The sequence below is a fragment of the Homoserinimonas sp. OAct 916 genome (assembly GCF_003260275.1).
In the GTDB taxonomy this organism is placed as follows: domain Bacteria; phylum Actinomycetota; class Actinomycetes; order Actinomycetales; family Microbacteriaceae; genus OACT-916.
Genome location: NZ_QJHB01000011.1, coordinates 114903 through 170815 on the forward strand (window position 1 = coordinate 114903; position 55913 = coordinate 170815).

The following is a 55913-nucleotide window of genomic DNA, read 5'->3' on the forward strand; positions in this document are numbered from 1 at the left end:
GCATCGCGTTTGGGGTCGAAGAACGGATACTGCAGAATCGCCGCTGGGAACACGATCTCGTTGAAGCCCGGGTTGTAGTACGCGTTGATGGTCTGGGGGGTCATGAACCACTCGTCGCGATCGAGCGGTTTGCCGATCTTGCCCAGTTCCCGGTCGAACTCGTACCTGCTGGTGCGACGCACATTGCCGATCAGGTCGGCCTCGTCGATCTCGATCGAGGAATAGTCGCGCCATTTCACCGGGTAGCCGATCTTGGGCGTGAACTTTCCAAGCTTTGCCAGTGCCTTGGCGCGGGTGTCCTCGCCCATCCAGTCGAGCCCGGTGATCGATTGCCGGTACGCCTCGACCAGGTTCTTCACCAACTCGTCCATCTCGCCCTTGGCGGCGGGCGGAAAGTGCCGGTCGACGTAGATGCGGCCGACGGCCTCGCCGAGCGAGCCCTCCACGAGGGAGACGCCGCGCTTCCATCGTGCCCTCAGGGTGGGGGTTCCGGAGAGGGTCTTGCCATAGAAGCTGAAACTCTCGTCGACGAAGTCCGATGACAGCAGGCCTGCGGCTCCGCGAATGATCTGCCAGGCAAGCCAGTTCTTCCAGGCCTCAAGGCGGCCCTCGGTCAACAGGGCGCCCACCCCCGAGACGAAACTAGGCTGCCGAATGACGATCTCATCCAGCGCGCCGGCCGGAACTCCCAGCGCGGCGCTCCACACCCCCAGGTCGGCCGACGCCTGATCAGCGGGGGAGTCTTCTGACTGGAACAACTTTCTCACCTGCTCGAAAGCGAGCAGGTTATAGGTGGCCTCGGAATCCCTCGATCGCACGTTGTCCCAGTGGCGGGCGGCGATCAAGGTCTCCAACTCGAAGACGGATGCTGCCCGGGCTGCCGCGTCGTCGAGGCCGGCGAGGCGCAGCATCCGCTCGACGTGGCCGAGGTAGGCCTCCCGAACCGCGGCGAACCGCTCTTCGCGATAGTAGCTCTCGTCGGGCAGTCCGATACCGCCCTGTTCGGCGAAGACCAGGTAACGCTCCGGATTGCCGGGGTCGTTGTCGACGAACAACTGTAAGAAGCTCGACAGACCGTCGCGTTCTGCCGCGCCGATCGTGGAGAGCAATGCGTCAATCGTGTCGATGTCGGCGACCTCGGCCAACTGGGCGCTGATCGGGGTGACGCCGAGCGCTTCGATCCGGTCCTCGTCCATGAAACTCGCGTACAGGTCGCCGAACTGGCGCTCACCGGTTCCCGGCTCGGCCGACTGCGCCTCGATGATGATGTCACGCACCGCCGATTCGGCAGCTTCGGCCAGCAGCATGAACGAACCCCAGCGCGCCTTGTCCTCGGGGATCTCGGTGCGATCGATCCAGCGCCCGTTGACATGCCGGAACAGGTCGTCCTGCGGCCGCACCCGGGGGTCGAGTTCGGCGATGTCGATGCCGGATTCTGCGTCGGCCTGTGCAGTCGTGTCAGTGGAGAGGTCAGTCATGCGTCCAGCCTAGGCGGTGCCGCTGACGATGCGGTGGGCGAGTCAACGCACCCTGCCGACGGCATCGATGGTCATCACGAGGATCACTCGTTCGGCCTTGTCCGGCGGCGCCGCCGTGCTCTCGTTTCCGTAGCGGCGGCCCAGTTCCTGATAGAACGAACTGCTCGGGTCGGCAATCACTTCGGTGAGGTGCCCACGCAGTTCGATGTACCGCATTGGGTCCGTCGGATCGGTGATCGCGAGGGTCATCGTCGGGTTGGCCTTGAGGTTGCGAAACTTGGAGCGCGTCGTCGTGTGGGTGAACCGGATGTTCTGGCCGTCGTACTCGAACCACATCGGATTGACTTGCACGTATCCGTCGGGGCGAATCGTCCCCAGCTGAGCGAAGATCGGGCGTTCAAGCAGGTCGAGGTGATCAGCGGGGATCTCAGACATGGCACCATTTTAGTTCACCGATCAGCGCCTGGCCCAGATTTTTCGCCGGCTCAGAGCATCTGGCCGAAGCCCTCGGCATCGGCCGTGCGCCCCGCCACCAGAATCGTGTCTTCAGGCTCGAGCACTGTGTCCAACTGCGCGTTCACCCAGCCCGCGTCACCCCGCTTGTACGCGGTGATGGTCACTCCGTACTTGGCGCGCACCCGCATCTCGCCGAGCGGCCTGCCCAGCACCAACGCGTTCGGGGCCATCTTCACCAGAACGTAGTCCTGATCGACCTCGATGAAGTCCAGGGCGGCCCCGCGCACGAGGTGGGCGACCCGCCGACCCATGTCCTTCTCCGGGTAGACGACGTGATGGATCCCCAGTTGATTGAGGATCTGGCCGTGCGGATCAGTGACCGCCTTCGCCCACACAACCGGAATCTTGAACTTCAACAACAGCGAAGCGGTGAGGATGCTGGCCTGGATGTCGCTTCCGATCGCAATCACCGCACGGTCGAACTCCGGCACCGCAAGTTGACGAAGGGCCTCCTCCTTCGTGGCATCCGCCCGCACCACTTGGCTGAGCACACCGTTCAGGCTCTGCACGATCTCTTCGTCGGTGTCGATGCCGAGCACCTCTGTGCCTGATTTCATCAATTCCCCTGCGAGTGCGCACCCGAACCGGCCGAGGCCGATCACCACCACCGAATCGGCCTCGGCGATACGGGCGGGGCGTGCACCGGGGAACATTCGTGACTTAGCCAATGACGGGCCTTTCCTGTGGATACTCATACAACAGCCTGCGATCATGCAGCGCAATCGCACTGCCGAGCGCCATCGGGCCCAACCGGCCGACGAACATGCACACCATGAGAATGAGATGGGCGCCCGTGGGCAGTTCTGCGGTGATCCCAGTGGACAGGCCGACCGTGCCGAAGGCAGAGACCACCTCGAACAACACCTGGTCGAGGTCACGCCCGGTCAACAGCATGATCGAGCCGCACGCCGCCACCACGAGGGCAGTCGCCAGCAGTACGACCGTGATCGCCTGGCGGTGCACGGAACGGGAGAGCCGCTTGCCGAAGATATTGACGGCGCCTTCGCCGGTCAGCTCGGTGTACATGATGAAGAAGAGCACGGCGAACGTGGTCACCTTGATACCGCCGGCCGTGCCGGCCGGCCCACCTCCGATGAACATCAGAACGTCCATGCCGAGCCACGTGGCCGGGTGCATGCTTCCGATGTCGATCGAGTTGAAGCCCGCGGTGCGGGTCTGCACCGATTGGAAGAATGCGGCAAGAACCTTGGCTGGGTCGTCGAGGCTGCCCAAGGTCTTCGGGTTCGTCCACTCGACCGCTCCGATCAGCACCGTGCCGCCGATCAGCAGCACTGCGGTCATCCAGAGCACGAGCTTCGTGTTCATGCTCCAGTGCAACGGTTTGCGGAACTCTCGTCGCAGTTGCATGATGACCGGAAACCCGAGGCCGCCGAGGATGATGGCGGCCGCAATCGGTAGGCCGATGAACGGATCGGAGACGAACGGGACGAGATTGCCTTCGACCACCGAGAACCCGGCGTTGTTGAACGCCGACACCGCGTGGAAGACCCCCAGCCAGAGTGCCTGCCCGAAGTCGTGCCCGTATCCGAGCCAGAAGCGGAGCGTGAGCAGGAGCGCGACAGAGCCCTCGATGAGCCCTGAGATCTTCGCGATGCCGCGGATCAGGCCCTTCACGTCACCCAGTGACAGCGCCTTCGTCTCGACAGCGGCGGTGAGCCGCGTGCGCACGGACAATTTTCGCGCGATGACAAGGCCGATCATGGAGGCGAAGATCATCACGCCGAACCCGCCCGCCTGGATCAGCACGAGAATCACGACCTGGCCGAATGGGCTCCAGTGGGTCGCCGTGTCGACCACGGTGAGCCCGGTGACGCAGACCGCGGAGGTCGCGGTGAACAGTGCCTCGATGATTGTCGTGTGGCCCTGGGCCGCGTGGGAAAACGGAAGGAGCAGGAGAAGCGAGCCCACGATGATTGCTGCGGCGAACGCGACCGCCACCGCCTGTGCGGGTCGCGCGCGGTGGAGGGTCCGTGTGCGTTTCGGCACCGTACTGCGGGTGGCCACGCGCTCACTTTAGTCCTGTTCCACGCCGAATGTCGCGTGCACCCACAATACGGCCGGGCCCCGACTTGCCTTATAAGCTGTGTCATTGAATGACGCCCTCGACCGCCCCCCGCACTCAGCCCTCTCCGGAAGATTCCGGATCCTCACCCACGACCCGCCGTAACCACTTCGTGGACCTCACTCCGCTCAAAGTCAGCCCCGCATTCGCGCGCCTGTGGGTGGGCAGTGGCATCGCCGGCATCGGCAGCCAGATGACCTTCATGGCCGTCGGCCTGCACGTCTACCACCTCACCCAGTCCACCTTTGCGGTGGCGATGGTGGGCACGTTCGCCCTGGTGCCGATGGTTGCCGCAGGGCTCTACGGCGGCATGCTTGCCGATGCGTTCGACCGCCGAAAGGTCGCACTGGTGGCGGCGATCGTGGCCTGGGCCTCGACCGGGACCATCGCCGGGTTGGCATGGCTGAATCTGGAGACGGTGTGGTCGCTCTATCTGCTGACCGCGCTCAACGCGGTGGCCGCGACGATCATCGGCACGTCCCGGGCCGCTATCCAACCGCGAATCCTGCCGCGCGAACTCCTCCCGGCCGCCGCAGCGCTCCAGGGGATCAGCTTCGGGCTGATGGTGACCGTCGGTCCGGCACTGGCCGGGATCCTGGTCGCCGGTGTCGGCTTCAACTGGACGTACACGATCGATGTCGTGCTGTTCGCCGCCGCCTTTCTTGGCATCGTCTCACTGCCGCCCATCGTGCCCGAGGGGGAGCGGCACCGTCCAGGCCTGGAGTCGATCCGGGTCGGTATCGCCTTTTTGAAGCGTGCCCCGAACATTCGCATGTCGTTCGTCGTCGACATCATTGCCATGACCTTCGGGCGGCCGCACGCCCTGTTTCCCGCCGTGGGGGCGGTGTTGCTCGGTGGCGGGGCGATCACGGTCGGGGTGCTCACCGCGGCCGTCGCGGTCGGGGCGCTCGTGAGCAGCATCTTCTCCGGGCGCCTCGGCGGCGTGCGCTGGCAGGGCCGGGCCATCGGCTGGGCGATCGGCTTTTATGGGCTGTTCGTGTTTGGCTTCGGTGTTGTCCTGGGACTGGTCTCACTGGGCTGGTTGGGACAGGCGACGAACCAGGCGGCGGGCACGAACATGCCGGCGCTCGTGCTCGCGGCCATCATGCTCGCCGGAACCGGCGCCTCTGACAACGTGAGCGCGGTGTTCCGCACGACGATGCTGCAGACGGCGGTGCCCGACAACATGCGCGGGCGCCTGCAGGGAATCTTCACGGTGGTCGTCACCGGGGGCCCACGAGTCGGCGACCTCTACGTCGGTGTCATCGCGATCTTCGGGATGCTCTGGCTGCCGCCCGTGCTCGGCGGGCTGGTGATCATCGCGCTGATCGCGTTGCTGCTGCGCCTGCACAGCGGCTTCCGCCATTACGACGCTCTCAACCCGCTCCCGTAGGAGTCGCCGGCATTGCGATGTACGTTGCCGTGACGGGCGCCAAAAGGCTCATCCTGGGCCGGGCACTGAGGCGCACCTCACGGTTAACAGCCGCTCAGCCCATGATTTTTTGACGAGGGCCGCGATCGTCATCTCGTCGGATGCGGTCAGTCTCGTCAGCGCGTAGACGCTCGGCCATGATGCGGTTGTCATCTGGCTTATCGGCGAACTTCGCACGCACCTCCGTCTCGCCATCCGCCCCCGTGGCATCTGAAATTCTCAGCTGCTGAGCCCGCTCCTTCACGACGGCGCTGCCGCAACTGCTCGGAGCAGATCCTGGTACTTGCCCTGTTTCCACGCCGCCCAGTCCCAGGCGGTCAGAAAGTGCTGGCCGCTGCGCTGCCCATTTCCGAAAAGCGTGGCCTTGTCCTGCGGCGTCAAGGTGAAATCGGTGGCGGCGAAGCCGGTGGTGTCGACAAAGATGGTGCGCGAGGCGAAGGCCGGGTCAACGATGTGCACCCGGTCGTGCGCCGACTGCATCGTGGCCAGCAGCGACTTGGCCAGCTCAAAACTGTTGGCGTCCGAGTTCCACGGAGCCTTGGTCAAGTTGGTGCGGGCCGAAAGTTTGACCCCGAGCGTGGGCCAGCGTTCCGGCTGGCCATCGGTGCGGTCGAAGATGTCGATCGGGTAGTTCGACAGCATGCCGCCATCGGTGCAGAGGATTTTCGGGTGACCGGTCACCTCCGGGTCGCAGGCCATGGTGAACGGTTCGAAGAAGAACGGAATGGAGGCCGAGGCGCGAACCGAATCCGCGACCGATTGGGTGTCGGGGTCGACGCCGAGCAGGCTGCGGTAGTCCCAGGGCAGCCGAAGCATGAAGCCCCGCGAGACATCCGACACGATCACGACCAGCTTGTAGCGTTGCTCGGGTGGCAGACTGCTGCCCGGGTCGTCCTGCTTGAGGTCTGCCCAGGTGTGGATGCCCCGGGCGGCGAGCGTCTGCTCGATCCAATCGTGCAGAAAGTTTCCCGAATACATGCCTTCATGAAAGATCAGCCCCAAGGCCGCCCCGATATGCGGGACATGTCCAAACGGCTTCGGAGTGTCTTCGAAGCGGGAGAAGTCGAGGTCGTCCATGATCTGTTTGATTTCGGGCACCTGGTAGCCGGCAGCGAGCAGGGATGCGACGATGGCGCCGGCCGATGTTCCGGCCACCCGGTGAAAGGTGTACGGATCTTCGCGGTCTGCCAGTGCCGTGATCGCCCCGACCAGTCCGGAGCCCTTGACTCCCCCACCCTCGAGAACCAGATCTGCGTCGGCCATGAGCCCCGCTCTTTTCTCGTGCAATGCACCAGCAGCACTTCTGCCGGTCCTGGACGTTCTCAGCGGATCACTCGAAGCCTCATCAAGTAGACCGGTGACATCCGCACTCTCATGCTCAGATTCCGCCTGTGCACGCTAGTTGTCAATACCCGGGACGCACAGCGATTTCCCGTGAATCGATCCAGGCACTCATCGTGGTGTGGCTCTTCGTGGTGTGGCTCCTCGTGGTGTGGCTCCACGAATGTCTCGGCTCTCAGCCTGGGTGGAGCCTCAACACCGGCGCTCAAAACTAAAAAGGACTCTTTTCACACAGGCTTCTTGTCCCGCGACGATTGTATTGGTACATTGAGGTAGAACGAGAAGAATACCGCTGTCCAGCGATTTGTCAGCCCCGGTTGGGACGGGCGGATCATCTCGCGGACCGAACCGGAGTCTCTCGTCATGCACGGCTCAAGCACGACCGGGTACACCGAACAGAGCACTGGGAGTCCACAGATGTTTCTCATTGAACCGCGCTCGGCGACACCCCCGTTCGAACAGCTGCGCGTGCAGGTCATCGAACTGGTGCGGCAGGGCGAGCTGGTGCCGGGCGACAAGCTGCCCACGGTGCGCCGTCTCGCCGAAGACTTGCGGCTCGCGCCGAACACGGTCGCGCGCGCCTACCGCGAGCTCGAGCGCGACGAGGTGATCGAGACCCGCGGCCGGCACGGCTCGTTCGTGGCCGCGACCGGCGATGCCACCCAGAAGCAACTGCAGCTGGCCGCGGCCGCATACGCCGAACGCGCGAGGTCTTTGGGCGCCCAGCCCGCCGAGGCCCTGGCCATCGCGCGAGCCGCCCTCGGCATCCGCTGAGCCGAGGGGTGTCAGGATGCTCTTCCCGCGCATCGGGAAGCGCATCCTCACGAACCTCACCGGATAGAGTCCGACCGACGCCGGCGTAGGTTGACTCCAGTGAGCTGACAGGCACACGACGGTAATATGTTACGCATCACCGATAAGGCGTCACGCTCCGCGCATAACGCTCCTCGAAACGTAAGACACGCACCACGCGAAGGAACTCCATGAACCTCGACCAGCCAGCCGCCTCCTCCATGCCCAAGCCGGCGCGGAAGGACCCGCGCATGCCTCGCCTGGCCGACTCGGCCGAGTTCAACGCCTACATGAGCGACGGCTGGACCACGCCCGACCGCACCCCGCCCGTGGTCGCCGGTGCCCCAGAGGCCGCGGCCGCCCACCGGGCGAGGCTCAGCGCCGAACTTCCCGGCCAGACGATCGTGCTGGCCTCCGGCCTCGCTCCCACCCGGGCGAACGACACCATGTACGACTTTCGCCCGGACAGTGACTTCTACTGGTTGACCGGCTGCGCCGCCGAGGAGGCGGTACTGGTCATGACCCCGGCCGGCAGCGGCCACGACGCGACCCTGTACCTGCCCGAGCCCTTCTACCCGGGCCATCCCGGGTTCTACTCCAACGCCCGATTCGGCGAACTCTGGGTCGGCTCCGCGCCGAGCCCGGCCGACTGGGCTACGGCGTTGCAACTCGACACTCGCGGATCGAGTGTTCTTGCTGAGGTGCTCGGCGGGCTGAAGTCGCCGATGGTCGCCGGCAACCCGAATCAGACGGTGCAGTCCGTGCTCGGGGCCGCAGACTCGACACAGTTGCGACGCACGCTGAGCGAGCTGCGCCTGGTCAAGGACGCGTGGGAGATCGCCCAGTTGCGCGAGGCCGTCGACCACACCGTCTCTGGTTTCGCCGCCACCGTGCGGGAGTTTTCGACCGCCATCGCGGGTGCCGGCGAGCGCTGGCTGCAGGGCACCTTCGACCGCCACGCCCGCACGCACGGCAACGGCGTGGGCTACACCACCATCGTCGGCAGCGGCCGAAACGCGGCCACCTTGCACTGGGTGCGCTGCGACGGGCCGGTGCTCGCCGACCACCTGGTTCTGCTCGACATGGGGGTCGAGGTGAACAGCTTCTACACCGCGGATGTGACGCGCACGATTCCGGCGGCGGGCACGTTCAGCCCCCTGCAGCGCCAGGTGCACGACCTGGTCGAGAAGGCGCACCGCGCCGGCATGGCCGCGGTCGCACCCGGCAAACAGTTCTCCGACTTTCACACCGCGTCGATGCAGGTGATCGCCGAGGGGCTCAAGGACTGGGGCCTTTTGAAGGTCTCGGTCGACGAGGCGCTCGCGCCCGAGGGGCAACAACATCGCCGTTACCTGGTCTGCGGAATCGGCCACCACCTCGGTCTGGACGTGCACGACTGCGCCAAGAGCCACTACGACCGCTACCAGGGCGCCGACCTCGAGCCGGGCATGGTGCTCACGGTCGAGCCCGGACTCTACTTTCACGAGATGGACCTCACCGTTCCACCTGAGTTGCGCGGCATTGGCGTGCGCCTGGAGGATGACCTGCTGGTCACCGAGACCGGAACGGACATTCTGTCGGATGCCCTGCCCATTGACGCCACTGGCATCGAAGCGTGGTTCGCAGAGCACACTCGCTGACGCCACGATCGGTACCGGGGAGCAACCGAGCACGACTGCACCCCCAGGGCCCTGGAGCGGGAAACTAGAGTGGTGAGCATCCGATCCCTACTCACTCGCCACGCGGTCGACCGCGACATCCTGCGCCTCGCGGTGCCGGCGCTCGGGGCGCTGATCGCCGAACCGCTCTTCCTGCTTGCCGATTCAGCGATGGTCGGCCACCTCGGTGCCGAACCGCTGGCCGGTCTCGGCCTGGCCTCCGCCGTGCTGCAGACCATCGTTGGGCTGATGGTGTTCCTCGCGTACAGCACCACGCCACTGGTCGCGCGCCGTCTCGGCGCAGGCGACCGGCAAGGCGCGCTCGGTGTCGGCATCGACGGGCTCTGGCTCGCCCTTGTGCTCGGGATCCTGCTCGCAGCGGCTGGTGCCGCAACCTCGGGCTGGCTGGTCGGCCTGTTCGGCGCCAACGCAGAGGTCACGGCGGCAGCCACCGCCTATCTGGCCATTTCGATGGCCGGGCTGCCGGCCATGCTGCTCGTGTTTGCCGCGACCGGCCTGCTGCGCGGGTTGCAGGACACCCGAACCCCACTCTGGGTCGCTGGCGTTGGCTTTGTCACGAACATTGCCCTGAACGCGATCTTCATCTACGGATTGGGGCTTGGCGTGGTCGGCTCGGCGGTCGGCACCGTGATCGCCCAGTGGGGCATGGTGGCCGTCTACCTGGTCGTCGTGCTACGACACGCCCGGCAATCGGAGGCCCGGCTCACACCGCGCAGGGCCGGGCTGCGAGCATCCACCAGATCGGGCGGTTGGCTGTTGGTGCGCACCATGAGCCTGCGCGCCGCCATGCTGCTCGCGGTCTATGTCGCGACGCAGCAGGGCGCGGGCGAACTCGCTGCCTTCCAGGTGGCGGCGACGATCTTCGCCACACTCGCCTTCGCGCTTGACTCACTCGCCATCGCGGCACAGGCCCTCGTCGGGCAGGCGCTGGGGGCCGGCGACGTCAGCACAGCGCGGGCGGTGATGGCTCGATGCCTGCAGTGGGCCATCGGTGGTGGCCTCCTGCTCGGAATCATTGTGATGGCGCTCAGCCCGGTGACCGGGCCGGTGTTCACCGGAGCGCCCGAGGTGCTGGAACTGCTGCCGCTGACCCTCGTGCTTCTCGGTGCGGGGATTCCGCTGGCTGGCTTCGTGTTCGTGCTCGATGGCGTGCTGATCGGCGCCGGCGACGTGCGCTACCTTGCGTTGACCGGCCTGGTGAACGTCGCCGTCTTCGCCCCGATGGCCTGGACCGTGCTCGCCTGGGCTCCCGAGGGCGTTGCGGGTCTCGCCTGGTTATGGGTCGCATTCGGCTTCGGATACATCGGTGCCCGCGCAATGACCCTCGGCTGGCGCTCCCGGGGCCGCGCGTGGATGGTCACCGGCAGCGCCTGAGCCGCCCGCGTCTCAACCCCCGGCCCGCTGGTCACGCGTAAAATTTCAGGAGCGCAGCGGGCCGGGGCCGCCCTGGCTGCCGGCACCCGTGATCTCCTGAATTTTCACCACCGAGCACGCGGATCAGGTCGCGAGGCGATAGCGTGCTGCATCGCGACGCCGACGTTCCCTGCGACAAGCGCATATAGTCACTGGGTGCCCACTCTCGATCATCACCCCCACCGGGCGACACCCTCCGCCGAAGATGTGCACCAGCTGCACTGCTGGCGCAATGCGATCTTCGTGGTTTTCGCCGTCTGTGGGATCTCTCTGGCCAGTTGGGTCTCCCGCCTGCCGACCGTGCGGGATGCCCTCGACGCGGATACCGCCCAGATGGGTTGGCTGATCTTCAGCCTCTCGGTCGGCTCCATAATCGGCCTGCTGGGCGCCAGCCACATTCTCGCCCGCCTGGGAGCCCGGGGCACCCTGCGCGTGTTCATGACACTCTCGTCCATCGGCCTGTTCGTGGCCGCCCTCGGTGCCTCGATCGGCCCGAGTTACCTGCTGATCCTTCTCGGGTTGGCCGTCTTCGGCGTGGGCTTCTCGATCTGTGACGTGACGATGAACGTGAGCGGCGCTGCGAATGAGCAGCGCCTCGGCACCAACCTCATGCCGCTGTTCCATGCCTCGTTCAGCGCAGGCACCATGCTCGGCGCAGGACTCGGGTGGCTCGCCGAGGTGACCGGTGTGCCCCTGTTCATCCACATCACCGTCATCGCCGTCGCCATGACGGCCACGGTCCTCCACGTCTCCCGTGCGATCCCGCGCGAAAGCAGCCACGGGATCATCCCGACCACTACCGCGGGCATCGCCATTGTCGGCGTCGAGCCCCCCGATACCTGGCGAACCAGGCTCGCTTCCTGGCGCAATCCGCGCATCCTTTTGATCGGACTGATTGTGCTCGGCATGGCTTTCGCGGAAGGCACCGCCGATGACTGGCTTTCGCTCGCGGCCGTCGACGGTCACGGCCTCAGCAAGGCGAACGGCGCGCTCGTCTTCGGGATCTTCGTGACCGCGATGACCATCGGCCGCATCCTCGGCGTTCGGGTGCTCAGCCGTTTCGGCCGGGTGCCGGTTCTGCGAGCGTCGGCGCTGTCGGCCCTGGTCGGCATGCTGATGTTCATCTTCATCCCTGTTCCACAGCTCGCCGTGGTCGGCGTGATCTTCTGGGGCCTCGGGGCGGCACTCGGGTTTCCGGTCGGCATGTCGGCAGCAGCGGATGACCCGAAGAACGCGGCGGCGAACGTCAGCGTCGTCGCCACTATCGGTTACTGCGCGTTCCTGATCGGACCGCCGCTGATCGGCGCCCTGGGGCACGCCTTTGGCCTGCTGTACGCCCTCCTCGCCGTGGTGCTCATGGTCATCGTCTCCGGAATCGCGTCGTCGGCCGCCCGCGAGCCGCAGCGACGTGAGTCACCAGTTGGTGGGGGTACCCTCGAATGATGCCACTATTGCCCGGCTGAAGACCCGCCCACGGCACCCACATTTCTCATTTCGACCTGGAGCCCACACACGAATGTACGAACTGACCGGCATTCCTCGCAACTACGCCTGGGGGTCAACCACCCAGATCCAGCAACTGCTGGGCCTACCGCAGGACGGCGGCCCGTTGGCCGAGGTCTGGTTCGGCGCACACCCCACTGACCCCTCAGGGGTGACGGACGAGCAGGGCCGGCAGACCACGCTCGACCGACTGATCGATTCTGACCCCGCGCGACTGCTCGGTCGCCGATCGATCTCCGAGTTCGGGCCGACCTTGCCGTTCCTGATGAAATTTCTCGCCCCCGGCGAACCGGTGTCGCTGCAGGTGCATCCCACTCCCGCGAATGCTCACACCGGTTTCATCGCCGAGCAGATCGAGGGGGTACCGATCGATGCCCCGCACCGGAGCTTCAAGGACACCAACCACAAACCTGAGATGGTCTTTGCCCTCACCGAATTCTCCGGGCTGGTCGGCTTTCGGGACCCTGCCCTGATCGTCGAGCTGCTTGCCGCCTACAACCACCCGGCACTGCGCGGGGCCCATCGTCTGCTGGCGGCCGAGCCCGGCCCAGCCGGCATGAAGGAGTGTCTGCGTCGGCTGGTCGAGTTGGGAGCGGCAGAAGTCGATCAGATCGTCGCTGAGGCAACACAACTCTCGGCGAATGGCCCCGAAGTCGCCGACGCCCACCAGATGGTGGCCGAATTGGCGCAGTACTTTCCGGGAGACGCCGGATGCGTGGCCTCCCTGATGCTGGTGCACATGCGCTTTCGGCCCGGGGACTGTCTTTTCGTTCCGTCAGGCATCCCGCACGCCTACCTCAGCGGGCTGTGTGTCGAGGTCATGGCCAACTCCGACAATGTTTTTCGCGCGGGGCTCACCAACAAATACGTCGACGTCGAGGGCCTGCTCGCGAACACCCGGTTCGACCCGACCCCACTGGCGATGCTGCCCGGTGACGAGATCGCCCCCGGGGTGCGGGTGCTCAGCCCAGAAGCCGCCGAGTTCGCCCTCACCGTCGTGACGTGCACTTCAGGCGGGGAACAGGTCATCGCCGGATCCGGGCCCCGCATCGCGGTCTGCGTCGACGGACTGGTGACAGTTCGGGCCGAGCGCGCCACGGCACCCGATCCCCTCTCCCTGCCTGTCGGTGGCGCGCTGTTCGCGGCCGATGTCGACGGCGATCTGACGGTCGCGGGCCACGGTCTGCTTGTCATCGCCAGCGTCCCGTAGGCTCGAACCCGTGCGACTTGTCATAGCCCGCTGCTCCGTCGACTACGCCGGACGTCTCAGCGCCCACCTGCCTCTGGCCAACCGCCTGCTGATGCTCAAATCAGATGGCAGCGTGCTCGTGCACTCAGACGGCGGATCGTACAAACCACTCAACTGGATGAGCCCGCCCTGCTCACTGACCGAGGCCGCCCCTGATGAGGCTCAGGCAGCGGCCGGTGTGACCGCGGTGTGGAAGGTCACGCAGACCAAGACCGCCGACGTTCTCGTGGTCTCGATCCACGAGATCTTGCACGATTCCGAGCACTCGCTGGGCGTCGATCCGGGGCTCGTGAAAGACGGCGTCGAATCAGACCTGCAGCGGCTGTTGGCCGAGCAGATCGAACTCTTGGGCGACGGGCACAGTCTGGTGCGCCGTGAGTACATGACTGCGATCGGGCCGGTCGACATCCTGGCCCGGGATTCCGGCGGCAATGCCGTTGCGGTGGAGCTCAAGCGGCGCGGCGACATCGACGGCGTCGAACAACTGACTCGCTACCTCGAATTGATGAACCGTGACCCGCACCTGGCGCCGGTCACCGGGGTCTTCGCCGCGCAGGTGATCAAGCCCCAGGCACGCACGTTGGCCGAAGACCGGGGGATCCGTTGTCTGGTGCTCGACTACGACGCCATGCGCGGCCTGGACGACTCCGACTCACGCCTGTTCTGATGGTGCAGCGCGCTCCGGGCGCACGCCGGCGACGAGACGCTGAACGGCTCCCGCAGCGACGAGACGTAAGATGAGTGGAAATGACTAATTCAGTACTGACCGAAACAGCCGTCATCCGCCTCACACGACGGTGGACCTGCGTACTCTTCGACCTCGACGGCACCATCATGGACTCGGCCCCGGGGATCACCGATCGACTGGCGAAGACCCTTGTTGAGCTCGGACGCCCGGTTCCGAGCGAGCAAGAACTCATGCGGTGGGTCGGCCCACCCATCCTCGATTCCTTCCGCGACTTTGCCGGCATGGACCCGGAGCAGGCTCGCGAAGCCCTGACGGTGTACCGGCGCTTCGCGCAGGTGGACGGCCCCTATGACGGAAGCGCCGTCTTCCCCGGCGTGGCCGGCCTGATCGTCCGATTGCACAAGGCGGGGATCCCGATCGCATTGGCGACCTCCAAGCCGGAATCACAAGCGGTGATGATTCTCGATCATTTCGACCTGTCCCAGTACTTCACCGTGCTCTGCGGCGCCTCAGAAGACGAATCGCGCAGTGCCAAATCCGACATCGTTGCCGAGACCCTGCTTCGCCTGCAGGGTGAGGGTGTCGACCTCAGCCAAGTGGTGCTGGTGGGCGACCGCAGCTATGACGTGGCTGGCGCGACCGCTCATGACATTCCAACCATCATGGTCGAGTGGGGATATGGTTCACCCGCCGAAGCCGAGGGCACGATGGCAGTCGTGCACTCGGCCGACCAACTCGGTCGCCTCCTTCTGGGCTGAGCGTGTGGCCTGACCTCAGCGCTGTGCCCCAGCACTGAGCCGCCCGGCTGAACTGGGACAGTCCGTCGCGCGTTCTGTGCGCTCACTTCTGCGTCGGTACAAGAATCGCGTAGGCGTCCGCAACCTGATCGATGTCGCCGGAGAAGGTGAGCACCAGTTGCGGTGAGTCAGAGTTGGGCGGGAGCGCATCGATGGCATGAGTGCTGCCGTCACAAGGAACGACCTCATCCGCGATGATCGATGGGCCGTCCGGCGACTGGGACAGGGTGACCATGACGTTTGTATCTGCAGCAACCACGACTTCCGTCGTCGGTACCGAGCAGGCTGCGACCAGTTGGTACCCGGACGAATTCGCCATGGCTGATCCCGTGACGGTCATCGCCGGGTCGGCGGCGGAGTGAACCAGACGCATCGCCTCCCCGTGCACGGGGAGCGGGATCAGCAAGTTGTCGGCTTGCGAGACCTCGACCGGTGGCACCTGGGGTCCGTTGCTGAGCGATTCGACCGATTGATCTCCCACGCCAGCACGGGTGACGTAACAGCCGGTCAATCCCGTGACCAGGAGGCTGACCGAAAGGGCCGAAAGAACAACTCGTTTCATGCGCATACTCGTACAACCTCCGCCGGAATGATGAACCGTACTCGTCGGTGAGCGCTTGGAATCAGGGTACGCCCGGATGTACACCGGTCACAGGCCCTCGAGTCGACACCATGATTACTCGCTTGTGGGTTGCTCTGGTGCGAGACTGGGCACATGACCATTCGACTGGAGCCGAAGTCGGCCGAGCGATTGACCCTGTGGCTGAGCACCAGTCACGCCGAGTACATCACCAGCCGGGTTCGGGCCGGAGAAACCCCGGTCGAGGCGCGGGCGAGCGCCGACCAGTCATTGGAAGCCCACTTTCCTGGCGGCGTGCCGGCGAAGAATCATCACGTCTACGATCTGGTGCATGGGGAGACAGTTGTGGGCAGTCTGTGGATAGGCCCGCACACCGACGCAGACAACGACGCGTGGTGGGTGTGGGACGTGACAATCGACACCGCCCACCAAGGGAAGGGGTTCGGGCGCGAGGCGATGGCGCTTGCGGAGGCGGTGGTGCGCCAGGAGGGCGGGCACTCACTCGGACTCAACGTCTTCGGCTACAACACCGCGGCCTGGACACTGTACGAGTCCCTCGGCTACCAGACCACCGCGATCCAGATGCTCAAGGTGCTGTGATGCGCTCATGGGGCGGCGGCGACAGACGACACGGCACCGATCATCACGTGCAACCGACTGTCCCTCATCCCCTCCAATAGGGTATTCACAACACAAGACCGACAAGGGGTGTCGAGGATGAGGTTTCGCAAACGCACCAGAGGGTTGGACGAGGTCACCGTGACCACGGAATCTGCCGAGACGCGCACAACGCATGCGGCCGGTCCCACTGTGCGCGTGAACGCGTTCCGCATCGGACTCATCGGCGGCCTCGGGGTGTTGGTCGCGCTTCTCATCGGCGGCGTGATCAGCCTTCTCAGTACTGTTCTCATCTACATCGGTGTTGCTCTGTTCATTGCTCTCGGCCTCGATCCCCTGGTCTCCTGGCTCGAGAGGCGCATGCCGCGCGGCCTGGCGATCGGAGTCGTCTTCGCCGCGGTGATTGCGATCTTCGCCGGATTGCTCTTCGCCGTGATTCCCGTGATTGTGCGCGAGACCACACACTTCATCAATGGGTTCCCCGACATGGTCGACGCCATCGCGAAGAGCGACTTCGTCACAGGATTGGACCAGCAACTCCAAGGAGCCTTCGACGTCAACCAGGCGATCCAGAGCGGGGCCAACTTCCTCCAGGATCCGAACAACCTGCTCGCCATCGGTGGCGGTATTCTCTCGGTCGGGGCCGGTGTCGCCAGCGGTGTGACGGGCGCCGTGATCGTCCTGATCCTGACCCTCTACTTCTTGGCCTCCCTGCGGTCGATGAAACGGACGAGCTACCGGTTCGTTCCCGCGGCCCAGCGCCCGGGGTTCATCGCGGTCAGCGAGGAGATCACCCAGGCGATCGGGCGGTACGTGATCGGCCAGGTCAGCCTCGCCCTGGTCAACGGCATCCTGAGCTTCATCTTCCTCACGATAATCGGCGCGCCGGCTCCTGCGCTGCTGGCCGTGGCGGCGTTCCTGCTCTCCATCATTCCCCTGATCGGAACGTTGACAGGTTCGATCATCATCGTGCTCGTGTGTCTGATCGCGTCCCCGCTGACCGCACTGGTAGCCGCCATCTATTATCTGATCTACATGCAGGTGGAAGCATATGTTTTGAGCCCCCGGATCATGAACAAAGCTGTGGCCGTCCCCGGCGCGATCGTGGTGATCGCGGCGGTCGGCGGCGGCGCGGTCGGCGGTGTCCTCGGAGCACTGGTCGCGATTCCAATTGCCGCTTCCTTCATCATCATCGTGCAGAAAATCGTCTTCCCCGCACAGGACGCCAAGGTCTGACCCAACGCCCCCTCCATCGAATTCCCCCGCACCAAGCGACAACCGTCCTTCGATGGAGTTAGCGCGCCAGCCGCTCGACGACCGCCCCGAATACACGGGGAACGGCGCCCGAAATCGGAACGATGGAATTTCTGAGCGGGGAATGGGCCAACGCAACCAGTCCCGTCGTCAGGGTGCGGAAGTCCCGTGTCGCGCGTTCCCACGTACGTTCATAGGCACGCGGAGTCCCGGCGTGGATGGCTGCAACAACGGCTTCAGCCTGCGCGAGGCCCACCCGAATTCCTTCCCCGGTGAGGGCATCGACATAGCCGGCGGCGTCACCAACCAGCAGTACTCGTCCGACGGTGCGTCTCCTGCTGCCCTGCCGCAACGGACCCGCTGCGCGCAGTGGCGAACCCGGCCGCGCCCCGGACAACCGGTTGGCCAGCGCCGGAATGCCAGCGATCGCGGTGTCGAAGTCGACCCCGCCTGGCCCGAGAATCGCCACGCCGACGAGCGTGTCGGCAACCGGGGTGACATAGGCCTCGACTTCGTCTCCCCAATGCACCTCCACGAGATCGCTCCACGGCTCGAGCTCGAAATGCCGACGATATCCGTAGCGCCTCGACCCGCCAGCGGGCCGTGTCTGCTGACGTTCGAGCCCGGCCAATCTGCGCGTCTTGGAGTGCAGACCGTCGCAGCCCAGCAGCCACGATGCCCGCACCCCGCCAGCAACGACATCATCGGAGGTCTGCTCATACGAATCAAGGCGTTGACGGACCCACTCGACGCCGAGTTCGGTGCACCGCTCAGTGAGGGCGTCATGCAGCTCGGTGCGACGAACTCCCAGGCCGGCGCCGCGGCGAAACCGATGCTCCGCATGGTGAGCTCGCTGATGATAGCTGATTCCCTCGATCACATGCCCCCTCGGGAAGACCCCGAGCCGCGCGAGGGCGGCGACGGCACCCGGCATCAAGCCCTCGCCGCACGCCTTGTCGATCGGCCCCGTTCGTGGCTCGAACACAGCAACGCTGAGCCCGAGCAACCGTGCCTCGATGGCGCTCGCGAGGCCGATCGGACCGCCTCCCGCAATCAGGACGTCGACGTCAGGACTCATGCCCGTGGTCCGGGCGCCGCCGACTCGAAAACCGGTTCGGCCAGCGCCGCGGCGAGCGCACGCTGCTCGGTGGGGATCCTGAACCGCAGCAGCAGGATGGCGTTCAGAACCGTGAACGCGATCGCCGTGATCCACGCGGAGTGCACGAGCGGCAGGGCGACGCCTTCGGCCACCACCGCCAAGTAGTTTGGATGCCGTAACCAGCGATACGGTCCGGTGGCGACCAACGGTAGACCCGGCACCACGATCACCCGTACATTCCAGCGCTCGCCCAGCGAGGCAATGCACCACCAGCGCAGACCCTGGCTCGCCAGAACCACGAGCAGCGCCGTCCAGCCCACTACCGGGATGAACGGCCGGTCGAGGAGTTGCACCTCGACCAGGCAGGCGAGAAGCAGCCCGGTGTGCAGCAGCACCATCGACCCGAAATGGCCCCGACCGTACTCGACTCCGCCACGCGCAAACGCCCAGCGAGCATGCCGGTTCGAGACCACCAGCTCGACCACCCGCTCGGCGCCGGTGGCCAGAATCAGCGCAAGGTACCAGATCATGACTGCTGCTCGCCGGGCCACCGAATCAGAACGAACTCGGCACTCACTCCGGGGCCGAGCGCGAAGAGCAGCCCGTATTCTCCGGGCGCCGGATCGATCCCTTCCAGCGTGTCAGCGAGCACGTGCAACACCGCGGCCGAAGACAGGTTGCCGACTCGCTCCAGAGAACGCCAGCTCAATGCAAGAGCTTCGGGCGGGAGCGCCAGTGCCTTCTCGAACGCTTCGAGCACCCGGGGCCCACCCGGGTGAGCGATCCAGTGCGCCACATCGGTAAGGCGAAGACCCGCGCTCTCAAGGAAATTCGCGACGTCAAAGCCGAAGTGGTCGAGGATCACGTCGGGCACCCCCGCCGTGAGCATGATCTCGAATCCGCCCGAACCTATTCGCCAGCCGATCATTTCGGCGGTGTCGGGGTAGAGGGTACTGCGCGTTGCAACGACCGCCGGCCCCGGCAGGCGAGCCTGGTCCCGGTCATCCCCCACCATCACAACGGCAGCGGCACCGTCTCCGAACAGGCCGCTCGCAACCATATTCGCCATCGACTCATCACCGTGTTGCAGGGTGAGGGAACAGAGCTCCACAGAGAGCAGAACGGCGACGTCGCCGGGATGACCCAGCAGGTAGTCGTGCACACGGGCGATTCCCGCGGCGCCCGCCACGCAGCCCAACCCGAACGACGGCAACCGTTTCAGGTCGGGGCGCATGCCGAGTCTGCTCGCGACAACCGCATCCACCGAGGGTGCCGCGACGCCGGTCACCGTGGTGAACAGCAAAAAATCGACATCCCACGGGCTGAGACCGGTCGCGGCGAGCGCGTCGCCGATGGCCCGCTCCGCCAGGTCCGCCGCGTGCTGGGCGAAGAGACGGTTGGTCACGGTGAACGAATCGAGCGCGCTGTAGTCGGCGAGGGGCAGGACGGTGCTTCGGGAGCGTATCCCGGTGCCGGCATGCAGTCGCCTCATCACCGCGCCGCGTGCCTGATCCATTGTGACCAGCGACGAGAGCTCACCGGTCAGCTCGTCCTGCGAGTAGTCGAAGTCGGGCAATACCGCTGCGACGTGCGCGATGCGGGTCATCGGCGTTGAGAACGGGGCCGCCGACTGCGGAATCGGTGTGCAGCAGCGCAGACAGCGACGGTCTCGCGGATCGATTCGACCACCCACCTGTGCGGGGCATGTTCCGGTGGTCGATGATCACTCATGTTATTGCCGCCTTCGGAAGAACGAACGGTACCCGGCATCGGGCCTGAGTGTCAGACTACGCCCGCACCCGCTCGGATCCCACTCGGACCGGCGATGACGATGGATACCAACCCTGCACAGCGTCCCAAGGATTCTCGCACGACCCCCGCTCCTCAGGCTCGATCAGCGCCACAGAACGAGTCGACGTTCGACCTCGTCACCGTGGTTGGCATCCTCCTGCCGACGAGGGCCGCAGAATCCTCCTGCGGCCCTCGTGCGTTCTGGCCCGGGCCGTGTCGTGCGCGCCGATTGATCAGGCTGAAACGAAGTACAGTCGCTTGTTGGCGAACTCACCGATTCCGATCGGCCCCATCTCGCGACCATAGCCGGAACGCCTCACGCCGCCAAAAGGCATCTCGGCCGCCTCTGCAGCGATCGTGTTGACGTGCGCCATGCCGACCTCGAGCCGAGAAGCCACGGCCGCCGCCCGAGCCTCGTCGGTCGAGAACACTGATCCGCCCAGGCCAAGTGCGCAATCATTGGCGAGCTCCAGTGCCTCAGCATCGCTCGACACCTTGTATACGGTAGCGACCGGCCCGAAGATCTCCTCACCGTATGACGCCGAATCACGCGGCACACCGGTGAGAACCGCCGGTGAGTAGTACGCGCCGGGGCCGTCCGAGAGTACGCCGCCCGCTTCGAGAACTGCGCCTTCCGCGACGGCCCTCTGCACCTGGGCGTGCACGGTCTCAGCGGCGCTTCGCGCTGAAAGAGGCGCGTATTCGCCCTCGGCCAGATCCAACTGGTCACCCGGAACAAGGCCCTCAGCCAGCTTCTTCAGTTCGGCCACGAACTCATCGTAGATGTCGTCCATGACGATCATTCGCTTGTTCGAGTTGCACACCTGACCGCCGTTGTAAACACGGAAGTCCCACGCCTGCTTCGCAACGGCCGCAACATCATCCGCATCAAGGACCACCATTGGGTCGATTCCGCCGAGCTCGAGCACGCACTTCTTGAGGTGGCGACCCGCCTGCTCGCCGATGATCGCGCCGGCGCGTTCGGAGCCGGTCAACGAGACCCCCTGCACGCGGGGGTCGGCGATCATCGTTGCGATCTGGTCGTGCGAGGCGAACACGTTCTGGTATCCACCGACGGGCACTCCGGCCTCTTCCATGATCTCCTGGATAGTGAGGGCCGAACGGGCGCAGATATCTGCGTGCTTCAGCAAGATCGTGTTGCCCAGTACAAGGTTCGGCGCGGCGAACCTCGCGACCTGGTAGTACGGGAAGTTCCACGGCATCACGCCGAGCAACGTGCCGACCGGGCGATGCTCGATGTATGCCTTCCCAGGAATGGTACTGGGAATCTCGTAATCGGTGATGAGGCTCGGACCGTGCACTGCGTAGTAGTCGATGATCGAAGTCGCGAACTCCACCTCATCGATCGACTCAGCATACGACTTTCCCATTTCAAGTGCGATGAGTCGTGCCAGCTCTTCCTTGCGCTCCTCGAAGAGCTCGGCGACGCGCCGCACCACCTGGGCCCGCTCGTGCACGCTGCGCTCCCGCCATTCACGGTAGACCGCATCGGCGCTGGCGATCGCTTCTTCGATCTGCGCGTCAGTCGCGGATTCAAAGGATTCGACGAGCTCGCCCGTCGCGGGGTTCTGGACTCGGTATTTGGACATGATTCTCCTTGGTAGAAAACTCCAGCGTGAGGTCGTCGCTGTCAGCTTCACCCGGGGTGCTCTTCCGCTGAGACAGCATTCAACGCTGGTTCGGCCTCGCCGCGACAGACAATCCTGCGAGAAGGCCGCTGGTGACAAATGACACTTTCCCTGAGCTTGCGGGCTATCACCATTCCTCGTATCGGCAGATCCCAGTGAAGACCCATTCCGCTCCAGCTGCCTGCCTCATGACAATCGTAGGCGAAGTCTGGTTTGGGCTGTGAGCCACACAGGCCGTCCCTCCTCATTGACAGAGCTGAGAATCCTCGCGGGGTTCAGCCCGGGAGGCACTGCAACGGGTGATGACGGCGGATGCTCCGGGGCGCTACCCCTGAAGGCTGGTCTCGAACGAGTATGACCCTTGCACGCATTCAGCCAGCCCACGACAACTGAACGTCGGATGGCCGGCGTGCTCATCCGCTGACAGTGCTCCCCGTCATGGAGACGACAGGAGGCTGGCGTGAGGGATTTTTCAACCCATTCGGCGTGAGCAGGCGTTTGACCGCCTGGGCAAGACGGTGGCTCGGGCTCTCCACGAAGCGCCGGAAGACAATGGTCACCCCGAAGGCCACGACTATTCCGACGGGGATCGCCGCCCAGACAAGCGACGGACCGAACACGAAGGCACTGGCGATGAGGATCGGCTCGTGCACCAGGTACAGGCTGAACGAGACGGCTCCCAACCATTGCAGCAAGCGATGTTCCAGCACGCGGCGCGCTCCCGACCAAGCCATGGCGACGAAGACGACCAGGACCGCGCCCAGGAGAACGAATCCTCGTGAACCGTTGAGCATCCATCCCGGCGGGTCGGTGATCATCACCAGCCAGTATGCGTTCATCAGCAGCAGACCGGTCATGAAGGTCACTGTCCAGACCAGCCGCGGGTGTCGCGCGTCGTCGATCCGGTTCCCGAGCGTGCGCAGTCGGTCGATCTCGGTGGCGATCAGGGTTCCGATCAAGAACATCGAGAGGTAGAACGCCGCAAGGTTGCCGTAGGCGGCACTCACGAGGACGACACCGATGATGAGGACGACCTTGACGGCGAGAAGTCGCCGAAACATCACGGCCAGCACCACGAAGACCGGCAGCGCCAGTGAGAAGATGACCTCCCACTGCAGCGACCAGAGAGGGCTCGCCAGGGATCCGGCCCCGTTGACCAGTGTGGAGTCACGCAGAATCCGTGCGGGAGTCACGAGCGTCGGACGGTGAGCCAGCCACTCACTGATGCCGGTTCCAACGCGCGGAACAGCGGTGATTGTGATCACGGCGAACACGATGGCCGCCCAGACCGGCAAGTACAGGCGCACTAGTCGTTGCGGGTAATAAGCCCGCCAGCTAAACCGTGTCGAGCGCAGCACGGGCAGGGTGAGCACAATCCCACTGAGCACGAAGAACACGTAGACGGAGGCCTCGCCCTCCCAGAGCAGGTGCAGGGGCGTGTAGGTCATCAGCCATGCGAGCGGGCCCGTGTCCTGGTGGGCACGCGTGTTGAAGTAGGGCGCCGCGAGCGCGGGAATCATCAGCAGGGAGTGGTGCACGACGACGATCAGGGCGGCGACACCGCGCAGCCCGTCGAGTGAGCGCAGTCGCGGGGTCTGGGTTGAGGCCGGTCGCTCGGTCGCAGACTTTCGCTCGGTCGCACTCTGTCGCTCGGTCGCAGGCCGGTTCTCGGTCGCAGGCCGACTCTCGGCGGGCGCGCGTCGCTCGGAGCTGATTCCCTGTGCGGTGATCACTGCTCTACGCTATGCCCGAATTCTGGGCGAGACGTGAGTCCTCTGATCCGCGCGGTGCCGGGCCGGTACGGTGCGAACCGGACACCCGGGTACAGCCCGATCCATCGCGGTCAGAGCAGACCAGCCGACCGGCGGGCCCCAGCTTGCGACCTCCGTAGGGCTCGACAGAAAGTTATAGGGTCGTGTGAGCGTCACCACTGGGGTTTGTCCACGAGGAGGATGTGCATGACTTCGCAGTATTACGACCTCGGCACCTACAGCCGGCCGGTGACAACGGCGTCGCGGGATGCCCAATTGTGGTTCGATCGCGGCTTGGTCTGGACTTATGGCTTCAACCACGAAGAAGCCGTTCGCTGTTTCGAGAAGGCCGTCGAAGCCGATCCCGACTGCGCAATGGCATTCTGGGGGATCGCCTACTCCCTCGGCCCCAACTACAACAAGCCGTGGGAGGACTTCGAGGAGAACGAGCTCTCTTCGACGGTGGCGCGTGCATTCCACGCGACCAACGAAGCAGTGAGATTGAGTGAGGGATCCACCCTGATCGAGCGCGCGATCATCGGTACCCTTCCGGCGCGGTATCCGTCGATTACGCCCGCCGCCGATTATTCGGTCTGGAACCTCGACTATGTCGACCGGCTGCGACAGGTCTATCGGGAGCATCCCGCTGATCTCGATGTTGCCACCTTGTTCGCAGATGCCCTGATGCTGCTCACCCCGTGGGCACTGTGGGACCAGGCCACCGGCGAACCCGCAGCGGGCTCACGCACCGTCGAAGCCGTCCACGTGCTCGAAACAGCACTGCTGTCTCCTGCGGCCAACGAGCATCCAGGAGTGCTGCACATGTATGTGCACCTGCTGGAGATGTCTTCGCAGCCAGAACGGGCGATGGATGCGGGTGAGAAGCTGGCCCTGACCGCCCCGGATGCCGGCCACCTTGTGCACATGCTGAGCCACATCGACGTGCTGTGCGGCGACTATGAGCGCGCCCTCGATTCGAACTCTGCAGCCATCATCGCCGACGAGAAATTCGTGCTGCGTGAAGGCCCGGTGAACTTCTACACGTTGTACCGGGCGCACAATTATCACTTCAAGATCTATGCCGCCATGTTCCTCGGCCAGTCGGAGATCGCGTTGAGAACCGCTGATGAACTGGCTCGATCCGTTCCCGAGGAGTTGCTGCGCATCGAGTCGCCGCCGATGGCGAACTGGCTCGAGGGCTTCGTGTCCATGCGAGTGCATGTGCTGATCCGGTTCGGCAAATGGCAGGAGATCATCGAACTGGAGCTCCCCGACGACCACGAGTTGTATTGCGTGACAACGGCAATGTTGCACTACGGCAAGAGTGTCGCCTGTTCCGCAACCGGTCGTATCGCTGAGGCTGAGGAGCAGAAGCAACTGTTCGATTCGGCGCTGGGCAGGGTTCCGGCATCACGCACGCTGTTCAACAACACCTGCCTGGACATCCTGAAGGTTGCAGAGGAAATGCTCGACGGCGAGCTCGAGTACCGCAAGGCCAACTACGATTCGGCGTTCGCACACTTGAGGCGATCCGTCGAACTGTATGACTCGTTGCCCTACGACGAGCCGTGGGGCTGGATGCAGCCGGCCCGGCACGCGTTGGGCGCTCTTCTCCTGGAGCAGGGCCACACGGAAGAAGCCGAGGCGGTCTACCGCGCTGATCTCGGGCTTGATGACACTCTGGCCCGCGCGAATCAGCACCCCAACAACGTGTGGAGCCTGCACGGTTACCACGAATGCCTCGAACGGTTGGGAAAGACTGCTGAAGCGGATGCTCTGGCCCCGCAGTTGGAGAAGGCAGTCAGCCGTGCCGATGTTCCAGTGAAGTCTTCGTGCGCCTGCCGAATGTCACAGGTTCCGTGACGGGGAAGCCCCGTTTCCGCGGAACCGTACCGCAAATGAGCGCTCTCGACCCCGAGACGGCAGAAGCCGAACCGGACTCGATGCCGACACTGTGACGGTGGTGCCTATTCGGTCTGCATCAGCCCAACCAGCGCGAGGATTCCGAAGACCGCCGTGACGGCGGTGACCGCCCACATACCAATTTCAACAGGGTGCATAGTGCCACCAGTATCGCGTGAAAGGCAGACAAAGGCCAGTCCGGGCCCCGTGACGGCCCTGTGGGCACATTCCGGGGCTAGACATTCAGGGCCATTCGAACATCACTCGGCGGAGCCCATCGCCGAAACGGCGGACAAACCGGCTCCAGGTATGGCCGCAAGCAATTCCTTCGTATATTCGACCTGCGGGTTCCTGAAGATTTCGCCGGGCGTCCCACTTTCAACGATGCGCCCAGCCTGCATCACATGTAGTGAGTGCGAAATCATGCGCACGACCGCGAGGTCGTGGCTGATGAACAGATAGCTGAGCCCCAGGTCACGCTGCAGGCCGGCCAACAACTCCAAGATCTGGGCCTGCACCAGCACATCGAGCGCCGACACCGCCTCGTCGAGCACGACGAGCTCGGGCGACAGGGCGAGGGCTCGGGCGATCGCCACTCGTTGGCGCTGGCCACCCGACAGTTCGTGCGGCAGACGTTTCGCCACCGTGCTCGGCAGTGCGACCTGGTCGAGCAGCGTGCGCACGGACTCCCGCCGGCTGGCCGGCGTACCAAGGTTATGCACCCGGAACGGCTCCGTGATGGTGTCCTCGATGGTGAACCGGGGGTCGAGCGACGCATAGGGGTTCTGGAAAACCGGTTGCATGCGTCGCCTGAGCCGGAACAACTCCCGACGTCTCAGCGTCGTCAGCTGCGTTCCATCGAATGCGATACTCCCTGCGCTGACCGTCTCCAGTCCCAGGATCAGATTCGCGGTCGTCGACTTTCCCGAGCCCGATTCGCCCACAAGCGACACCGTCTGCCCCCGCGGAATGCTGAAACTGACCCCGTCCACTGCGGTGAAGACCTTTCCCCCGACACCACGGCTGTTGAAGATCTTTGTCAGGTCTTTGACCACGACAAGATCGTCGCCACGCACGCCGGCGGGCGGCAAAGAACCCGTCGCCGAGGGGCCATCCGCGGGGACGGCCACACCGACGCCCCCCGCCTGAGCGGACGAGCCGCGCGCGGTGTTATTCGCAACCACCTGGTGCGCCGTGCTCGCCGAGGCGAGGCTCGGTGCGGCCTCAAGCAGCTTGCGCGTGTACTCGTGCTGCGGGTTCTCGAGGATCTCCCGGGTGTTGCCCGCCTCCACGATCTCACCGCGGTTCATCACCAGGATCTGATCGGCGCGCTCGGCCGCCAGGGCGAGGTTGTGGGTGATCAGGAGTACGGCCGTGCCCATCTGCCGGGTCAGCTCGTCGAGCTGGTCGAGCACGGTGCGCTGCACGGTGACGTCGAGCGCGGAGGTCGGCTCGTCGGCGATGAGCAGCTTCGGCCGGCAGGCGAGGCCGATCGCGATGAGCACGCGCTGCCGCATGCCGCCGGAGAACTCGTGCGGATACTGCCGGTACCGCCTGGCGGCATCCGTGATGCCGACCATCTCAAGCAACTCGATGGCGCGCAGTTTCGCGGCCTTGCCCTTCGCCCGCCCGTGCGCGATCAGCACCTCGGCGATCTGGTCGCCGATGCGGATAACGGGGTTGAGGTTGGAGGACGGATCCTGCGGCACCAGGCCGATACCGGCTCCGCGCACCTTCATCAGCTCCCGCTGGCTGGCCCGGGCCAAGTCGCGGCCCTCGAATAGCACTGTTCCTCCCATGATGCGCCCATTCTCGGCGAGCAGCCGGTTGATCGCCGCTGCCGTGGTCGACTTTCCCGAGCCGGACTCGCCGACCAGGGCGACGGTCTGCCCTTCGAGGATGGTGAAGGACACATTGCGGACCGCGACGGTCTCATGCCCGTCGGCCTGGAACGCGACCACCAGGTCGCGGATGGCGAGTAGTGGCGTTTCAGTCACCGGCCCTGCTTTCCTAGCTGCCCCTGCGTCAACCTTTGTGGCCAGCGGGGAGGGGTTGTCCGCGCCGCTCATTTGCGCAGTTTCGGATCAAGGGCGTCACGCACCGCGTCGCCGAGGAGTACGAACGCCAATACGGTGACGCTCAGGAACAGTGACGGGTACAGCAGTAGGTGCGGATTCGAGTTGAAGTAGCTCTGGGCCGTGTTCAGCTGCAGCCCCCACGAGATCGACGGCGGTTGCAGTCCGACGCCAAGGTAGGTGAGGCCCGCCTCGCCCGCGATGATCCCGCCGATGCTCAGGCTGCTGAGCACAACCAGTGGGGCGATGGCGTTCGGAAGAATGTGGATGACCAGGATCCGCCAGTCCGACGCGCCGAGCGCCTTCGCGGCCCGCACATATTCCATGTTCTTCGCGCTCATCACGCTTGAGCGCATGATCCTGGTCATCGTGGGCCAGGAGAAGACGGCCAACGTGATGCACACGGTCGCGATGTTGCGCACCCCGATGGCCGTCAGAATGACGATGGCGGCGACCATGAACGGGAAACCGTAGAACACGTCGGTGATACGGCCGAGAATGGTGTCGAACCAGCCGCCGTAGTATCCGGACAGCAGGCCCAGGATGATCGCGAGGAGCATGGCCGACACCGTGACCACGATTCCGATGGTGATCGACGGGGTGGCACCGTAGATGACGTTGGCGTACAGGTCGCAGCCCTGCACATCGAAACCGAACGGATGCCCCACCGACGGTTCACCGCCACTGTTCGCCAGGTCGCAGGCCCGAGGGTCGCCGTTGCCGAACAAAGACGCGAACGGCCCCGGAAACAGCGAGATCATGACAAGCAACGCAATGACCCCGGCGGGCAACCAGAAGCGCGGGCGGCGGATCATCCGGGCGAATCCGGTCGCCGGTCGGCCAGGTGATGGGCCATCACCGGGGGCTGTCGATGCCGCACCGGCCAGTTGCGCCGTGGTCGGGTGGGCGCCCGTGTCGAAGGTGCTCTCAAGCATGTCTGATCCTTGGGTCGAGGTAGGCGTACAGCAGATCGACGATCAGGTTCACGAGGAGGAACACGATCACGAGCAGCGTCGAGATGCCGACCACGGTGGGCCCGTTCTGGGCCCCGATGGCCTTGAAGATCTCGTTTCCGAGACCGGGCAGGTTGAAGATGCCCTCGATGATGATGGCCCCACCCATGAGCGCGCCGAATTCGATGCCGAGGAAGGTGACGACGGGGATCAGCGAGTTGCGTAACGCATGATTCATCACGACGCGAGAGCGCGAGATGCCCTTCGCCGTTGCGGTGCGCACGTAGTCGGTGTTCAGGTTCTCGATGAGGCTGGTGCGGGTGAGCCGCGCGGTGGCGGCCAGACCCATGATCGCGAGCACGCTCGCCGGAAGGATGAAAGCCGTCGGCCAGCCGGCCTTCACCCCGGCTACGGGAAACCATCCCCACTCCACGCCGAGCAGGATCTGTGCGACATACCCGACGACGAAGACCGGGACGGCGAAAGCGAGGGTTGTGAGCACCGCCACGAACTTGTCCGGTAATCGGCCGCGTCTCAGTGCCGCCCAGATGCCGAGGGGAATACCGATCAGGATCTGGATGACCCAGGCCGTGAGCCCGAGCGCGATGCTGGTCGGCCAGTTCTTGGCGATGATCGACGAGACTTCACGGCCCTGAAAGTCCTGCCCGAGGTCACCCTGGGCGAGATTGACCATGTACTTGCCGTATTGCACGACGATCGGATCTTCGAGGTTGTACCGCTGCCTCAGCTCATTCTTCACCGATTCCGACACGTGCTGCCGTCCGCCGCCCATCGCGTCGATCGGGTCGCCGGGCAGAGCGAAGACCACGGTGAAGATCAAGAACGTCGTTCCCAGGAAGACAGGGATGACCTGCAACAGGCGTCTGACGGTATAGCCGATCATGGGCCATCCTCCTGGGTCGCGGTGCGTTTGTCGTGCCTGGGTCTGACGGGTGAGTGGTGTCGTATTCGGCGAACCGAATGCGAGGGTTGTGGGGACACCGCCGCGCGTGCGGCCTGCAACGCGCAGCGGCGTCCCCGGTGATACTCGGCGGAAATGCCCTACTCGGCGACCTTCACGGTGCCCAGGTCGCCGAGACCGGCGACCCCGACCGGAACCGACTCGAGGTGGTCGGTCCACGCCGCGGTGTACTGGCCGTAGTAGAGAGGCATGACGGGCATGTCCTGCCAGACCAGCTTCTCAGCCTGCTGATAGTACTCGACCCCCTCTTCGATCGGGAGCGCATCGGCCTGGGCGACGAGCTTCTCGACCTCGTCATTTGAGTACCCGGTGTAGTTCACGGCACCACCGACGCCGACGATCGGCTGTAGAAAGCCGGCGACGTGCGGGAAGTAGGCGCCCCAGTACGACAGGAACGGTCCATCAACCTTCTTCTGGTCGATCGCCTCGCTGTACTGCGCCCACGGCTGGATCTCGAAGGTCACCTCGGTGATCCCCAGGTTGTTGCGCAGTTGGTTGCCGACAGCCTGCAGGATCTGGTCGTTGCCCGCATACTGGTCTGCCCAGAGAACGAGGGGTCCGCTCCAGCCGCCAGCCTCATCGAGCAGTTTCTTGGCACCGGCGGGGTCGAAGGTGCACGCCTCGCAGCTGCCCTCTTTGGCACCGTAGGTGGTGTCGGGTGCGATGGCGGTCGCCGGCGCGCCGGCGCCCTTGAGGATCGACGACGTCAATGCCTCCCGGTCGATGGCCTTGGAGAACGCCTCCCGGATGCGCACATCGGTGAATCGGTCATCCCAGGTCGGGTAGCCGAGGTAGTTCAGGTTCGGGATCTTCGACACGGCAATCCGGCCGTCGGCCCGCTTCTCCACATCACCCAGACGGTCTGCCGGAACCGGATACACGACATCGACGTTGCCGGCGAGCATGTCGTTGTATGCGGTGTCCTGTGACTGGTACATGATGAAGGAGATGTCATCTGCCACACCCAGCTGACCCTTGTAGTCGGCGTACTTGGTGAGCTCGATCGGCTCGTTCGGCTCGTACGAGTTCGCGATGGAGTACGGGCCGTTGCCGACGGGCGCAAGGTCGTAGGCCTTCGGGTCGTCAAACGCCACCGTGGGCAGCGGCGCGAATGCGAACGAGGTGATCGCGTACGGGAACAGGCCGTACGGTTCCGTCAGCTTCACCGTGAACTCGGTGTCGCTCACGACGGTCAAGCCGGACAATTCTGTTGCCGTGGGCTCGCCCTCGGCCGGGTTCATCGCGTCGTAACCCTCGATGTTTGCGAAGTTGTAGTTCTGGAGCCACGCATTCGAGCCGAGTGCGGTGGCGTTCCAGCCGTCGACGAACGACTGGGCCGTCACCGGCTCGCCGTTGTGGAAGGTCCAACCCTCGTTGAGGGTGATCGTCCAGGTCTGCTGGTCGTCAGAGGTGACGCTTGCGGCCGCGGCCGGCACCGGCTCACCGCTCTCGGAGTCGAGTGCCATCGGAGCCGTGAACAGCAGGGACTCGATGTAGGACGACCAGGTGTTCCCCGGGGTGAGGTTGACCGGGTCGGTGGCTGCAACCGTGAAGGATGTCTTCACGGCATCATCGGGCTTGCCCGACGCATCCGTGTTGCCGGCCGTGGCGCACCCGGACAGCAAAGCCAGGGATGCGACGAGTCCGCCGACGGCGAAAACTCGTTTGGTTCGGGTTCGTACGCCCGGACTCAGGTGTGATTGCTGCACTGCAGCTCCATTCGTTTGATGATCAATGAAATGTTCATGAGGTGATTCGTGGCATCCGGGGGCGCCTACGCGGCCGGCTCCGTCTCCGCGACATCCGGCTCGGCCTCGTGGGCGCTGGCCGATTCATGCTCCGCGCCGGGGTGAGGCGCGGTGTGACTGTTCTCCAGGCCGAGCGCGTGGGCCGCGAAGGCGAGCACCGCCGATCGCTCCGCCACCTTCTCGAGCACCGACCGGCCCGTGGCGTGTCCCGCGTCGTACGCGACCCTCAGGTAGGTGCCTTCGCGCCCGCCGACCGTCTCCTGCAACTCGGCCGCCAGCTTGTAGGAGTGCGGACCCGGTGGAACCCGGTCGTCCTTGTCGGCGGTGAGGATCAGCGTCGGCGGGTACTTCACCTTTCGCGAGATGTTGTGCAGCGGAGAATAGGCCGCCAGCATCGCCCGGTCTTGCGCAACCTCGGGGTCGCCGTACTCGCGAATCCAGCCGTGAGCGGCCGTGTACCGGTGGAAGTTCAGCATGTCGACAACTGCCACCTCGGGGACGGCGCCTCCCAGCAGGTCGGGGCGCTGCGTGAGCGCGGCCGAAACCATCAGGCCGCCATTCGACATGCCGTTGATGACCACGCTGCGCGGACCTGACCAGCCGGCCTTCTCGAACCATTCGATGCATGCGATGAGGTCATCGATGCCGCGCTGCTTGTTGTGGCGGATCCCCGCCTCGTGCCACGCCTGCCCATACTCGCTGCCGCCGCGCACGCCCGCATAAGCGAGCACGCCACCGGCCCGCAACCAGGCTTCGTGCCACGAATCGTACGACGATGCGAGATACGGCACGCCGTACCCGCCGTACACCGACAAAAACACCTTCGCGTCCCCCGCCGGCACAGCGCCCGCGGTCCGGATCACCCGCATGGGGACAATCGTTCCGTCCGCGCTGGTCACGTCGACGGTGCTGACCTGCCAGGCGGATGCGGGAGTACCGGCGCGCTCCGGTGCATCCGTCGTCGCGCCGGCCACGGGGCGATCCTGGGCAGTCTTGCCCTGGAGCACGTCTGCGACCGAGTATCGGGCGACGCGGCGCGGTCCACCGATCTGTTCAAGGTCAATGTAGACGGCCTCGTCGTCGGTATCGACAGTGAGGTCGTGCAGAACAGCGTCGCGCGGCAGGTCGACCTGCGTGAGTTCGCCGTTGTCGAGGTCGAGCAGTTGCACGACGCTGTCGGTGAGGGTGTTGCCGAGCAGCACCAGTCGGTTCCCGACGAGGTGGGCACGGTCCAGGGTCAGGTCGGCCGCCTCGTGGATCACGCGCGGCGCGCAGCCGGTGCGGTAGCCGACGACCTGTCCGGCCGACGACTCACGGAATGACAGCACGAGGGTCTCGTCGTCGTAGACGTCGATGTACTCGTCGTGGCCGTGTCCGTCGAGTACGGTCTCCCAGCCGTCAGCTGTCGCGGTGGCGGCGAGTTGACGGTAGATCTTGGCCGGAACCGTGCCGTCCGACTCGCCCACCACCAGCCACTTCCTGTCGGTCGAGACGCTCGGCAGCACCCACGCGACGTGCTCGGGGCGGTAAAGCACGACGTCTTGATCCTGCGGGGTTCCGAGCCGGTGCAGGCGAATACTGGAACCCGAGTTCATCGCGGTCAACTCCTGACCAGCCGGCGGGCGGCCCCAGGAGAGGTAGGCCACCGTTTCGTTGTCGAGCCAGGCGAAGTGCGGCCACTTGATTCCGTCGATCACGTCACCCAGGTCGCGTCCGGTCGCGGTGTCGCGAAAGCGCGCGACCATCCAGTCGGCGCCGCCGTGCGAGAGTGCCCACACCACGGTGTGGCCATCCGGCGACGGCGAGAATTCGGTGATGGCGTCGCTGATGGCATCGAATTCCGAGGCGGCCACCAGGCATCTCTCGCCCGTTTCGTCGCTCACCCACAGCGACGACTGCTGCTCGCCCGGCTGACGACGCAGGTCGAACGACTTGCCGGCACACACCGTCGGGGCCGTTCGGTGCCCGGCATCCACAATGCGGAGAACGTCGGCGTGGAAGTGTTCCATCGCTGGGATCGTTTTCAGGTAGGTCTGCGAACGAACAGTCTGCAGCTCCACCCACGCGTCGACATCAGGCCCAGTCCTGGCCAGCCAATCATGCATCTTTACGGCAGCCTCCTTCGCCGCGATGGCTGAGGGCGTGAGGGCGGATGAGGGCATCGATGCTCGCTTCTGTGAGGGGTGTCCGTTATTCATAACATATTTTCAGTAAGTACTGAAATAACTGACCGAAGTGTTACGATTCTGTTTCCAGCGCCCCCAAACTGTCCCGATGGGCGAGAATGGCCCCTATGACCGACGACGCTCCCCAATCCGCCGAGGAAACCACCGGCGCATCTCCACTCCTGGATCCCGCCCATGCCGACTTCATCGAGAAGATGGGCCTTCAGGTCGAAAGCACCGGCTGGATGCCGCGCATGTCGGGCCGAGTGCTCGGCGCCCTGCTGGTGTCAGACGGGCCGGTCACCCAATCCGAGTTGCGTGAAGCGTTGCTCGCCAGCCTCGGCGCAATCTCCGGGGCGACCCGCGACCTGTTGGCGAAGCGCCTCGCCCAACGCGTGCACATTCCCGGAAGCCGGCAGGCCGGCCTGCAACTGCACCCCGACGCGTGGCGGATCCTCGAGGAGGACGGCTTGCGCGGAGTACAGGACTACCTGTCGCTCGCCGCCGGCGGCCTGCTTGACATCGGCAACGCCGATTCTCCGTCGTCACAGAACCTGCAGCGCATGCGCGACTACTTCGCCGAGGTCGAGGAGCGGATGCTGTCGGTGATCGCCTGGCTTGACTCCACCAGCCCCGACCCGCACGCGCACAACCGCGAAGGCACGGCAGAGCGACGCTCCTGAGCACGGCCGCGGGGGCGCCGGTGGCGGCTCCAACCCTACGTCAAGTAGAGCGGACGGATGGCGTCGTGCCGTGCTCGGCGACGAACGCCAGCCAACGGTCTGAAACCTCTGCCCAGGTCTGCCGCAGTTGCGGCTCGTACTCGCGCACATTCGCGACAAGCTGCTTGGCGGTGAGTCCCAGGTTGCTCAGTTCCTCGCTGTCGTCACGAGCCCACGCCTCAGCGGTCGACGCGAGACCCTCGAGGTGGAACTGAAGGCCCCACGCAGCGGGCCCCACCCGGAACGCCTGGTTCGGGCAGGCGTCACTCGTGCACAACGAGACCGATCCTTCAGGAAGCTCATGCATCTCCAACCAATGCCACTGCAAGGCCTTGAGGCGACGCGGCAACCCGCCGAGGAGCGGGTCGCCGTCGGCAGCGTCGGTCAGCACCAGGTCGCCGAGTCCGACTTCTGGTCCCTTGCGCACACCGGCGACCACCCCACCGGCGACGACCGTCAACATCTGCGCTCCCAGGCACACGCCGAGATACGGCACCTCGTCGGCGAGGCAGCGGCCGATCAACCCGCGCACCCGTGGCAGCCAGGGCGCCACCTGGTCATCGGTCGGGCCGGAGCTTCCGCCCAACACGATCACCCCGTCGAATCCCGCTGGTGAAACGGGGATCTCGTGACCCGCCTCCGGTCCGACCCGCACCAATTCCGCACCGGCGGCGTGGATGCGTTCACCGATCAGGCCGATCCCCGCGTTCGCCTCGTGTTCGACAACAAGAATTCTCATACCCTAGAGTCTCCCCGCCGCGACGATCTTTTTGAGGAAGACTTGCGTACGTTCGTGCGTGGGAGCTCCGAAGATCTCCTTCGGCGTACCCTGCTCGAGCACGACGCCCTCATGCAGAAATACAATCTGGTCGGCCACCTCTTGGGCGAAGGACATCTCGTGGGTTGCCATGATGATCGTCAGCCCGTCTTCAGCGAGGTCGCGCACAATGTTGAGCACCTCGGCGACCAGTTCTGGGTCGAGCGCCGAAGTGATCTCATCCAGCAACAGCACCTCTGGGTTCATCGCCAGCGCCCGGATGATTGCAACCCGCTGCTGCTGGCCGCCCGACAACTGGTCAGGAAAGGCGCTCGCCTTCTCCTCGAGCCCCACACGTTTCAGCAAGGTGCGGGCTTGCGCCTCGGCATCCGCTCTGCTGCGTCCGAGAACCCGGATCGGTGAGAGTGTGACGTTGTTGAGCACGCTCATGTGCGGAAACAGGTTGAAGCTTTGAAACACGATGCCGACTTTGCGCCTGAGGGCGTTGACGTCGATCCCCTCACCCGAGACGACATCACCGTCGAGCCGGATGTCTCCGCCTTGAATCTCTTCAAGGGCATTGACGCAGCGGAGCAGCGTTGATTTTCCGCATCCGGATGCGCCGATGAGGCACACCACCTGGTGCTTCTCGATGTGCAGGGTCACACCGCGCAGCACCGGGTTCTCTCCATACGACTTCTCGACGTCGTTCAGTTCAAGGAAGGCCACGGGTTACCCCTTACTCATCTGGCGCCGGGCGTCACGGGCGAGAAGCCGGTCGACGAACCGCGTCTGCGGGATGGTGATGATGATGAAAAGAATGGCCACGACTGTGACCGATGACAGGTTGAAGTAGTTGCTCGAGTAGATCTTCGCCTGCGTGAACGCATCGACAGTGCCGATGACGGTCACCAGCGCCGTGTCTTTCTGCAGACCGATGAAGTCGTTCAGCAACGGAGGGGTCACCTTGCGCACCGCCTGCGGCACGATCACGAAACGCATGGTCTTCCCGTAGGAGAGGCCAAGTGATCGGGCTGCCGAGACCTGTGACCAATGGATTCCCTCAATACCCGCGCGATACACCTCGGCGACATAGGCGCCGTAGGTGAGGGTGAGGGCGAGCACCGCCGACCAGGTGGGACCGAGATCACTGAGCAGGGGAACCCCAGCCAGCGGCAGCCCGAAACCGACCAGATAGATGACAATGATCGATGGGATGGCCCGGAACACATCGACGTAGGCCGTCGCCAACCAGCGGATGGGGCGACCGGCATCCGTTGGCATCAGACGGGCGAGAGCGATGAACAGCGCCCAGCCGAGCACAAGGATCTCCGCGAGCAGGGCTATCTTGATGTTCTCGCCGAAGGCAATCGTGACGTCTCGTACGCTCTTCGCCATGAACGAGGCGTCGAAGAAGGTGGTCTGCACCGCGTGGTCGTTCGCGAGCAGAAACAGGGTGAACACCGCGATGAACACAATCGGCAGGCACGAGCCAAGCGCAACCCAGGCGGAGTGGGCTGCTCGCGACCGGTAGGTTCGGGCTTCAACCACGTCACCATTGGCCGCAGCCCTGGTGCTGCGCGCCTGTTGCTTCACTCCACGGATCAGCGGGACGAAGGTTCCGATAGCGAGCAGTACGACAATTCCGGTCGCGGCACCAAGCACCAGCGTCCAGATGCCGGTCTCGGCGACGATGATCGTCAGGTAGCAGGCGTAGACCGCGAGACCAACGGTGACGAGTGAGAACAGAAATCCTGCGAGCAGGGTGTTCTGCGCGCTGCCGACGGGCGCCGGTTGCGCAGCCCGGGCGGGCTGCGCAACCGAAATGGAATCCGAGGTCACTGTACGTTCCACACCGGAATGCTCGCCGGGTCGACGCCGTAGGCATCGGTCAGGTACGCGGCACTCATCGCGTCGAGCGTGCCGTCTGCTTTCAGATCAGCGAGGATCTTGTTGATCGTGTCACGGTTCGGCGACCCCTTCTCCATCATGACGCCGTAGGCCTCGTCGGTCTCGATCTGACCGACGACGGCGAGCTTGTCTCCCGACTGGGTGGCGGCGCCCAGCACGATGCTCAGGTCCTGGATGCCGGCATCGATGTTGCCTGCTGCGACGGCGGCCTGCATCTCCGAGTCGCCGGGGAATACCGCGGGCGGGTTGGTCGGCTTGATCAGGTCGTTCACGAGGATCTGGCCGACCGTTCCCTGCTTGACGCCGAGTTTCATGTCCCGCAGGTTATCGGCGGTGACATCCGCCCCCGTCTTCGCCAGGATTCCGGCGGTGGACTGGAAGTAGGGATCGGAGAAGTCCATCACCTGCGTGCGCTCGTCAGTGATGGTGATCTGGTTGAGGGAGAGGTCCATGTTTCCCGCCTTGCCCGCCACGAGCCCGTCGAAGGACGCCATCTCGAGCTTCACGTTGTTGATGCCGGCACGGTGGGCGATGTTGACCAGCAGGCAGAAGTCGAAGCCGCTTCGAATGTCTTCGACGGTGTCGCCGTTGTACCAACCGGGGCTGGGCAGGTCGGCCTTCATCAGCAGAGTGTCCTCCTTGATGGTCGTGAGCGTGTACTGACCCGCCTCGCCGGTGACCTCGCAGTCTCCATACGACGCGGGGTTGCCGTTGGCCTGCGGCTCATTACTGCCCCCCGATGCCGAACAGCCGGCCATCACGAGTGCCGACGCCAACGCGATGGGCACGAAAATTAGTGCTTTCTGCTTCATTGCAATGAATCCTTCTTTGGAGGCTGGGTAGTGCCTAAATCGTTTTAGGTCTTTCGCTATAGTATTGAAAAAACCAGTTCGGATGTCAAGCTCCGAGACTTGGACCACACGTCTTTTCACAACCCGCACAGGTCTCCCCTTTGCTTCTCCTCCTGGAGCCGCGCGAGGAACGCAGTAGAATCCGCAGGACAGATCGCCGCGGACGAGGGGACAACAATTACCGGATCATCAGCCCCAGACGATCAGCCAACCGGGGGACAAGGTGTGCCTTCAGTGAGCGACTTTCCGAGGCGGGCTCAATCGGTGGGGCAGGATCGCCCAGTGAAGCAGGACCGCCCTGGTAAGCAGGATCGCCCTGGTAAGGCAAAGGGTCCAGCAGAGGCCGCGTCGAAGCGGCAATCTTTTTCCAAGAAGACCGCTGTCGGCATTCGTGAGGTCGCGGCCGCGGCCGGAGTCTCACCGGCAACGGTGTCGCAGGTCTTCAACCACAAGGGTGAGGCGTCCGCTGCCACCCGTGAACGCGTGCTCTCCGTCGGCGATCGTCTGGGATACCGACCCAACCCAGTCGGACAGGCGTTGCGCTCGGGCCGGTCACGCGTCATCGGTGTGGTGGTGAGCTATCGGGAGTCCGCCGTCTGGCAGCAGACCTACATGCCGTACTACCAGAGCATCATCGCCGGCGCGGCAATAGAAGCGGTCGATCATGGCTACTCGATTTCGGCGGCGCCGAGCACTGAGGATGGAGAGATCGAGACGCGACTGCCACTCGATGGCGTGATCGTGGTCGACCCGATCCCGAACGATCCGGTCGTCGAACAATGCATGGCTCGCGGCCTCGCGGTCGTGATTGACGGTGGATATTCGCCGGCGACGGACGGCGCCCGGATGGTGAGCGTGCGTGCCGACGTGGCACAGGGGATCCCGACAGTGCTCGACCACCTCTGGGACCAGCATGTCGCCCGGGCCCACGGGAATGCTGGCAACAAACAGGGGGAGAGCGGCGGGGAAGCCAGCGACCAAAGTGGCGAGAACCGCCCGTTTCGACCCGCGCTGTTCACCGGCCCTCGTCTCGACAGCTACACGACCGACACCACGAACGCCTATCAATCCTGGTGCGAAATGCGCGGTTTGGAGCCCATCGTGGCCACCCTCGGGCACGATCAACCACCGCTCGATGCCGCTCGCGCCCTCCTGGCGAGGGGCCCGAGGGAACTCAACGCCGTTCACTGCCTGAACGAGACGTACTGCAGTGCAGCGACAGCGGCCGCCGCTGAACTGGGTCTGGCAATTCCGACCGACCTGCAGATCTCGGTCGCCGGAAGCGCGTACAGCGTCGGCTCCGAGGAACGCGCCGCGTATCTGAACCTCGATCCGGTGGCGTCGGGCGCGCTTTGCGCACGATCCCTCATCGAGCTTCTGGAGGGGCGTCCGGTCGAGGACCACCTCGAACCGATGGTGCTGGTTCCGGCCAGGCGCGTCGACTTCGGGGCGTGAGGATTCAAGCTGCAAGCGGGTCGGCGCCGATTCGCGGGCAACACCGGTCAATTGGTCCCGCACCGTGGCAGCCGGCTTGACGACAATCGGAGCGTGGCCATGCCCCTGTTCACCTCGAACAGCAGAAGGCCGACCCGGGAATCCCACTCGGATCGGCCTTCTGCTTACATATATGGCGAAACCGTCACACCTGCTTGCGCGGCACACCCTTTGTAGGGTTACAGGGTCGCGAAAGAGATTTGCCACACCCGGGATGACAGTGTCCGACCATCCCGGAATTAGTTCCCAGCCAGGGATCAGAATGTTATTTCAGCGCCGCGCGCCGCGAAACCCGTGTCCACGAACCTGGGTCAAGGCCACGACTTTACCCGCTGGTATCGGACCGCCACGGCGTGATCCGATGCCTCTAGTTCGCCTGATCGGGATATAGAGAACATCGGGGGTGGCTTAATTCGCGACGTCGCCTCGCCAAGCTCCGGTTTCGTTCTGCCTGCTCTCCATCATCTGCTTGAAGTTCTTCAGGTCCTTTTTAACCGCGTGACTGCCCGCACCCAGCACCGCGCCGGCCTTCTCGAGGAGGCCCTCCGGCTCCCAGTCGATCTGCACTGTGACTCGAGTCGTGCCTTCGTCGAGTTTGTGGAATGTCACGACTCCGGCATGGTTGGTGTCTCCGCCCGTGCTGTTCCATGCCACTCGCTCGTCTGGGTGCTGCTCGGTGATTGTGGCGTCAAACTCCCGAGTTGCGCCGCCCACCTTCACCACCCAATGTGTGTGCGTGTCATCGGTCTGCGTGATGGATACAACCTCGTCGAGAAAATCAGGAAAGCTTTCGAACTGGGTCCATTGGTTGTAGGCCACTGTGATTGGAACGGCCACGTCGATCGTCTCGATAATCTGAGTCATGCGTTTTCTCCTTGTTGACTAGTCGTTCCTAATCGGGCAAAGGCACCTATTGTGGTGCTGCTCCTACTGCTTCGGCCCGTGAGTACATCCTCGTTCGTCGCAGAAATCGATGCTAGGGGTTGCAATTTCAGGAATAGTAGAGGTTGAATCGCGCGCACGGTGCCATCCGAGAACGCCGTCACGCCCGAGGATATTGGCGACAGTTCCAAGTCAGGACATCGGCGCAAGCCGGAACGTGAAGCGCCAGGAAAGGCCGAAAGTCGACCCGGGAGTCACTCCCAGATCGGCCTTCTTCTTGGTATTTCGCAAACCCGGTACACCCGATTTCGCGAAACACCCACTGTGGGTCGTTCGCGAAATTGATTGGTCGCGCCATTGCTGGGCACTTTTCGTGCGACCCCAATTGGTTTCCAATTTAAGCGCCAAGATTTTCCACAACAACCGTTCCGCGGAATCCTGCGAATTTTCAGCCAGCAGTCCACCGCGACCAGTAACCGTACCCCCTGGCCTGCTCATTCATATCCGCCCGGCCCTGGAACGAGTCATCGGTACACGCCTGGCGAATCGATCGGCCCCGAAACTATCTGCTGCTGGGCAGCCTGCCGGCGACGGTGAGCTTGTGACGGTTTGGACACGAACCCAATGAGACTATCCCTGCACCTCGTCGGCGACGTCGTGGACGATGGTGAAGTGCTTTCGCAGGGGCTCATGCACATGCCAGATGCCGGCCCACCCAGACGGCATCACCATGATGTCGCCTGGCCCGAAATCTTCGGGCTCTGACCCGTCGACCTCGATCGTGACACGGCCGGAGAGGATGGTACAGATCTCGGTGTAGCCCTCGCGTACCGCGGTGAAGCTGCCCGCGGTGCACTCCCACAATCCCGTATCGACGCGGCCGTCAGACCACACCGCGAGGCTGGCCTCGGTGAGCCCCTCAGTGGTGGCGGTGGGCTTCGCGACGTGCGCGCCGAGCGCTACCTCGTCGGTCTGGTGAGCTGAACTGGTTTTGACGTGTGACATTGGTGTCCTTTCTGCGGCGTGTCTAGCCGCGGCCCGTGATCACGTCTGCGATATGGGCGATGGGTGAGGTCTTGGTGCGGCCGCCGAGCTCGGCCCGGTCGGCCATCCCGTAGGCGGCGTAGAGGCCCTTGGTCGCGATCCACCGCAACGGTTCGGGCTCCCACTTACGCACCCGGTGATTCACCCAGGGGAGCCTCGCGATGTCGGTGTCGCGGCCCAGGATGAGATCGGTGAGGGTGCGGCCAGCTAGGTTGGTCGAGGTCACACCGGTACCGACGTAACCGCCTCCCCACGCCATACCGGCCGCACGGTCAAGGCCGACGGTCGCCGCCCAGTCACGGGGCACACCGAGCACCCCCGACCACACATGGTCGATCGCGGCGCCCCTGGTCGCCGGGAAGAACCGGTGCAGGATCTCGGCCAGGCTGTCCGCAGTCGCCGGCGGCGTCCGGCCGTCGAAGTCGGTCTTCGACCCGTATTTGTAGGGCACACCGCGGCCGCCGATCGCGATGCGGTCGTCGTGGGTACGCTGGGCATACATGTAGACGTGCGCGAAGTCGCCGAGCACTTCGCCGCGACCCCAGTTCAGCTCGTCCCACACCTCGGCAGTAAGCGGCTCGGTCGCGATCAGCGATGAGTTCATCGGCAGCCACAACCGGCGCAGCCCCTTCAGGCTCGCGGTGAAGCCTTCGGTCGCCCGCACCACGAACTCAGCGCGGATGCTGCCGTGGGCGGTCCGCACCTCGTGCGGGACGATCTCGGTGGCCCTCGTGCGCTCGTAGATCTTGACCCCGAGACCCTCGATCACATCGGCGAGCCCGGCAGAGAGCTTTGCCGGGTGGATCCGCGCACTGTGCGGATGCCACACAGCCGCGCGCGTGCCAGCCACATTGATCGTGCTCTTCGCGGCGTCGGCCTCTAACAGTTCGAGGTCAGTGGACTTCCAGGCCTGCTCTGCGGCCGCGAACTCTCGCAGTCGCGCTTCCTGCGCGGGGGTATAGGCGACGTTGAATTCGCCACCCTTCTTGATGTCAGCATCGATACCCTCTGCCTCGGCGACCCGGATCACCTCGTCGACGGCATCGTTCATGGCGCGTTGGAACCGTTCCGCCTCGTCGCGTCCGTGCGACTTCACGTACTGCTCCCGGCCTCCGGTGATGGAGTTGGTCAGCCAGCCCCCGTTGCGGCCCGACGCCCCGTAACCCACGTGATTCTGCTCGACCACGACGACCCGCAGGCCCGGTTGTGCCCGCTTCAGGTAGTACGCCGTCCACATCCCGGTGTAGCCGGCGCCGACGATCGCCACGTCCGCCTCGATATTCCCGGGAAGCTCCGGCCGGGCCTTCGGCAACCCGATGTCCTGCCACCAGTGCGACACACTTCCGTTGATCATGCTCTCTCCTGCTTCATAGGGAATCTCCGTCCGCGAGGGGCGAAAAAGGGGGATCTGTCGTCCGCCAAACCGTCTGGCCACAATTCTCGTGATCGTATCTGTGTCAGCTCACAGTGGTGTCAAGAATGGGCTGCACCGGCGCACTGTAGTGGCGGCGCGCATTCCTCGGCGATGACGGTGCCCCGCTTCGGTGAGTGCAGAATGCAAAGCGCTCATCGAGCGGTTGTCAAAGTTCAAGAGTCGCCGACCTTCTTTACGATTGTTATCCACGGCATCTCTTCAGCAATTTTTCGATAGAACTCCCGCGCGTTGGTGTTCCAGTCGTTGGTTTGCAAATGGATCTCCGAACAACCGTGGTCGCGCGCCCAGAACTCGAGCTCTCGGATGAGGCTGCTGGCGACCCCCCGCCCCCTAGTATTGGGATCCGTGTATAGGTCGTCGAGATCGATTACATGGTCGCCCACGATCGAGCGTGGGCGAATGCGAAAATTCGCGAATCCGAGAATGCTTCTTTCCTCGATCGCGAGAATCGTGGTGCTCGGGTGCAACGGATCACGCAGCCACCCCCAGACTCGATCGATATTCTCTGCTGATTCCGGGATGTGATGGAACTCACGGTATCCCCGGAACAGCGCGTACCATGCTTCGTAATCTGAGGCCTCAAGCCCGCGGAACTCCAACTCTCCTCCTTTTCTGACTCGCGCTCGTGACGAGACGCAAATACTTGATTGGTTCAGTGGCGGCCACGATCCCGACTAGCGCGAGCACGCTTCCGAACAGTGTGAGCACGGAGAGCTGCGCATTCGCGAATGGCAGGGCGACGTCGATGAGCAGCGACCCGATGATCGATCCGCCGACCCCCGCGAGCCCGTAGAGGAGAACCCCGACCTTAGGAATGCACACCGTTCCGCCCGCAATGGCGAGGAGGCCGAAGATCCCCCCCAAATATAGCCACCACGGCTGCCACTCGAACGCAAGAGCAGTCCCGCTGCCCGTCGAAATCAGGAAGATGATGAACAGAAAGATGGTGCCGACAAGGAAGCTCACCAGAGTCGCAGCGAGATATGAGTTCGTTTCAAACGCGACCTTCGCATTGAAAGTGACTTGAATCGTCGTTCCGATCCTCGCGAGGAACACCGCGCCCAGTGCCAGGATTGACACACTCAATACATCGAACTCGTCGAAGCTCGCGAGGATTACTGCTAGGATCACCAACACGGCGGCGGCCACCCGGGTGAAGGAGAGTCCGTATTTTCCGGCTGGGCTGAGACCGAATCGGTCGATGATCAACGCTGTGATCGACTCCGCGGCAACACCAACAACCGTGAACAGGGCTACGCCTATCAGCGGCACCGTATGAACTTGAGCGAGAATGAAACACGCTCCCGCTATGCCGCCGAGGAGATGCCAGGGGAGGAGAGTCCGTTCCCTGAGGAGCGCTGGAAGCCTTCTCAACCCTCCCCTCATGCTCGGCACAATCATGAAGAGGACGATCAGAGCCACCAGCCCGACGCTGAAGGAGATGAGCGACGCCTGCACCTTGTTGCCGATGGCAAGCCCGAGTTGCCCGTTGATCCGTGCCTGTAGGGCCATCAGCATGCCCAGCAGAAAGGCCACACTCAAGAACATGAACACGACAAGCGGACGCGCAGCCTTCCTCTCGGGTACGGGCATCATGCTCCCTGGACTCGGTGGAACGATTTCTTCGGGCGCCCGGGCGCGAGTCACCAAAATGGAGGTTCTGGCAGTGAGCTGTCGCGCAGCAGCACGGCGGGAGAAACATCCCTCCCCAGAGTTTTCATGATCTCGAGCGGCTGGAAGTACTCGTCGATGTGCACGACGAGACCGTCCTCCAGGCGGTAAAGGAGCAGGAACTCGCTTTCGTGGAACTCGCCCGACGCAGTCTGTCCGTAGCCGTGCCGGAAATAGACCATGAACTCGCTCGGATCCTCGGTATCGAACACCTCGATCGGCGTCTCGAACCAGTTCAGGTAGGAATCCTCCAAGTTGTCGATCTGCTCCGCCATGTTGCGGTCCTTCTCGAACTCGTCAGCTTCCGCAGCGAAGACGAAACGGAGCGTGCCGCCGCTCTCCGGCAGAAGCGTGTGCTGTTCCTTGTCCCACCATCGCCGAGAGATCCACTCGTAAAGTGCAGCTCGGTTGATATCACGTGTCTCAGTAGTGCCCATTGGTTATTCCCTATCTCAAGATTCGATCAAACTCACAGGTACGGCACAGTCTTGCCGCTTCGGGCAAGGTCGAGCGCCGGATCGACCCATTCGCGGAGCAGCCGAATCTTTCCTTTCTCCACGACGAACAAGTGAACGAAGCGATTGAAGTACTCCTCTTCGGAGCCGTCGAGCATCCCGCGCCCGGACGAGAAAGCCCAGAACACCGCCGGAAACTGGGTTCCCGTGATTTTTAGGTCCTCCCAAACCCAACTCGCAACAGAGCCGCTCAGCTCCCGGTGGTGATCCAGCAGCTCGGAACCGTTGAGCTCTTGAGTACCTTCGAGGCGATAGCGGAGCTCCTTCCTCCCGAACTCGGCGAAGAGCTCGTGCATTTTCGCGGCGCCCTCCTTCGTGGCCAGGTCGGCCTGAAACCATCGCTCGACCACGCTCTTGTTGGCAGCGCGCAACTCGGTGTTCTCCTCGAAGCGGAAACGCTTCGGTGTGTATGTCTTGTTCATGATGGGGTATTCCTCACACTTCAATAGAACGGAAACTCGGGCTCAACTTCGTCTTTGAGGAGCACCACGTCGTCAACGCCGATGCCCTGCGCCTCCAAAATTTGGAGGGGGTTGAAATATTCGCGGATGAGCTTGATCAACCCGTCTTCGACGATGTAGAGCAGCACGAACTCACTCTCGTGCAGCGATTCGTCGCTATCTCCGAGGCGGCCGTATCCGGCTCGGAACCAGATGATGAATCTCGTCGGGTCGTCGGTGTCAAACACCTCGATGGGGGTCTCGAGCCATTCCTTGAACACTCCATCGAGACTGCTCGTGGCGGCCTTCAGCGAGGTCTGGTCACCGCCGGGTCTTAGATCAGAGGGAAACTTGAACTCAAGGACTGCATCATCGGCAACGAGATCAGCCTGTCCCTCATCCCAGAAGAGTAGGCTCGCCCACTTATCCACCGTTGCGCGGTTCTTCGCGCGCTCTTGTTCGATATTGCTGTCGGTTCTCACAATTCGCTCCGTTCTTTCGGCCTAGTCGGGGTCTCGCTCAAATGTCTTTGGAGTTAGGGACGGTGACGCCGCGCTCCTCAAGCAGTGGCAGCGGGTTAAGCCATTCCTTGATAAGGCGGATCTTTCCGTTCTCGAGAACGAAGGCGAAGGCGTAGCTGTTGCCGGATGATTTTCCGGTCTCCGCCAGCCGGTAGCTGGATTCCGCCAGCACCCAGACAACCTGCGGATACTCCGTCGTGAGGATCTCCAGGTCGGTCCACTCCCAATCGGTGACTCTTCCGGACTCAGCATGGAGCTGAGCGGTCACGGAGTCGATACCGGTGTACTCGCGTCGCCCTTCGGGAAGAAAATTCCTTTGGTAGCGCACGTACGGCTGATAGCGGTCCGCGGCGTCGCCGGCTTTGGGTACAGCGGCGAAATGGTCGCTGAACCAGTTCGTTACGACCTCCTTGTTATGTGCCCGCAACTCCACGTTGTGGGAGAAGCTATATCGTTCTGGTGCGGTCTTCATCTTCATCTCCTTTGAGTATTCCTATTCGATCCGCGGCACGCTGAAGGCTGGGTGCCGAGAACAAGAGCGATTTCGTATAGTCATGCGACGGCTTGGAGAGCACATCGCTCACTGAACCGCGCTCACAGATTCTGCCCTTCAGCAGTACGAGGACCTCGTGAGCGATTGATGCGACGACGCCGAGGTCGTGCGTGATAAAAAGCATCCCGAGGCCGCGGTCTCGGCCGAGCTCCCGCAGCAATTCGAGAACTGCCGCCTGCACGGACACATCCAGCGAGGAGGTGACTTCATCGCAAATGAGCAGGTCAGGTTGCGCGGCGAGCGCCCGAGCGATCCCGATTCGTTGTCTCTCGCCACCGGACAGCTCCCTAGGGAGCTTGCCTGCAGTGGACGTCGGTAGCCGCACCTCGTCGAGCAGCGAGAAGAATTCCCGTTCTGCATCCACGCGCCCGAGGCCTCGCAATTGCGTGAGAGGTCGCGTCACGATCTCCTGAATGGTCTGCTTCGGATTCAGAGAGCCGCGTGGGTTCTGGAAGATGAACTGCATCCTCCTCCGCTGGTCCCGTGTGCGCGAGCGCACGGCCGGGTTGATGGGCTCACCCCCGAGGCTGACGGTCCCGGAGTCAAAAGTGTGGAGGCCGATGATCGAGCGCGCAATCGTCGTCTTCCCGCTTCCCGACTCGCCGACGAGGGCAACGCACTCGCCCTCCGTGATCTGCAGCGAGATCGACTCGGCGACGGTGAGGCGACCGTTTTTTGTCTTGTGGCTCGCCGTGAGCTCGTCAATAGCGAGCAGAACCTTTGGGTCCTCGACGAGGATGCCTGTCTCCCGCAGTTGAGGTTCTAGCACCGGCTCTACCTTCTCCGTGTGAAAGCAGCGCACCGAGTGCTTGTCGCTCAGGTCGCCGAGCTCGGGGTGTTCTGTGCGGCAAATCTCAGTCGCGAGCGGGCATCTCGGAGCGAAGAAGCAACCGCTCGGTCTCGCATCGATCGCGGGAACGATCCCGTCAAGCGGGCGCACGCGCGATGGGCGGCGATGGCTGGGTGCTGCTTCGATGAGCGCCTTGGTGTAGGGATGGGCCGGGCGGCGGATGACCTCACTTGTTGGTCCACTCTCGACGATCTCACCGGCATACATGACCACGAGCCGGTCGGCAAGCTCTGCGACGACCGCCAAATCGTGGGTGATGTAGATGACCCCGATCTGCCGCTCGGTAGCGAGCCGTCGAACCTCGTCGAGGATCGCCTCCTGAGTGACGACGTCTAGCCCTGTCGTGATCTCGTCCAGGACAAGCACTTCGGGTTCGCACGCGAGACCGAGCGCGAGGCAGAGCCGCTGTTGCTGTCCGCCCGACAGCTGGTGCGGATAGCGTCGGAGAAAGCCCGGATCAGACGGCAGGTGCACCGACCGCAGGATCTGTCTGATGTACGAGATGTCCGCATCCATGCCGTGAAGTCTGCGCATCGAGATCAGGCTCGCAGCAACCCGGGTTGACGGGTTCAGGGACACCGCCGGTTCTTGCGGAACATAAGCTATGCGCTTGCCCCGGATATCCGAGACGAACGCTTTCGCGGGGAACGTCACCTCGCGGTCGCCGAGGTGCATCCGACCGGAGCTGATTGCCGTCCCTGCCTGCTCATAGCCGAGAGTGGAGAGCGCAACCGTGGACTTCCCGGCGCCCGACTCGCCAACAATTCCGACGATGCTGCCGGCTGGGATGTCGATCGAGACGTTCTGGACAATCGAGTCGCCGGACCTGGTCGTCACTGTGATGTCGTCCAGGGAGAGGGCGACAGTTCGTGCTGCTGTCATCGCGCGCTCGCTCTCACTTTGGGCACCACAGGAGTCTTTGTGCGCTTCGCGCCGCTTCGCCGCTCGAACGAATCCCACGTTCCGCTGATCGAGACGGTGAGTATGGCAAGAAGCAGCGTCGGGACAAGGACCGCATACGGGTTCATCTCGAAGATGCTGCGGTTTTCGGAGATCATGATCCCCCAGTCTGGGGAGGGCGGTTGCAGCCCTACGCCCAAGAAATTCAGGCTTGACATGATGAGTACCGCCGCTGTGAAGCTCAGCCCGACCGTCGAGAACACGGCCTCCTTGATGTTCGGCATGACCTCGCGGATGAAGATCGACCAGATTCGTTCACCCCGCGTGAGTGCGGACTCTACATATTCGCTGGAGAAAACTTCGAGCGTCGCGGCCCGAGTCACCCTTGAGACGAGCGGGATCCGCACGATTGCCGTCCCGATGATGATGATGGGAATGCCGCTGCCCGCAGCGCTGAGCACGACCAGGAGCACGAGCATCGCGGGCAGCGCTATGAGCACGTCGACGCCTCGCATCAGAATGTCGTCAACCACGCCCTTGTTCACCGCGGCGATCATGCCAATCGGGATCGCGATGAGGTAGGTCAGCACCGTCGAGGCCAAGGACATGATCAGCAGCAGCTGCCCCCCGAGCAGGATGCGGCTCAGCACATCTCGGCCAAGAGTGTCCGTGCCAAACAGGTGGGCACCTGAAGGGCGGCTGAGCGGCACACCCGCTGACTCAGTCGGAGAATATGGCGCGATCAGCGGCCCGAATATCACGAGTGCGATCAGCAGGAGGAGCAGGATGAGGCTGACTCCCCCGGCGGATAGCTGACGTCCGATCCATTTGATCATCGAGAAGTCCTCAATTTCGGAACCAAGAAGAGTACGAGAATATCCGCGACCAGAGAAAGGCTCACGCTGACGATTGCGACAATCATGGTGATCGCTTGGAGGATCACGACTTCGCGGTCTGTCACCGCCCGGATCAGCAGGTTGCCGATTCCCGGATATGCGAAGACCTGCTCGATGACAATTACCCCGCCGAAGAGATAGATGAATACAAGCGCGAGCACTTGCACTGTCGGAGCCATTGAGTTTCTCATTACAAACGACCGCGTGACGGCGCCCTCCGGGTATCCGTTCAATCTGGCGGCCTGCACGTAGGGCAACTGGCTCACGTCGATGACCGCAGCTCGAACCTGGCGCGCCGTCACGGCCAAAAGTCCGAGTGAGAGCGAGAGGACTGGAAGCACCAGAATCACAGGCCTTTCGAACGGTGAGGTTCCCGCCGGCACAAGCGACACGGGCGGCAGTAGCCGGAGCATGTAGAAGAAGATGAATATGAGCAGAGTGGCGGCAACGAACTCGGGCAGGGAAGCGAGCGCCATGGTGATACTCGAGATCGTTCGGTCCGTCCTGCTTCCCGGCTTCCGGCCCGCCCGCTGCCCAAGCCAAACGGCCACGATAGCGGTGAGCGAGAAAGTCAGTGTCGCGAGGATCACACTGTTCAGCAACGGGGCCGCAATCAGTTCCCGGACCAGGGTCGGACTACCCGCCAGTATGCTCGCGGATGTTGCTCCGAAATCGCCCTGCACGAACGCGATCACCCAGGAGAAGTAGCGCTCGTATAGAGGCCGATCCAATCCCAGCTTTTGGCGAGCTGACGACAAGACCTCAGGAGTCGCCTCGCGTCCCAAGAGCACCGACGCGCTGTCCCCGCCGAGAAACGATATCGCCAGGAACACCAGGACGGAGATCAAGAACACCGTCAGTAGCGCGGAGAACAAGCGGATCCCGATGTAGCGGAGCATTACCGCTGCGTCGCTTGCGTCTTTCTTTCCCGGGGACTCCTCCTCAGCGATCAGAACCGAAACAGTTTGATTTTGCTGAATGGACACCGTCAGCCCTGAAGCCAGACGTTGAGGAATCGGTAGCTACCGAGCGGTTCCGCAGAGTGCGGGACGATTCCCTTGACCTGCTGCGTGACGACATCGATGAGGTTCAGCGAGTTCCACGCCAAGTAGCCGTTCTCCTCACGCCAGATCGTCTGCGCATCAATCCACATGTCCTGGGCGAGACCGACGTCCACACCATCGGCACTGTTGAGAAGCCGGTCGAACTCCTCGCGTTTGGGCCCCTCCCAATGCGTTTCGTTGAAGACCACGGTGCGTCCTTGATAAACCGCTGGCAACGAGGGCACCGGGGCGCAGTCCGTCTGAGTAAAGTGAGACTTCATCCACAGCTGCGTCGGGTCGTAGAACGCACCGGGGTCCACTTTCTTCACGTTCACCTTGAGCAACCCGGTGTTATTGATCTGCTCTGCGAACAGCACTGCAGACTCGACCATTCCCGCGGACACGTCCGCAGTTTGCAGGCTCACCTCTTGGTTGAGGATGCCTGCGGCCTTGAAAAGGCTCCGCGCCTCGTCGACATCCTGCCCGGGCACCGGCACCGAGTCATCGAAGAACTGCAGTCCGGGCCCGAAAAGGTCGTTCCCGAGTTCCCCATTGCCCAGCAGCGCAACGTCGATGAGCTGTTGGCGGTCGGCCAGGAGTTTTAGAGCCTTCCGCGCACGCACATCCTCGAACGGACCTTCATCCGTGCGGACGAGGAAACAACTGTTGTTCGGCGACTTTGCCTTGATCACATTGAAGGTCGAGTCGGCTTCGAACGCAGGCACCTGTGCGAACGGAACCTGTGCCATCCCCTGGACCTCTCCGGAGCGCACCGCGTTGATGAGCGAGTCGTTGTCGTTGAAGGAGAGGATCTCCAGTCGGTCGAGGTACGGAAGCCCCTCCTGCCAGTAGTTGGGATTCGCGACCATGACGCTCGACTTGCCAGGGTTGAATGACTCGAGGATGAACGGGCCCGTTCCGATGAAGTCACCGGCGTCCATTGTCCAGATGCTGTAGCTCGCCCAAGCCAGGCCCGTGAAGGGACGAGCCCACGGCTGGTTGAACGTCGCCTGAACGGTGTATTTATCGACGGCGACAACCGAGTCCGCATCATACTTTTTACCAAACGTTGAGTAGTTTCGGTTATCGGGCTCTGTCCATGCGCGGAAGTTCTTCACCACGTCTTCTGCGGTGAGCTCTTTACCATTGTGGAAGACCACGTCTTCGCGCAGTTTGAGCGTCATGGTCAGGAAGTCATCACTCATGGAGAACTCTTCGGCGAGGCTCGGTTCCACGGTGCCGAGGTCTGGCGAGAGTGTTACCAGCGTGTCCCAGACCTGCGGGGTACGTGCGTGGTCGGCCATGGTCGCGCCGGTGTACGGGCTCATCACCTCTCCCGAACCCCCGCCGATGAGACCGATCTTCAGCACGCCGCCGCGCTTCGGTATGAGATCGGAGGCACCGTTCGATGGCGAGACGAGAGCACCGCCGTCTGTGGCGCACCCCGCGAGGCTGGCGAGGCCGAATGCCGCGAGACCGCTGGCGCCCACACGGAGGAGAGTACGACGCGAGACGTTAGGAAGCTGGAATGGTGAGTTTGTGTCCATGATTTTCTCCTCTTAGATGTGGTGAGGCGTGAAGAAACTTGATGTGGGTGGATAGTCCGAGAGCCGGAGGCAAAGGCGACGCGGTTTCGACCTGCTGCTCGGATGAAAGGCTTTGCGGGCTGTGCTCGTGCTGTTTTCGAAACGAAACAGATCGTTCTGCGCAAGTGGATCTTCAGTGCAGGCAAAGTACTGCACCGCGGGGTTGGAGGCACGCGGTTTGCGAAGATTATGCTTAAGGGCCACGACGCTCCTTTACGTCAGAACTGCATGAACACAACATTTTACTGAACATGTTGTTTACTAAGTTGGCTGTTACGTTACATAGACCGAACGCAAAGCACAAGCCCAACCTCGAGGCGTTCGCACCCGAACTCGCATGAATGTTGCGGCTGCGGGTCCCTAACTCCCCGCGTGAAGGAGCGCCCACGGCAAAATCGTGCGGATCTCGGTTAGGAGTACCCCAATTACGCCTGGATGTCCTTGTGCTTGAGTAACGTCGATAGTAGAGTCAGATTTACTGAACATACTGTTCAATGACTCGAACAGTGTGACGAGGGTCGAATATTCGACCGGGGGGAGCGTCCATGAGCAGCGGCGCGAGCACATTCACCGATGAAATCGCCGACCTAGGGCTTCGCGTAGCAACCTTCCGCCAGCTACGCGGCATGAGTCTTCGGGCGCTCGCAAAATCAGCCGGCGTAAGCTCGAGCTTCCTGAGCCAGCTTGAAAACGGTCACACGAACGCTAGCGTCGCCTCTTTGCGCAAGATCGCGACCGCGCTCGGCGTGAGCCCAGCGCAACTGCTCGACGCGGGAACGGTCCACACGCGGGGTGTCCTTCGTGCTGCAAACCGGCCCACGATTCAGCTGGACGGCGCCCAGAAACATGTGATTTCGCTTCCACCGCTTCGCAACCTAGAGGTCTACGCGGGGAGCTTCGATCCCGGGGGCAGTACAGGACCTGCTCGCTACGCACATGGCAACGGGCAAGAATTCCTGATCGTCACATCCGGTTCGGTGATCCTTGAGCTGGATACGGATGAGTTCCGATTGAACAAGGATGACTCGATCGAGTTTCTGAGCTCCGTCCCCCACCGGGTCATCAACGATTCGATCGAGCCGGCAGAGGTCTTTTGGATTTGCAGCCCGCCGACTCCGGTTGGCGATAACACTGCGCCTGCGCACGCCTAGTTCATAGGTTAATCCACTAAGCCTTGGGCTCAGTAGTTGCGACGCTCTCCGGCGTCGACCACTACTTCTGCCCGCCGTACTTGTGGCTCCATGGGCCTGCTCGCCCGCGCGGGCCCGTGGAGCATCCGTACCGATCTAGCTGTTGATGATGACGTAGTGCTTGCGGATGGGTTCGTGCACATGCCACACACCTGCCCAGCCGGACGGGGTGACGAAGACATCGCCCGCAACCAGTTCCCTGCTCTCCTGCCCCTCAACCTCGATCGTGGCACGCCCGGCGGTGATGAAGGCGACTTCCGAGTACCCATCTCGCTTGCCGGGGAACGAACCGGGGCTCGCTTCCCAATCGCCAGTGTCGATCTTTTCGTTCTTCCAGATGCTCGCGGAGCGCTCCACCACTCCCTCGGTCAATGCGCCTGGCTTTGTTTTGAACTCGCCGAGATCGACGTTGGCTTCAGCCTGGATGATTGCTTCTGGCGTTTGCATTTCTGCCTTTCCTTGATTGGGACTTCCAGCTTCAGTCAGCCGGACAGGGAGACACTCTCCTCGCCTCACGAGAAGGTCGATAGGGGCCCATCCCTGGGCCGTTGGGGCGCTAGTGATCGAATCCACCAGGTCAGCCGCAACCTTTCTCACCACCGATTTCATCAGAGGGACGACGATACTCTCGGTTCAAGTGGGACGATGCGCGGCCCTCAGACACCCTATCCAAGTTCCCGTTATCGCTTCTCGCATTCATTCTGGTGACGTGATTCCCCGGCCGAGGGTGACAGCACCTCGACACGGTCACCGAGCAAAGCACCCGGCGCCAACTGCCGAACGGTGAGACGGCTACGACATCCGATCCACGTCAAATACAGGCGCGAATGGGGCAAGCACCTCGGCGTGATTGTCAACGCCAAGCACCCGCTCGGCGAGCAAGTGTCCAGCGTATGGTCCCATTGTGAGTCCACCGGACCCGAACCCGGCGTTCACGAACAGGCCAGGAATACCCTCGATCGCGCCGAGATGCGGCAATGCACCGGCGGCCACAGGCCGCAGACCGACACGAGTCTCGATTATCGTCGCGTTCGCCAGCCCCGGAGCCACGGCGAGCGCCGCTTTCAGCACCTCGCGCTGCCCGCCCGCCGTCACTCGCGGATCGAATCCGGAGTCCCCTTCCCTGGTGGCACCGGCGACGATGCGCGAATCGTCGAACGCCACCAAGTAGTGGTCGGTCATCGGAAGCACCGAGGGCCAGTGTGCTGTCTCAATCCCTTCGATGCGCAGGTGTGTGATCTGACCGCGTTGGGCGCTGAGGCCGATTCGTCGCCCGAGGGGCGCAAGAAGGTCGTTGGTCCAGGCTCCAGCCGCGACGACTATCGCATCGGCCATGATCGTTCTGGAATCGACGCTCAGCCGCGGCATCCGCCCATCAACTGGCTCCAGTCGCGCTCGCCCCGTGGCCATGGTTGCACCCAGTGACTCCGCGGCCTTCAACAGTCCGTTTCGTAGAGCCCGGCCGTCGACCCGAGCACCGCCCGAAATATGAAGGCCGCCAAGGTCGCTGGCCAAGGGCGGAAAAAGTCGTTTCGCTTCGGTGGGCGTGACTGCGGAAACGGTGCCGACACCCGCTGCGTTGAGCGCACGCTCACGCACCCGGCGCTCAACGAGTGCAAGCCTGTGCTCGTCTGCATTCACGACCAGTGAACCGGTGATCCGGTAGCCGATGTCGTCAACGCCGGTGTCTCTGAGCCGTCCCATCAACGTCGGGTAATACGCAGCCCCCGCGGCATAGAGGTCGTAGTAGGGGCCTTCACTGCTGGAGCTCCACGGTTGAACGATTCCAGCACCTGCTGCCGTCGCCATGCCGTCAAGGCCAGCCTCAATAATGGTCACCCCCGCTCCCATGTTGGCCAGCGCGAATGCCGTGCTGGCTCCGGCGACGCCACTGCCGATCACGGCAACGCGAATGCTCGACATGAGAATCCTTTCGACGATTGGGCCAGGATGAAGCCGCCGGCTGCCCGGTGAAAGCCCGGTGAATGGGAGCGTGTTCCCGAGAACGCGCGCGCCAACATCGAGTGCCGAGTCCCAGTCTCACCTAAGTGGTTGCTCTTAGCACCGGTCAAACTCTCTGGCCTGGATCTGTTCACAACGGCATCGTGGGAGGTAGTTACTGCCGTGAGAGCAAAATCGAGTGCGATTCGGGCCGACGCGTCCCCGTGACGGTGTCCCGAAGGCCCTCCTACAATCCGACGGGTGGCCGCATGAGCTCATGAACCGCGCACCGCAAGGCGCGGTCTCCGGTCACAATCTGAGTAAAACGAAATGCCAACCGAAGATACCATCTCCGATCGGCATTTCTTTCGGTGCTTCTTGGGCCCGAGCCAAGGAAGGCATCGCCGACCCAGACCGCCGCCAAGGCCGCGGCTTCACCTTCGCCTACCTCGCCACAACGCTGGCCCTCGTGTCGATGAACCTGCGCAAAATACACACCTTCATCCGAGACCTGTTGAATACCCACCTACGGAAGGTCAAGATTCGGGCCTCGAGACGCACGGACAACCTCATCCTGGCGTTCAACCGAGCCGGGCACCACTCGCCACCGGCATCAGTCCAGCCCACGCCCTATTTTCTTATTGCTCCCCGCATCCCGCACAGCATCAGACTGCCTAAATAGGAGGCTTTCGCTAGTTAATCGGCGCAAACATTGCAGAATCAGCTACAGAGCCCGATTGCGGCACGAAAAGTTGAAGGCCGACCCGGGAATCACTCCCTGATCGGCCTTCTTCTCGGTATTTCGCGAACCCGGTACACCTGATTTCGCGAAACACCCACTGTGCGCGAGGGGGTGTTGTGGTTCAGGACATAGGAAACCCCTGTCTCGCGACATAGGAAACTTCCGCATCGGTCACAGTGGTGGATGTCGATTGCTCGTCTTGGCATCACCGCTGTTGTTCTTGAGGGTCGCTCACAGGCTGATGTCGCCCGCAGTTATGGCGTTTCCAAAGGGTGGGTGAGCAAGCTGGTCGCCCGCTACCGAATAGAGGGGCAGGCGGCGTTCGAGCCGCACTCTCGTCGCCCACATCATTCCCCGCAGGCGATCTCAGCCAGCACCGTGGAACTGATCCTCCGGTTGCGTGGTGAACTCACAGTCCGCGGTTCGGATGC

At 63.5% G+C, this 55913-nt stretch carries 51 protein-coding genes (1 of these 51 only partly in view); 16 read left to right on the forward strand and 35 right to left on the reverse strand.

The window, feature by feature from the left end; translation table 11 throughout:
* The 4 genes in view from DL891_RS13845 to DL891_RS13860 are tightly spaced (at most 50 nt apart) and all read right to left on the reverse strand, a layout consistent with a single transcriptional unit that may run on beyond the window.
* Positions 1-1478 carry the 5' portion of a M13 family metallopeptidase gene (locus DL891_RS13845; protein ID WP_111721030.1) on the reverse strand. It extends 538 nt beyond the left edge of the window, so only the first 1478 of its 2016 coding nucleotides appear in the window; the start codon lies at positions 1476-1478; the stop codon falls past the left edge of the window.
* 42 nt (positions 1479-1520) lie between these two features.
* Positions 1521-1913, reverse strand: coding sequence for a PPOX class F420-dependent oxidoreductase (locus DL891_RS13850; RefSeq protein ID WP_111721031.1), 393 nt, complete (start codon positions 1911-1913; stop codon positions 1521-1523).
* Positions 1914-1963: 50 nt separating this feature from the next.
* Positions 1964-2662, reverse strand: a complete 699-nt coding sequence (locus tag DL891_RS13855; RefSeq protein WP_368665636.1) for a TrkA family potassium uptake protein — start codon at positions 2660-2662, stop codon at positions 1964-1966.
* On the reverse strand, positions 2655-4019 hold the full coding sequence (locus tag DL891_RS13860) for a TrkH family potassium uptake protein (RefSeq protein WP_111721032.1): 1365 nt from the start codon (positions 4017-4019) through the stop codon (positions 2655-2657). Before DL891_RS13860 ends, DL891_RS13855 begins: the two co-directional genes overlap by 8 nt.
* A gap of 170 nt (positions 4020-4189) precedes the next feature.
* On the opposite strand from DL891_RS13860, the gene DL891_RS13865 reads away from it, so the two are divergent.
* On the forward strand, positions 4190-5470 hold the full coding sequence (locus DL891_RS13865; RefSeq protein ID WP_232819182.1) for an MFS transporter: 1281 nt from the start codon (positions 4190-4192) through the stop codon (positions 5468-5470).
* Positions 5471-5749: 279 nt separating this feature from the next.
* Here the strand turns inward: DL891_RS13865 and DL891_RS13875 are convergent, their stop codons facing one another.
* Positions 5750-6772 carry a patatin-like phospholipase family protein gene (locus DL891_RS13875; RefSeq protein ID WP_111721035.1) on the reverse strand — a complete coding sequence of 341 codons (1023 nt, stop codon included), beginning with the start codon at positions 6770-6772 and terminating at the stop codon, positions 5750-5752.
* A 495-nt stretch (positions 6773-7267) separates the two neighbouring features.
* Here DL891_RS13875 and DL891_RS13880 point away from each other — a divergent pair, with 495 nt between their 5' ends.
* The 7 genes from DL891_RS13880 (at position 7268) to DL891_RS13910 (ending at position 14932) form a co-directional block, all read left to right on the forward strand.
* On the forward strand, positions 7268-7624 hold the full coding sequence (locus tag DL891_RS13880) for a GntR family transcriptional regulator (protein WP_111721090.1): 357 nt from the start codon (positions 7268-7270) through the stop codon (positions 7622-7624).
* 209 nt (positions 7625-7833) lie between these two features.
* Positions 7834-9282: an aminopeptidase P family protein gene (locus tag DL891_RS13885; RefSeq protein WP_232819183.1), complete on the forward strand. Its 1449-nt coding sequence runs from the start codon at positions 7834-7836 to the stop codon at positions 9280-9282.
* A 78-nt stretch (positions 9283-9360) separates the two neighbouring features.
* Positions 9361-10695 carry an MATE family efflux transporter gene (locus DL891_RS13890; protein WP_232819190.1) on the forward strand — a complete coding sequence of 445 codons (1335 nt, stop codon included), beginning with the start codon at positions 9361-9363 and terminating at the stop codon, positions 10693-10695.
* A 195-nt stretch (positions 10696-10890) separates the two neighbouring features.
* Complete coding sequence (locus DL891_RS13895) at positions 10891-12177, forward strand: MFS transporter (protein ID WP_111721036.1); 1287 nt, start codon at positions 10891-10893, stop codon at positions 12175-12177.
* Positions 12178-12250: 73 nt separating this feature from the next.
* Positions 12251-13447, forward strand: coding sequence for a mannose-6-phosphate isomerase, class I (gene manA, locus DL891_RS13900; protein WP_111721037.1), 1197 nt, complete (start codon positions 12251-12253; stop codon positions 13445-13447).
* Positions 13448-13457: 10 nt separating this feature from the next.
* On the forward strand, positions 13458-14153 hold the full coding sequence (nucS, locus tag DL891_RS13905; protein WP_111721038.1) for an endonuclease NucS: 696 nt from the start codon (positions 13458-13460) through the stop codon (positions 14151-14153).
* Positions 14154-14233: 80 nt separating this feature from the next.
* Positions 14234-14932 (forward strand): HAD hydrolase-like protein, encoded by a 699-nt coding sequence (locus tag DL891_RS13910; RefSeq protein ID WP_111721039.1) that lies wholly within the window; start codon positions 14234-14236, stop codon positions 14930-14932.
* An 82-nt stretch (positions 14933-15014) separates the two neighbouring features.
* On the opposite strand, the gene DL891_RS13915 is transcribed toward DL891_RS13910, so the two are convergent.
* Positions 15015-15533 (reverse strand): hypothetical protein, encoded by a 519-nt coding sequence (locus DL891_RS13915; RefSeq protein ID WP_157962515.1) that lies wholly within the window; start codon positions 15531-15533, stop codon positions 15015-15017.
* Positions 15534-15686: 153 nt separating this feature from the next.
* On the opposite strand from DL891_RS13915, the gene DL891_RS13920 reads away from it, so the two are divergent.
* Positions 15687-16151, forward strand: a complete 465-nt coding sequence (locus DL891_RS13920; RefSeq protein ID WP_111721041.1) for an N-acetyltransferase — start codon at positions 15687-15689, stop codon at positions 16149-16151.
* A 117-nt stretch (positions 16152-16268) separates the two neighbouring features.
* Entirely contained in the window at positions 16269-17405 is a 1137-nt protein-coding gene (locus DL891_RS13925) for an AI-2E family transporter (RefSeq protein WP_111721042.1), read from the forward strand.
* 58 nt (positions 17406-17463) lie between these two features.
* Here the strand turns inward: DL891_RS13925 and DL891_RS13930 are convergent, their stop codons facing one another.
* The 5 genes from DL891_RS13930 to DL891_RS13950 all read right to left on the reverse strand — a co-directional run bounded on the left by DL891_RS13930 (position 17464) and on the right by DL891_RS13950 (position 23695).
* Complete coding sequence (locus DL891_RS13930; RefSeq protein WP_111721043.1) at positions 17464-18501, reverse strand: NAD(P)/FAD-dependent oxidoreductase; 1038 nt, start codon at positions 18499-18501, stop codon at positions 17464-17466.
* Complete coding sequence (locus tag DL891_RS13935; RefSeq protein WP_111721044.1) at positions 18498-19052, reverse strand: isoprenylcysteine carboxyl methyltransferase family protein; 555 nt, start codon at positions 19050-19052, stop codon at positions 18498-18500. Before DL891_RS13935 ends, DL891_RS13930 begins: the two co-directional genes overlap by 4 nt.
* Entirely contained in the window at positions 19049-20128 is a 1080-nt protein-coding gene (locus tag DL891_RS13940) for a type III polyketide synthase (protein WP_111721045.1), read from the reverse strand. The genes DL891_RS13935 and DL891_RS13940 overlap by 4 nt, the downstream gene beginning before the upstream one ends.
* A 418-nt stretch (positions 20129-20546) precedes the next feature.
* Positions 20547-21923: an NAD-dependent succinate-semialdehyde dehydrogenase gene (locus DL891_RS13945; protein ID WP_111721046.1), complete on the reverse strand. Its 1377-nt coding sequence runs from the start codon at positions 21921-21923 to the stop codon at positions 20547-20549.
* Between the two features lie 452 nt (positions 21924-22375).
* A complete protein-coding gene (locus tag DL891_RS13950) occupies positions 22376-23695 on the reverse strand; it encodes an acyltransferase (protein ID WP_111721047.1) in 1320 nt (439 codons plus the stop codon).
* A 225-nt stretch (positions 23696-23920) separates the two neighbouring features.
* On the opposite strand from DL891_RS13950, the gene DL891_RS13955 reads away from it, so the two are divergent.
* Positions 23921-25576 (forward strand): tetratricopeptide repeat protein, encoded by a 1656-nt coding sequence (locus DL891_RS13955; protein WP_111721048.1) that lies wholly within the window; start codon positions 23921-23923, stop codon positions 25574-25576.
* Positions 25577-25875: 299 nt separating this feature from the next.
* Here DL891_RS13955 and DL891_RS13960 read toward each other — a convergent pair whose 3' ends face one another.
* From DL891_RS13960 to DL891_RS13980, 5 genes are all read right to left on the reverse strand, one after another.
* Positions 25876-27612: an ABC transporter ATP-binding protein gene (locus tag DL891_RS13960; RefSeq protein ID WP_232819184.1), complete on the reverse strand. Its 1737-nt coding sequence runs from the start codon at positions 27610-27612 to the stop codon at positions 25876-25878.
* A gap of 68 nt (positions 27613-27680) precedes the next feature.
* On the reverse strand, positions 27681-28625 hold the full coding sequence (locus DL891_RS13965) for an ABC transporter permease (protein ID WP_111721050.1): 945 nt from the start codon (positions 28623-28625) through the stop codon (positions 27681-27683).
* Positions 28618-29547 carry an ABC transporter permease gene (locus tag DL891_RS13970; protein ID WP_111721051.1) on the reverse strand — a complete coding sequence of 310 codons (930 nt, stop codon included), beginning with the start codon at positions 29545-29547 and terminating at the stop codon, positions 28618-28620. Before DL891_RS13970 ends, DL891_RS13965 begins: the two co-directional genes overlap by 8 nt.
* Before the next feature lie 158 nt (positions 29548-29705).
* A complete protein-coding gene (locus DL891_RS13975; protein ID WP_111721052.1) occupies positions 29706-31334 on the reverse strand; it encodes an ABC transporter substrate-binding protein in 1629 nt (542 codons plus the stop codon).
* Between the two features lie 65 nt (positions 31335-31399).
* Entirely contained in the window at positions 31400-33478 is a 2079-nt protein-coding gene (locus DL891_RS13980) for a prolyl oligopeptidase family serine peptidase (protein WP_198668913.1), read from the reverse strand.
* Between the two features lie 188 nt (positions 33479-33666).
* On the opposite strand from DL891_RS13980, the gene DL891_RS13985 reads away from it, so the two are divergent.
* On the forward strand, positions 33667-34221 hold the full coding sequence (locus tag DL891_RS13985; RefSeq protein ID WP_111721054.1) for a GbsR/MarR family transcriptional regulator: 555 nt from the start codon (positions 33667-33669) through the stop codon (positions 34219-34221).
* Positions 34222-34261: 40 nt separating this feature from the next.
* Here the strand turns inward: DL891_RS13985 and DL891_RS13990 are convergent, their stop codons facing one another.
* Genes DL891_RS13990 through DL891_RS14005 form a run of 4 tightly spaced genes read right to left on the reverse strand, consistent with a single transcriptional unit; the run spans position 34262 to position 37740 of the window.
* Complete coding sequence (locus DL891_RS13990; protein ID WP_232819185.1) at positions 34262-34999, reverse strand: type 1 glutamine amidotransferase; 738 nt, start codon at positions 34997-34999, stop codon at positions 34262-34264.
* 3 nt (positions 35000-35002) lie between these two features.
* A complete protein-coding gene (locus tag DL891_RS13995; RefSeq protein WP_111721055.1) occupies positions 35003-35746 on the reverse strand; it encodes an amino acid ABC transporter ATP-binding protein in 744 nt (247 codons plus the stop codon).
* Between the two features lie 3 nt (positions 35747-35749).
* Complete coding sequence (locus DL891_RS17360; RefSeq protein WP_198668914.1) at positions 35750-36871, reverse strand: amino acid ABC transporter permease; 1122 nt, start codon at positions 36869-36871, stop codon at positions 35750-35752.
* Positions 36856-37740: an ABC transporter substrate-binding protein gene (locus tag DL891_RS14005; protein WP_111721056.1), complete on the reverse strand. Its 885-nt coding sequence runs from the start codon at positions 37738-37740 to the stop codon at positions 36856-36858. Before DL891_RS14005 ends, DL891_RS17360 begins: the two co-directional genes overlap by 16 nt.
* A 321-nt stretch (positions 37741-38061) precedes the next feature.
* Between DL891_RS14005 and DL891_RS14010 the strand changes: the two genes are divergently transcribed.
* Entirely contained in the window at positions 38062-39234 is a 1173-nt protein-coding gene (locus tag DL891_RS14010; protein ID WP_157962516.1) for a LacI family DNA-binding transcriptional regulator, read from the forward strand.
* 447 nt (positions 39235-39681) lie between these two features.
* On the opposite strand, the gene DL891_RS14015 is transcribed toward DL891_RS14010, so the two are convergent.
* The 13 genes from DL891_RS14015 to DL891_RS14075 all read right to left on the reverse strand — a co-directional run bounded on the left by DL891_RS14015 (position 39682) and on the right by DL891_RS14075 (position 51570).
* Positions 39682-40137, reverse strand: a complete 456-nt coding sequence (locus DL891_RS14015) for an SRPBCC family protein (protein WP_111721058.1) — start codon at positions 40135-40137, stop codon at positions 39682-39684.
* 648 nt (positions 40138-40785) lie between these two features.
* Positions 40786-41160, reverse strand: a complete 375-nt coding sequence (locus DL891_RS14020) for a cupin domain-containing protein (protein WP_111721059.1) — start codon at positions 41158-41160, stop codon at positions 40786-40788.
* A gap of 22 nt (positions 41161-41182) precedes the next feature.
* A complete protein-coding gene (locus tag DL891_RS14025) occupies positions 41183-42553 on the reverse strand; it encodes an FAD-binding oxidoreductase (RefSeq protein WP_111721060.1) in 1371 nt (456 codons plus the stop codon).
* Between the two features lie 233 nt (positions 42554-42786).
* Positions 42787-43233, reverse strand: coding sequence for a GNAT family N-acetyltransferase (locus DL891_RS14030; RefSeq protein ID WP_157962517.1), 447 nt, complete (start codon positions 43231-43233; stop codon positions 42787-42789).
* The gene (locus DL891_RS14035) at positions 43214-44230 is read right to left on the reverse strand and encodes a DMT family transporter (protein ID WP_111721062.1); all 1017 of its coding nucleotides are present in this window, start codon (positions 44228-44230) and stop codon (positions 43214-43216) included. The genes DL891_RS14030 and DL891_RS14035 overlap by 20 nt, the downstream gene beginning before the upstream one ends.
* Before the next feature lie 47 nt (positions 44231-44277).
* Positions 44278-44742 (reverse strand): PhzA/PhzB family protein, encoded by a 465-nt coding sequence (locus DL891_RS14040; protein ID WP_111721063.1) that lies wholly within the window; start codon positions 44740-44742, stop codon positions 44278-44280.
* Positions 44743-44774: 32 nt separating this feature from the next.
* Positions 44775-45242, reverse strand: coding sequence for a PhzA/PhzB family protein (locus DL891_RS14045; RefSeq protein WP_111721064.1), 468 nt, complete (start codon positions 45240-45242; stop codon positions 44775-44777).
* A gap of 20 nt (positions 45243-45262) precedes the next feature.
* On the reverse strand, positions 45263-45742 hold the full coding sequence (locus DL891_RS14050; RefSeq protein WP_157962518.1) for a PhzA/PhzB family protein: 480 nt from the start codon (positions 45740-45742) through the stop codon (positions 45263-45265).
* Positions 45743-45779: 37 nt separating this feature from the next.
* Complete coding sequence (locus tag DL891_RS14055) at positions 45780-46253, reverse strand: PhzA/PhzB family protein (protein ID WP_157962519.1); 474 nt, start codon at positions 46251-46253, stop codon at positions 45780-45782.
* Positions 46228-48066 (reverse strand): ABC transporter ATP-binding protein, encoded by a 1839-nt coding sequence (locus DL891_RS14060; protein WP_111721067.1) that lies wholly within the window; start codon positions 48064-48066, stop codon positions 46228-46230. Before DL891_RS14060 ends, DL891_RS14055 begins: the two co-directional genes overlap by 26 nt.
* Complete coding sequence (locus tag DL891_RS14065; RefSeq protein ID WP_111721068.1) at positions 48063-48920, reverse strand: ABC transporter permease; 858 nt, start codon at positions 48918-48920, stop codon at positions 48063-48065. The genes DL891_RS14060 and DL891_RS14065 overlap by 4 nt, the downstream gene beginning before the upstream one ends.
* Complete coding sequence (locus tag DL891_RS14070; RefSeq protein WP_111721069.1) at positions 48917-49879, reverse strand: ABC transporter permease; 963 nt, start codon at positions 49877-49879, stop codon at positions 48917-48919. The genes DL891_RS14065 and DL891_RS14070 overlap by 4 nt, the downstream gene beginning before the upstream one ends.
* 89 nt (positions 49880-49968) lie before the next feature.
* Complete coding sequence (locus DL891_RS14075) at positions 49969-51570, reverse strand: ABC transporter substrate-binding protein (protein ID WP_111721070.1); 1602 nt, start codon at positions 51568-51570, stop codon at positions 49969-49971.
* A gap of 584 nt (positions 51571-52154) precedes the next feature.
* Between DL891_RS14075 and DL891_RS14080 the strand changes: the two genes are divergently transcribed.
* Positions 52155-52760: a helix-turn-helix domain-containing protein gene (locus DL891_RS14080; RefSeq protein ID WP_111721071.1), complete on the forward strand. Its 606-nt coding sequence runs from the start codon at positions 52155-52157 to the stop codon at positions 52758-52760.
* Positions 52761-52895: 135 nt separating this feature from the next.
* Here the strand turns inward: DL891_RS14080 and DL891_RS14085 are convergent, their stop codons facing one another.
* Both DL891_RS14085 and DL891_RS14090 read right to left on the reverse strand, forming a co-directional pair.
* Positions 52896-53246, reverse strand: coding sequence for a cupin domain-containing protein (locus DL891_RS14085; RefSeq protein WP_111721072.1), 351 nt, complete (start codon positions 53244-53246; stop codon positions 52896-52898).
* 345 nt (positions 53247-53591) lie between these two features.
* A complete protein-coding gene (locus DL891_RS14090; RefSeq protein WP_232819186.1) occupies positions 53592-54722 on the reverse strand; it encodes an FAD-binding oxidoreductase in 1131 nt (376 codons plus the stop codon).
* 295 nt (positions 54723-55017) lie between these two features.
* Here DL891_RS14090 and DL891_RS14095 point away from each other — a divergent pair, with 295 nt between their 5' ends.
* Complete coding sequence (locus DL891_RS14095; protein ID WP_111721073.1) at positions 55018-55422, forward strand: hypothetical protein; 405 nt, start codon at positions 55018-55020, stop codon at positions 55420-55422.
* Positions 55423-55665: 243 nt separating this feature from the next.
* Positions 55666-55913, forward strand: a 248-nt coding sequence (locus DL891_RS14100) for a leucine zipper domain-containing protein (protein WP_157962520.1), incomplete at its 3' end; no start/stop codon positions are given.

Coding starts and splice junctions, on each gene's coding strand:
- DL891_RS13990 (WP_232819185.1), bottom strand. CDS start 34,999: ATGAGAATTCTTGTTGTCGAACACGAGGCGAACGCGGGGATCGGCCTG.
- DL891_RS14045 (WP_111721064.1), bottom strand. CDS start 45,242: ATGAACAAGACATACACACCGAAGCGTTTCCGCTTCGAGGAGAACACC.
- DL891_RS14020 (WP_111721059.1), bottom strand. CDS start 41,160: ATGTCACACGTCAAAACCAGTTCAGCTCACCAGACCGACGAGGTAGCG.
- DL891_RS14095 (WP_111721073.1), top strand. CDS start 55,018: ATGAACCGCGCACCGCAAGGCGCGGTCTCCGGTCACAATCTGAGTAAA.
- DL891_RS13885 (WP_232819183.1), top strand. CDS start 7,834: ATGAACCTCGACCAGCCAGCCGCCTCCTCCATGCCCAAGCCGGCGCGG.
- DL891_RS13970 (WP_111721051.1), bottom strand. CDS start 29,547: ATGATCGGCTATACCGTCAGACGCCTGTTGCAGGTCATCCCTGTCTTC.
- DL891_RS13850 (WP_111721031.1), bottom strand. CDS start 1,913: ATGTCTGAGATCCCCGCTGATCACCTCGACCTGCTTGAACGCCCGATC.
- DL891_RS14055 (WP_157962519.1), bottom strand. CDS start 46,253: ATGAAGACCGCACCAGAACGATATAGCTTCTCCCACAACGTGGAGTTG.
- DL891_RS13985 (WP_111721054.1), top strand. CDS start 33,667: ATGACCGACGACGCTCCCCAATCCGCCGAGGAAACCACCGGCGCATCT.
- DL891_RS14040 (WP_111721063.1), bottom strand. CDS start 44,742: ATGGGCACTACTGAGACACGTGATATCAACCGAGCTGCACTTTACGAG.
- DL891_RS13925 (WP_111721042.1), top strand. CDS start 16,269: ATGAGGTTTCGCAAACGCACCAGAGGGTTGGACGAGGTCACCGTGACC.
- DL891_RS14070 (WP_111721069.1), bottom strand. CDS start 49,879: ATGCTCCGCTACATCGGGATCCGCTTGTTCTCCGCGCTACTGACGGTG.
- DL891_RS13945 (WP_111721046.1), bottom strand. CDS start 21,923: ATGTCCAAATACCGAGTCCAGAACCCCGCGACGGGCGAGCTCGTCGAA.
- DL891_RS14025 (WP_111721060.1), bottom strand. CDS start 42,553: ATGATCAACGGAAGTGTGTCGCACTGGTGGCAGGACATCGGGTTGCCG.
- DL891_RS14060 (WP_111721067.1), bottom strand. CDS start 48,066: ATGACAGCAGCACGAACTGTCGCCCTCTCCCTGGACGACATCACAGTG.
- DL891_RS13875 (WP_111721035.1), bottom strand. CDS start 6,772: ATGGCCGACGCAGATCTGGTTCTCGAGGGTGGGGGAGTCAAGGGCTCC.
- DL891_RS13955 (WP_111721048.1), top strand. CDS start 23,921: ATGACTTCGCAGTATTACGACCTCGGCACCTACAGCCGGCCGGTGACA.
- DL891_RS13920 (WP_111721041.1), top strand. CDS start 15,687: ATGACCATTCGACTGGAGCCGAAGTCGGCCGAGCGATTGACCCTGTGG.
- DL891_RS14015 (WP_111721058.1), bottom strand. CDS start 40,137: ATGACTCAGATTATCGAGACGATCGACGTGGCCGTTCCAATCACAGTG.
- DL891_RS14035 (WP_111721062.1), bottom strand. CDS start 44,230: ATGATGCCCGTACCCGAGAGGAAGGCTGCGCGTCCGCTTGTCGTGTTC.
- DL891_RS13935 (WP_111721044.1), bottom strand. CDS start 19,052: ATGATCTGGTACCTTGCGCTGATTCTGGCCACCGGCGCCGAGCGGGTG.
- manA (WP_111721037.1), top strand. CDS start 12,251: ATGTACGAACTGACCGGCATTCCTCGCAACTACGCCTGGGGGTCAACC.
- DL891_RS13930 (WP_111721043.1), bottom strand. CDS start 18,501: ATGAGTCCTGACGTCGACGTCCTGATTGCGGGAGGCGGTCCGATCGGC.
- DL891_RS13880 (WP_111721090.1), top strand. CDS start 7,268: ATGTTTCTCATTGAACCGCGCTCGGCGACACCCCCGTTCGAACAGCTG.
- DL891_RS14080 (WP_111721071.1), top strand. CDS start 52,155: ATGAGCAGCGGCGCGAGCACATTCACCGATGAAATCGCCGACCTAGGG.
- DL891_RS13940 (WP_111721045.1), bottom strand. CDS start 20,128: ATGACCCGCATCGCGCACGTCGCAGCGGTATTGCCCGACTTCGACTAC.
- DL891_RS14075 (WP_111721070.1), bottom strand. CDS start 51,570: ATGGACACAAACTCACCATTCCAGCTTCCTAACGTCTCGCGTCGTACT.
- DL891_RS14065 (WP_111721068.1), bottom strand. CDS start 48,920: ATGATCAAATGGATCGGACGTCAGCTATCCGCCGGGGGAGTCAGCCTC.
- DL891_RS13910 (WP_111721039.1), top strand. CDS start 14,234: ATGACTAATTCAGTACTGACCGAAACAGCCGTCATCCGCCTCACACGA.
- DL891_RS14085 (WP_111721072.1), bottom strand. CDS start 53,246: ATGCAAACGCCAGAAGCAATCATCCAGGCTGAAGCCAACGTCGATCTC.
- DL891_RS13915 (WP_157962515.1), bottom strand. CDS start 15,533: ATGAAACGAGTTGTTCTTTCGGCCCTTTCGGTCAGCCTCCTGGTCACG.
- DL891_RS14005 (WP_111721056.1), bottom strand. CDS start 37,740: ATGAAGCAGAAAGCACTAATTTTCGTGCCCATCGCGTTGGCGTCGGCA.
- DL891_RS13965 (WP_111721050.1), bottom strand. CDS start 28,625: ATGCTTGAGAGCACCTTCGACACGGGCGCCCACCCGACCACGGCGCAA.
- DL891_RS13980 (WP_198668913.1), bottom strand. CDS start 33,478: ATGCATGATTGGCTGGCCAGGACTGGGCCTGATGTCGACGCGTGGGTG.
- DL891_RS14090 (WP_232819186.1), bottom strand. CDS start 54,722: ATGTCGAGCATTCGCGTTGCCGTGATCGGCAGTGGCGTCGCCGGAGCC.